Genomic DNA, 55059 nt, shown 5'->3' with positions numbered 1-55059 from the left:
GGCCTTCGTTCCAGCTCAGTTCAACGAGCTGGAGGTGATGCCCAAGGAGCGCGAGCTGATCGAGATCTGTAAGCAGGAGAAAGCTGCGGGTCGCAAGACGCTGGTCTATTCGGTCTACACCGGCACGCGCGACACCACGTCGCGTTTGAAGGTGCTGCTGGAGCAGGAAGGCTTCAAGGTGGCGGTGTTGCGCGCAAGCGTGGATGCCAGCCGTCGCGAGGACTGGATTGCCGAGCAGTTGGACCGCGGCATCGACGTGCTCATCACGAACCCGGAGCTGGTCAAGACGGGTCTCGACCTGTTGGAGTTTCCGACGATCGTTTTCATGCAGTCGGGCTACAACGTCTACAGCCTGCAGCAGGCGGCCCGGCGCTCCTGGCGCATTGGCCAGAAGCAGCCGGTTCGCGTCATCTATCTCGGCTACGCGGCTTCCTCGCAGATGACCTGCCTGGGGCTGATGGCCAGGAAGATCATGGTCTCGCAGAGCACCTCGGGAGACGTGCCTGAATCGGGACTGGATGTGCTGAACCAGGACGGGGACTCCGTCGAGGTGGCACTGGCCCGGCAGCTCGTCGCGGCCTGATCCGCCAACCCAAGCCGGCTGCCCTTCGGGGCGCCGGCTTCTTTTTCCTGCGCATCGATGGCAGGCCATGAAGTCGGGCGCCTGCCAGTTCCCTTTGTTTGCTGCCCGAACGCTTCGCGGCGGCGATGGTGAGGGCTCCGTGTTCCAGGGACTTGCCCCATGCAACCACTCATCTGCGTCGCTCATCGCCTGGCCGTGCCTGCCATGTTGGCCGGCTGCGTGCTCATCACCGGCTGCGCCGCGACAGACGCGGCGAGCATCCTGACTGCCGATGACTCGCCTCCCGAGCCTGCAGTGTTCGTCAGAACCATCTCTCCAGAGCCCGAGCCGAGCCTCATCCCGGTGGCCCGCTACGGCCGCTACACCCTGGTCGAGATGGTGCCGGAACCGGCGCAGCGCGACCTGCTGCGCCAAGTGATCGAGATTTCGATTCCGCCGACCCTGGACGCGGGCGTCGGCGATGCCTTGCGGCACGTGCTGCTGCGCACCGGCTACCGCCTTTGCGACGCGCCGGACGCCGCATCGCTGTTCACGCTGCCGCTGCCGGCGGCGCATCTGCGGCTCGGGCCGCTGCCGCTGCGCGATGCCTTGCTGGCGCTCGCCGGGCCGGCTTGGGAGCTGTCCGTCGATGACGCTGCGCGTGCGGTGTGCTTCACACGCGTGACGGCCATCCGTGCGTCGAGCACAAGCCCCGTTGCCGCAACGCCGGCATCGAGCGCGCCAGCCGCTGACCCCGCCAATCCCAAAGTGCCCCCGGAGACCCAGCCATGACCCTACCGCAGCTTCCCGACGAGAACGTTGGCCGCACGCGCTGGTTGAAGATCGCAGCGGCGGTCTGGCTGCTGCTCGTGAGCATCTTGGCCGTAGTCAACAGCGTGGGCTTGTCGCGCCTGATCGAGCAGAGCCAGGCCAGCGCCCAGGATGCGCACGTGCAGGCGCTCAACACGCGCGTCGCCGAACTCGAACAGCAGGCGGCGGTCTCCAAAAGCCAGCCAAAGCCCGTCACCGAGCCCGATTTCGAGGCTGCCCGCAAGGCGCTGGATGAACGCCTGGCGCTGGTGGAGCAGGCCCAGGCCACCGACGCCCATGCCGGCGAACTGCAGGCGCTGCAAGCGCGCGTGGCCGACATCGAAGCCCGCATGAAGAGAACCGCCGCGTCTTCCGCGGCGCCCCGTCGTACCGCCGAGCCGGCCAAGCCCAAGGTGCCCGAACCGCCGTTCAACGTCGTGGGGGTGGAACTGCGCGGTGGCGAGCGCTTCCTGTCGGTGGCGGCACCCAAGCCATCGTCGGTGCTGGACGTTCGGCTGCTGCGCGAAGGCGATGCCGTGGGTGCGTGGCATCTGCTGGCGATCGAGGCACGCGCCGCCGTGTTCAGCGTGGACGGCCAGACCCAGCGCATCGCGCTGCCGTAGGAGCTGGCCATGAAGCACCCCGTGATCTGCTTCGCCGCCACCCTTGCTTTCGTTGCAGGCACCGCAGGCACAGCCTCGGCGCAATCGGCCCCGATCGCGTCCTCGCGCACCGTTCCTGCCCAGGTGCAGAACAGCAACGACGCCGCGCTGGACGAGCGCCTGGCCCGCGATTGGGGCCTGCGCCCCGAGGAGTGGGCACGCTACCGCCAGCTGATGCAGGGGCCGCTGGGCATCTATTCCCCGAACCTTGATCCGCTCACGGCGCTTGGCATCGAGGCGCGCAGCGACGAGGAACGCAACCGCTATGCGGAGCTGCAGGTGCAGGCGGAATCGAAGCGTGTGGGCAAGACGCTGGCCTACCAGCGGGCCTACGACGCGGCCTGGAAGCGGCTCTATCCCGGCCAGCAGCGCGTGAACATGCCGGGCGCGAAGGCGCCGGGTGTCGGCAACAAGGGTTCGGGCCGACTGGCCGTCTTCGTGAAGGCTGAGTGCCCGCTGTGCGAACAGCGCGTGCGCCAGTTGCAGGCGGCCGGAACCGCCTTCGACCTCTACATGGTCGGCAGCCGCCAGGAAGACGCCCGCATCCGCCAGTGGGCGACGCAGGCCGGCATCGACGCCGGCCGCGTCCGCTCGCGCGCCATCACGCTCAACCATGACGCCGGGCGCTGGCTGTCGCTCGGCCTGCCCGGCGACCTACCCGCCGTGGTGCGCGAGGTCAACGGCCAATGGCAGCGGCAGTAACGGCACCGACTTGGGCTCGCCGCGCGGGCCACGCGGCCATGGTCGTGGGGCTCTATGCCTGCTCAGCCTTCGCTTTTGCCCTGGAAGTGCCACCTCCCGCCTACCAGCTTGCTGCGCGACAGGCGGGCGTGCCGTCTCCGGTGCTGTACGCGGTGGCGCTGCAAGAGAGCGGCGCGCGGCTACGCGGCCATCTGATCCCTTGGCCGTGGACGCTCAACGTCGCCGGCCGGGCCGAACGCTATGCGACACGGGCTGAGGCCTGCGCTGGCATCCGCCGGGCACTCGCCCGCGCGCCGGCCAACCGCATCGACGCTGGCCTCGGTCAGGTCAACCTCGGTTATCACGCACACCGCTACGGGCATCCCTGCGATCTGCTCGACCCCTACCGCAACCTCGCCATCGCCACGGAAATCCTGCAGGAGCAGCACACTCCCGGCGAGGACTGGCTGGTCGCCATCGGCCGCTATCACCGCCCCGCGGGCGGGGCGCCGGCTGCCCGCTATCGCCGCAGCGTCCACCAGCACCTGACTCGCGTGCTCGGATCAGGCGCCTCACTTCCCGTTGCCAGGAGTTCCATGCCATGAACCGCACCCTTGTTGCCGCCGCCGCTGCGGCGCTGCTGACCACGATGGCCCACGCGCAGGAGCGCCGCCCCGCAGCCAAGAATGGTTCCCCGCCGCTGATCGTGGTCGAGGACAAGGGCGGCACTTCGGCGCTGCCGTACTACCGGCCTTTGAATCCGCAGGACGCGCCGCCCGGTCAGCCTTCCGCATCCCAGCCAGCGCCGCGTATTGGCGGCCCAGCCGATGCCGAAGCAGTTATGCTGCCGGTGCGTTCGATGCGGCTGTCCCCCGGCGAGGAACCGCGGCGCGTGATCCGCGCACCAGGCCTGACGCCGCTGTTCCTGGTCGGCGACGACGACCGCTCGCGCGCCTGGCTCAAACAGCGGCGCGCGACTTTGCAGCAACTGCACGCTGTCGGCTTGGTGGTCAACGTGGCCTCACCCGAGGCATTGGCCGCGCTGCGCCACCTCGCGCCGGGTCTGATGCTGTCGCCTGCCTCGGGCGACGACCTGGCCCAGCGCCTGGGCCTACGGCATTACCCGGTGCTGATCACCTCCACCGGCATTGAACCGTGACGTGAAGCGCTCGCCATGGCCCAGCCACAAGCCGTTGAGGTCTTACTGCGGCCAGCCGTGGAGCTATACACCGTCGCGGTCTGTGCGGGCGCCGCACTTCTGTGCCTGGTGGCCCCGTGGTCGCTCGCGCTGAGTCCCTTGCTGGGGCTGGGCAGCGCGCTCGCCTTCCTCACCTTCGGCGCGATCCGGTTGCGCGAGGCCGCGGCCATCCTGCGCTATCGACGCAACATCCGCCGACTGCCGCGCTACGTGATGACCAGCCGGGATGTGCCGGTCAGTCAACAGCGGTTGTTCATTGGCCGGGGGTTTCGGTGGGATCAACGCCACACACACCGGCTGATGCAGACCTACCGGCCGGAGTTCCGCCGCTACGTTGAACCCACGGCGATCTACAGGGTCGCGCGGCATCTTGAGGCGCGGCTGGAATTCGCGCCGCATTCACTGTCCAAACTCGCAAAGGCATTGGCCTGGGACAGCCCACTGAACCCGGTGCGGCCGCTGCCACCGTTGGGAGGGCTACCACGCTTGCACGGCATCGAGCCGCGCGAGGTCGACGTCACCCTGCCGCTGGGCGAGCGTGTCGGCCATTCGCTTGTGCTCGGCACCACGCGCGTCGGCAAGACCCGCTTGGCAGAGCTGTTCATCACACAGGACATTCGCCGCAAGGTCGGCGGCCAGCATGAGGTCGTGATCGTCTTCGATCCCAAGGGCGACGCCGGTCTCCTGAAACGGATGTATGTGGAGGCCAAGCGCGCCGGGCGCGAAGGCGAGTTCTACGTCTTCCATCTCGGATGGCCAGACATCAGTGCCCGCTACAACGCGGTCGGGCGCTTCGGACGCATCAGCGAAGTCGCCACGCGCATCGCGGGGCAGCTCTCGGGCGAAGGCAACAGCGCGGCGTTCCGCGAGTTCGCCTGGCGCTTCGTCAACATCATCGCGCGAGCGCTGGTCGAGCTGGGGCAGCGGCCCGACTACTTGCTGATCCAGCGCCACGTCATCAACATCGATGCGCTGTTCATCGAGTACGCCCAGAACTACTTCGCCAAGAACGAGCCCAAGGCCTGGGAGGTCATCGTCCAGCTCGAAGCCAAGCTGAACGACAAGAACATCCCGCGCAACATGATCGGCCGCGAGAAGCGCGTCGTCGCGCTGGAGCAATACCTGTCGCAGATCCGCATCTACGACCCCGTGCTTGATGGCCTGCGCAGCGCGGTGCGCTACGACCGGACGTACTTCGACAAGATCGTCGCCTCGCTTCTGCCACTGCTGGAGAAACTGACCACCGGCAAGATCGCGCAGTTGCTGGCGCCGAACTACTCGGACCTCTCTGACCCGAGGCCGATCTTCGACTGGATGCAGATCATCAGGAAGCGGGCTGTGGTCTACGTCGGGCTCGATGCGCTGTCGGACGCGGAAGTTGCGGCGGCCGTGGGCAACTCGATGTTCTCCGATCTTGTCTCGGTGGCAGGTCACATCTACAAGTTCGGCATCGACGACGGTCTGCCGGGCGCCGCAACCGGCGTGAAGGTGCCGATCAACGTGCACGCCGACGAGTTCAACGAACTCATGGGCGATGAATTCATCCCGATGGTCAACAAGGGCGGCGGTGCCGGCGTCCAGGTCACGGCCTACACGCAGACGCTCTCGGACATCGAAGCGCGCATCGGCAATCGGGCGAAGGCGGGCCAGGTGGTGGGCAACTTCAACAATCTGTTCATGTTGCGCGTGCGCGAGACCGCCACGGCCGAACTGTTGACGCGGCAACTGCCCAAGGTGGAGGTCTACGCGACGACGGTCATGAGCGGCGCGACCGACAGCTCGGACCCGACCGGGACCACTGCATTCACGTCGAACACGCAGGACCGCATCAGCAGTACCAGCGTGCCGCTGATCGAGCCCGCACACGTCGTCGGCCTGCCCAAGGGACAGTGCTTCGCGCTGATTGAGGGTGGCCATCTGTGGAAGGTGCGCATGCCTTTGCCGGCGCCCGATTCGGACGAGGTCATGCCCAAGGATCTGCAGGAACTGGCGGGCTACATGCGCCAGCACTACGTTGAGGCCGGTGAGTGGTGGGAGAACCAGGGCGTTCCCGATCTGCAGAACCAGGCATTGCCCGACGATCTGTTGGCGGACTTCAAACATATGGCGTCCGCCGACGAAGGGGCCGAGGCATGAACGACCCCGCCGTCGCCGCACAGCGCCAGCAGGTCCGGCAGCAGGGACTGCTCACCGGCCTGCTCACGCTGCCTTTCCGTTTCTTCGGCGTCCTGTGCGGCTCGCTCTTCCTGTGCATCGTGATCGAATGCGTGGGCATGCATTTCTTCTGGCCCAAGGAAGGCTGGCACCACGCACAGACCATGCTCAATCACGAACTGACGCTGGTGTCGGAGAGCTTCACGCGCAGCGTGATCGTGCAGGAGCCCGGCCGTAGCGCCAAACACCTCGTCGAGCTGGCCTATGACTGGCTGTTCGTCAAAAGCGGGTTTCTAGATTGGATGCGCGATGCGGCCGATCAGGCCCGCGCAGGCGCGCAAAACCACGCTCATGATTTCCGCTACTACATGGCCCAGGTCTACGTGCACGTGGAGAGCTACCTGACCGCCTCGGCCTACACCGTGCTGGTCTTCCTCGTGCGACTGCTGGTGCTGACGCTGACCCTGCCGCTGTTTCTGCTGGCGGCCTTCGTCGGCTTAGTCGACGGGTTGGTGCGACGGGACGTGCGCAGCTTCGGCGCTGGGCGCGAATCGGGCTTCGTCTATCACCGCGCCAGGGCCACGCTGATGCCGCTGGCCGTGCTGCCCTGGGTGATCTACCTCGCGCTGCCGGTGAGCGTGCATCCGTTGCTGGTCCTGCTGCCGAGCGCGGTGCTGTTGGGTGGCGCGGTGGAAATTGCCGCGGCGACTTTCAAGAAGTATCTGTAGCCGGCGCACCTACGCACTACGTTGTGCCGGAAAGCGGTGGCCGATGGATTCCGATTGATTGCGGCGCACGTCGGACTTGAGCCGGAGCATCGAAGCCATTCGCTTTAACGAGGAATGGCACGATGGAATCGATCCGCCGCCACATCCGCGCATGGCGCCGCGCGATGGCCGTGCCGTCGCTGGCATTGGCCCTGTCGCTCGCGTCGCTGCACCCAGCCCATGCTGCGGACGATGCGCCTGAGCGCGAGCAACTCGCTGCGCTGGTACGTCAGATCGAACTGGCTGATCGCCTGGCAAACCATCTGGCCGAGCAGACGGTTGCCGCTCCGCTGGAGCGCGCCCGCTACCACTTCGATTACGTCCGGCTGCGCGCCGACCTGCAGCGCGTGCGCACGGGCTTGCAGGACTACCTCGTTCCGCAGCGCGCGCAGCCGCGCGATCCCGTGCCGCTGAGCGGCGACTACGTGCGCCGCGACGAACGACAGGAGGTGTCGCGATGACGCCCTCTGCCGATCAGGTCGCTGCCTTCCAGGCCAACGGCGGTTTCACGCCCTCGGCCGTTTCCACCGTCGTCCTGGGTTTCGTCTTCGCAGTCCTGCTGTTATGGGGCGTGTGGGCGCTGCGAACGGCCTACGTTGGCTGGGCCGAACAGCGTTTGTCCCAGCGTCAGTTCCTCGGCGTCGTCGCGCGCTTCGTCGCGATGTACCTGGTGCTGAGTTTCTTCCTCCTGTCCTGACCCCCGACCACCTCGAAAGGTATCCCGCCATGAACGCTTCGACTTCTCCCCGCACCGCGCCGCGCATCCTTCGCTTGACCGGCGGCATGTTTGCTGTGACGGCCATCGCAGCGGCACCGCTGGCGTCCTGGGCAGCTCTTCCCACCATGGAAGACCCCTCGCGCGGCACCGGAAGCGGCATCATGCAGACGCTGCAGAACTACGGCTACGACATCGTGCTCTTGATCGCGCTGCTGGTCGTGGCCTCGATGTTCATCGGTGTCTGCTATCACGCCTATACCCGCTACTCGGAGATCCACACGGGCCGGGCCACCTGGGGTCAGTTCGGTCTGACCGTCGGCGTGGGCGCGATCCTGCTCGTGGTCGGCATCTGGCTGCTGACCAAGGCCACCGGCGTGCTGTAAGGACCGGCAACGATGGCCGGCGCCTTCGAGAGCCCGCGGGAGACTTCCCGCGACGGGCTTGTGACCTTCCTGCCGCATCGCCTGAACCGCCAGCCGGTGGTCGTGCGCGGGCTCACGGCCGACGAGCTGTGGATTTGCGCCGGCCTCTCGGCCGCAGCCGGGCTCGTGCTCGGCGTGCCGCTGGCCTGGATGACCAGCAGCATCGCGATGGTACCCACGCTCATCGTCGCCGGCATCGGGATCGGCGTCTTCGTCGGTGGCGGCCTTCTGCGCCGCATGAAGCGCGGCCGGCCGGACACCTGGCTGTACCGCCAGCTCCAGTGGCGCGTCGCGCTGCGTTATCCGGCGCTGGCCGTCCATGTCGGAGGTCAGCTCGTCACTCGCGCGGGCTGCTGGAGCACGCGACGCCAGCGGCCTAGGCCTCGGGGAGGTACACCATGAGCCGCTTCAAAAACGAAGTCCTACACCTGCAGGCCCACGTCAAGACCCTGCGCCTCGCCGGGGGTGCGTTGTTCTTCGTGGCGTTGCTGCTGGGCCTGGGTTGGTGGAGTGCACCACGCAGCCTGACTATCCACGTGCCGCCTGATTTGCGCTCGGGCAGCACGCGCAAGTGGTGGGACGTGCCGCCCGAGAGCGTCTACGCCTTCAGCTTCTACATCTGGCAGCAGGCACAGCGCTGGCCCACCAACGGCGAAGAAGACTACCCGCGCAATCTCAAGGCGCTGGGTGCCTACCTCACGCCTAGCTGCCGCGCCTTCCTTCAGCAGGACTTCGAGTTCCGGCGCGGCAATGGCGAGCTGCGTCAGCGGGTACGCGGCATCTACGAGATTCCCGGCCGCGGCTATGGCGACGATCCCTCGGCTCGGGTGCGCACCGTGTCAGTGAACAACTGGATCGTGACGCTGGACGTGAGCGCCGATGAGTACCTCGGCTCCGAACAGGTCAAGCGCGCGCTGGTGCGCTATGCGCTGAAAGTCGTGCGCAGCGATGTCGATCCCGAACGTAACCCCTTCGGCCTGGCGCTGGACTGCTACGCGCACGCGCCCGAACGCATCGAGATCCCGCCGCCTCCGGCGCTGCCCGGTAGGCCCTCCAGTGCCAGCGCCCCTTTGCAGGGAGACACCCCATGAAACGCTATGTTCTGCCGGCACTGGCCGGCCTATTTCTGAGCCTGGGAGTTGTCTTCACCAGCCAGGCAGTCGAAATCCTGCGCTGGCAGCGCCTGCCACTGGCCGTGCCGCTGGTGGTCGGCCAGGAGCGCGTGGTGTTCATCGACCACAACGTGCGTGTCGGCATGCCCGAGGGCCTCGGCGCGCGCCTGCGCGTGCAGAGCGCGGGTGGAGCGATCTATCTGCGCGCGAGCGAGCCGATTCCACCGTCGCGCCTGCAACTACAGGACGCCGACACTGGCGCTTTGATCCTCGTTGACATCGCGGCAGAGCCGGCCAAGGCTGGCCAACCACCGTTGGAACCCGTGCGGATCGTTGAGGGCGATAACGTTCCCCTGCGTGATGCAGTCGCGGCCAAAGCCTCCGCGACAGACGGGGAATCCGCCGATACGTCCCCCACGATTCCGCGGCGCGCGACGCCCGTGGCGGTGATATTGACGCGCTATGCCGCACAGAACCTCTATGCGCCGCTGCGCACGGTCGAACCCGTCGCCGGCATCGGCCGGGTCAACCTGCGGCGAGGCCTGGAGCTTTCCACCCTGCTGCCCACGTTGCCCGTGCGCGCGCAGGTGCTGGCTGCGTGGCGGCTCGAAGACCAGTGGGTGACCGCCGTCAAGCTGACCAACACCTCCGCGCGCTGGATCGCGCTGGACCCGAGGGCCTTGCAGGGCGATTTCGTGGCAGCGACGTTCCAGCATCCGACCCTTGGATCGTCGGGGCGCGCAGACGACACCACCGTGGCCTATCTCGTTACCCGTGGCCACGGCCTGGCCGAGTCGCTGCTGCCCAAGCTGGCGCCGATCGACGCGACGGCGAACCTGCCGCCGGCAGCAGCGGCCGGCCAGGCCGAAGGAGGTGTCCGCCATGAAAAGTAACCCCCTCCTGAAGTGGCTGTTGATCCCGATGGTGCTGGTGCTGCTGTTCGTCGGCATCAAGCTGTTCTCCGGTGATCGCGGAGGCAAGCCTACCGCCGCTGGCGCCAGCCAACTCACGCCCGAAGAGATGAAGTCGCTCGGCATCGAGGGCGACACGCCGCGCGATACCGTCGCGACGCTGGTGGCCCAGGTCAAGCAGTTGCGCAACGAACTGCAGACGGCGCTCAACGACAACAAGAACCAGAAAACCGAGAACGAGCGCATGCGCGCGCGGGAGAGCGCGATCGACCAACGCATCCAGTCCGCGCTAGAAGGTGAACGCGGCCGCGTGCAGCAGGACCGCGAGCAGGTGGCCAGCGACCGCCAGCAGACCCAGGGCCTGCTGCAAGACCTGCAGCGGCGCTTGGACGGACTCTCCGGCAAGGGCAGCCAGACCGAGCTGCCGGTGGGCCTCGGCTTGGAGGACGGCGACGGCAAGAGCTTCGGCGGCAACCCGAGTGGCGGCGCACGCAGTACCAGCGGTACGCGATGGGTGGAGCCCGACGACGCGAAGCCGTCCGCGAAGAACGGCAGCAGCAGCGGCCCGAGCTTCCCGACCAGCTTCGGCCCGGCGCAGAAGACGCTTTCCGACACGACCGACAACGTGGCAAGCACCGTATCGGACGCAGGCAGCCGCGCGGTGGGCACTTCGGCCAAGCCGGTCTATACGGTGCCGTCGAACTCAACGCTGATAGGCTCGATCGCAATGACCGCGCTGATCGGCCGCGTGCCGATCGACGGCACGGTCAACGATCCATATCCCTTCAAGGTGCTGATCGGTCCGGACAACCTGACCGCCAACGGCATCGACATCCCCGACGTGGCCGGCGCCGTGGTCAGCGGCACGGCCTCGGGCGACTGGACGCTTTCCTGTGTGCGCGGCCAGATCCGCTCGGTGACGTTTGTTTTCAACGACGGCACGGTGCGCACCATGCCCGAGGAGGGCAACCGCAACCAGAACGGCAGCGGCGGCCAGGGCGGCAGTGCGAACAGCACGATCCATGTCGGCCTGGGCTGGATCAGCGATCCCTACGGCATTCCCTGTGTCAGCGGCGAACGGCGCAGCAACGCGCAGCAGTACCTGGGCTCGCAGGCACTGATCACTGCAGCCGGTGCTGGCGCGGCGTCGCTGATCAAGTCGAACAACGGCAGCGTGGCCGTGGTTGCCAACAGCAACGGCTCGCTCGGCACGGTCGGTATCAGCGGCAATGAGGCGATGGGCCGCATCCTGGCCGGTGGCGTGCGCGACATGGCCGATTGGGTCAACAAGCTCTACGGCCAGGCCTTTGCCGCCGTCTATGTGCAGCCGGGGGCCAAGGTCGCCGTGCATCTGGAGCAGCCGCTCAACATCGACTACGACGCCAAGGGGCGCCGGGTCAATCACCGCATCGGAGGCCAGCATGCGTCGGATCTGGATTGAATCGGCCGCGGCGCTGTGCGCGGTCGTTGTGCTGGGCGGTTGCGCCACCAGCAAGGACGAACTGCTGCCGCACGGCAACAGCACCATGCTCGACGTCTGGACCCAGGAGACTGGCGGCAGTGCCGGTGGTGGCCAGGCCGCCCGGCAACTGCTCGATGCGCGCCAGGGGCTGCGCCGGCCGCTGACCGAGACCGAAGTACAGGCGGCGCCAACCGTCGCTGCCGCCTACACACGCACTGCGACCAACGAGATTTACCGTCAGTTCCACCGGTTGCCGAACCCGGACCTGGTGATGTACGTGTTCCCGCACCTGGCCGGCAGCGACCCGGTGCCGGTGCCTGGCTACACCACCGTCTTCCCGCTGTACCAGCGCGTGCAATACGCCATGCCCGGCGAGCGTCTGGAGGATTACTGATGGCCTGGTCCTTGCCCTGGATGCGCAAGGCCAGCGCAGTGGCGCGACCACCCGGCGCCCCCGACCCGGATGCCGATGACGTCTGGTCGCAGCACGTGACGACCCTGACGGCACACGGCATCCCGGAGCCGGGGGCCGCCACGGAAGACCGGCAACGCCGTCCAGCCACTGAGGCGGACATGCAGACGCTCTACGGCGTGTCACCGTCCTTCGCTGATCTGCTGCCCTGGGTGGAGTATCTGCCCGGCTCCAAGAGCATGCTGCTGGAAGACGGTCAGTCGGTTGCGGGCTTCTTCGAGCTGGTGCCGATCGGCACAGAAGGCCGTGAGATGGCTTGGCTGTGGCAGGCCCGCGATGCGCTGGAGAACGCCCTGCAGGACTCGTTCGACGAACTCGACGAGAACCCGTGGGTGGTACAGCTCTACGCCCAGGACGAATCGACCTGGGACAACTACCTGCGCGGGCTGGCCGACTACGTGCGGCCGCGCGCCCAGGGCAGCGCATTCACCAACTTCTACCTGCGCTTCTTCGGCCACCACCTGCGCGCCATCGCCAAGCCCGGCGGGCTGTTCGAGGACACGACGGTGACGCGGCTGCCGTGGCGCGGCCAGGTCCGGCGCGTGCGCATGGTGGTCTACCGTCGTGCAAGCGCGGCCACCATGTCTCGGCGCGGTCAGTCGCCCGAACAGGCACTGACGACGATCTGTGAACGGCTGGTGGGTGGCCTCGCCAACACGGGCGTGAAGGCACGCCGCATGGAGGCCAGTGACATCCACGACTGGCTGCTGCGCTGGTTCAACCCGCACCCGACGCTGCTTGGCCCCAGCGCTGACGACCGCGAGCGTTTCTATGCGCTGACGCGCTACCCCGAGGAAGCCGAAGACGGCGAGATAGAGCTGGCCAGCGGCGACTTTGCGCAGCGCTTGTTCTTCGGCCAGCCGCGCTCGGACATCGTGAACGGCACCTGGCTTTTTGATGGCATGCCACACCGGATCATCGTGATGGACCGGCTGCGCATGCCGCCCACCACGGGCCACGTCACCGGCGAAACCCGCAAGGGCGGCGATGCGGTCAACGCGCTGTTCGACCAGATGCCCGAGGACACAGTGATGTGCCTGACGGTGGTCGCCACGCCTCAGGACGTGCTCGAAGCGCATTTGAACCATCTGAGCAAGAAGGCCGTGGGCGAGACGCTGGCCTCGGAGCAGGCGCGCCGCGACGTGCAGGAGGCGCGTGGTCTGATCGGCAGCGCGCACAAGCTCTACCGCGGCGCGCTGGCCTTCTACCTGCGTGGGCGCGATCACGCGCAGCTCGACAGCCGTGGCCTGCAACTGGCGAACGTGATGCTCAACGCCGGCCTGCAGCCGGTGCGTGAGGAAGACGAGGTGGCGCCGCTCAACAGCTACCTGCGCTGGCTGCCGTGCGTGTTCGATCCAGCCGCGGACAAGCGCCAGTGGTACACGCAACTGATGTTCGCGCAGCATGCCGCGAACCTTGCGCCGGTGTGGGGCCGCAGCCAGGGCACCGGCCATCCGGGCATCACGTTCTTCAACCGCGGTGGCGGGCCGATCACCTTCGATCCGCTGAACCGGCTCGACCGGCAAATGAACGCGCATCTTTTCCTGTTCGGCCCCACCGGCTCGGGCAAGAGCGCCACGCTCAACAACATCCTGAACCAGGTGACGGCCATCTACCGGCCGCGCTTGTTCATCGTGGAAGCGGGCAACTCGTTCGGCCTGTTTGGCGACTTCGCCACGCGGCTGGGCCTCAAGGTGCATCGCGTGAAGCTCGCGCCTGGTGCCGGAGTCAGCCTCGCGCCGTTCGCCGACGCGCACCGGCTCGTGGACACGCCCGGTCAGGTGCAGACGTTGGACGCCGATGCACTGGACGAAGACCAGGAGCCTGCCGTCAAGGCTGCGAATCGTGGCGATGAAGCCGAGGAGCAGCGCGATGTGCTCGGCGAGTTGGAGATCACCGCGCGGCTGATGATCACCGGCGGCGAGGACAAGGAAGAAGCGCGCATGACGCGCGCCGACCGCAGCCAAATCCGCCAGTGCATCCTCGACGCTGCCCAGCGGTGCGTGGCCGACCAGCAGACGGTGCTGACGCGCGACGTGCGCGATGCGCTGCGCGAGCGCGCCCGTGACACCTCGCTGCCCGAGGTGCGGCGCGCGCGGCTGCTGGAGATGGCCGACGCCATGGACATGTTCTGCCAAGGTATCGACGGCGAGATGTTCGACCGACCCGGCACGCCGTGGCCCGAGGCTGACATCACCATCGTGGACCTCGCCACCTTCGCGCGCGAGGGCTACAACGCGCAGCTTTCGATCGCCTACATCTCGCTGATCAACACGGTCAACAACATCGCCGAGCGCGACCAGTTCCTGGGCCGTCCGATCATCAACGTGACGGACGAGGGCCACATCATCACCAAGAACCCGTTGCTCGCACCCTATGTCGTGAAGATCACGAAGATGTGGCGCAAGCTCGGCGCCTGGTACTGGCTGGCGACGCAGAACATCGACGACCTGCCCAAGGCGGCCGAGCCAATGTTGAACATGATCGAGTGGTGGATCTGCCTCTCCATGCCACCGGACGAGGTGGAGAAGATCGCGCGCTTCCGCGAGCTGAACCCGGCGCAGAAGGCGCTGATGCTGTCGGCTCGCAAGGAGGCGGGCAAGTTCACCGAGGGCGTCATCCTCTCCAAGAGCATGGAAGTGCTGTTCCGTGCGGTGCCGCCTAGCCTCTATCTGGCGCTAGCCCAGACCGAGCCGGAGGAGAAGGCCGAGCGCTTCCAATTGATGCAGCAGTACGGCATCGGCGAGCTGGATGCGGCCTTCAAGATCGCTGAGAAGATCGACCGCGCCCGTGGCATCGAGTCGCTGGTGCTCGATGCACGGGCGTAGGGGGAGAACACGATGCAGATCAATCGCTTCATGCCGTCGCGATCCGTCGCCTTCGTCGCGCTGCTGCTGATCGCCGCGCTGATCGCAGCGGCTTGGTTGGGCCTGCACCGGCAGGCGCCGACCGCCGAGCCCATTTCGCTCTCCGCCGAAGCCACTGCGGCGCCGGTGACGATGACCTCAACCTCGTCCGGTCCGCCGTGGCGCTATGGCCGAGACGATGCGCGCTTCACGGTGATCGAGTACGCCGACTTTGAATGCCCGTTCTGCCGCGCGTACTTCCCGGTGCTCAAGCGGTGGATCGACGCACACCCGGAGGTGAACTGGCAGTGGCACCACCTGCCGCTGACGACGCACGAGCCGGCCGCGTCCGCCAATGCGCGCCTGGTTGAGTGCGTCGGCGAGGCCGGCGGCCCGACCGCGTTCTGGCAGGCCGTCGAATGGGTCTACGCACACACCCGGGGCGACGGCCAGGGCCTGCCCGAGGGCCTGGGCTATCCCGGCATCACGCCGTCCGCCCAGCAGTGCCTGGACAGCGAGCGCCCCGACACGCTGATCCGCACGCAGTCGGCGAGCGCCGTGCAGGAGGGCATCAAGGTCACGCCCACGCTGCGCCTGCAGGACCGCCAGTCCGGCAAGACGCTGCTGCTGCATGGCCCGGTGGAGGGCGATGCGCTGCTGTCGGCCATCGATCTGCTGGCGGCCGGCGGCACCACCGAGACTGCATCGAAGGAAATGCCCGCCGAGTCCCTCGGCGACATGCCCAGGTAGCCCCGATCTTCAAGGCTACGACGCGGCCCCGGCCGCGCTGATCGGCCCCGTTCGCCTCACATCCTGGACGCGAACAGCCGCCGCGCCGCGGTGGCGGATGCACGTTCTTCCTTCGCTTGTTGTTCATCCCACGCGGGTCGCCCACGCCCGCAGGGCTGCATGGCGTTCCCGCACCTTCTTTGGAGACTGCCATGCAACCCAAGACCCATGTTGTCGATGGCGTGACCTTCGTGGCCACGCCTTACCGCGCCGGAACCTTCATCCGCGAGGACGTGTTCTGGCGCCAGTTCCCTGTCACCTGCCAGGGATACGACGAGTACGTCGAAGATGACCCGATCTACGGCACCTACTGGACGCCTTCCATCCTCGAATTCGGCCAACACGGTCTGATCGAGGATGCGATGGCCCTGGCGCTTGCCTGCGTGTCGGCAGACGAGTTCGACTTGAGCCCGGACAGCGACGCGCTGGACTTCCGGCCGGAGTTGGTCCTCGTGCGCAATTCCCTGAACCGCCTCGTGCTCACCGGCCAGGTGTGGGGCGCGGGCATCCGTTGGTCCGAACCCATCACGTCCGACGAGGAAGCGGCCGCCGTTGCCAAGCAGGTCGATGACCTGTGCGGCGAAGCCTCCGAGGAGGCCGGCTGGGACAACTACAGCACGGCCGAAGGCCTGCGCCTGCGCGCCCGCGTGCTCGCCGGCCGGCTGGTCGATCCATTCTGGCAGGCCCATGCCCGCCGCGCCGTTCAGGCCTCGGCGGCTGTCGCCACGGCTACGGTCGGCTGATCCCCACGGGAGCTTCGGCTCCCGTTCTTCTTCCTCGCGCTGCTTGCGAAAGCGGGGTGTGCGCGGTGCGCATTCCTTGTCGCAGCGGGCATGCCTTCGGCGTTCGACTAGGGGCCTTGCTCTCATTCCCAGGACGCCCGCCATGACGGCTCCCTTGTTCAATTCAATCCTGCGGCTGCGGGCCACGCGCATCGTGTGCGCGAAAGGGCTGCTGCTGTGTCTGTCCGGCCAAGCCGTTTTCGCCGCCGACGTGCTGGTCGTGACTGACAGCCGCCATCCGGTGCAGTCCACTGCCGGCGTGCGTGTGATCGAACTGGACCTGCCCGATCGCATCGAGGCCGAACTGGCGGTGAACCTGCCCAACGACCCAAGCTCTGCAGCAGCGCTCGTGCAGCAGCGCCTGCGCGATGGCGGCCAGAGCCTGCAGCGGCGCATCGGCAGCGCCTACCAAGGTGTCGCCGATGCCTGGGGGCTGGGCGTCGCGAAGGTACCCGCCGTCGTAGTCGATCGCCGGTATGTCGTCTACGGCGAGCCCGATGTGGCGCGTGCCCTGGTCCGTATCGAAGCCCATCGGAAAACACAGCCATGAACCGCTTGCTGTCGGCAGCGTCGTACCGTGCCCGCCTTGCCATTGCCTCGGTGCTGCTGGGCGGTGCGGCGTCGAGCTTCGCGCTGAACACGGCCACCATCGTGTCTTCAGCCCTGTCGCCGGATTGCATCGAGTACCGCGTCGTCGGCATCTGCTACTGGCTGTTCTGCACCCCGTTCGGGTGCTCGGTGCGCACCTCGGTGAAGGTGCAGCACTACGTGCCGGATGCGGTGGTATCGAGCTACAGCAACACCGGCGAGAACCCGTGGGTCGAGGTGCGCGCGATGAGCACGCCGAACCCGACCGCCCAAGCCGGCAGCGACGGCACGACCAACCACGACAACGAAAACAACCTCGCCAAGTTCAAGAACGCTGATGTCATCGGGCACCCTGGAGGCTACGTGTTCAGCCAGTTCGCAAGTTCCTTCGGCTACTCGTGCGAAGGTGCGGGCACGGCGTTCATGCCGTACCTGCTCAGCACGCTGGACACGATCGCCTGGCGCTACAACATCCCGGAAGCCTTCTACCCCGAAGCGCTGATTCCCGGCCGGCGCGAGATCGGCACACGGACGGGCCTGAACCTGTGGGGCAACGTATACGCGCGCGGCGGCTTCCTGCACCAGACCGATGACCACAAGAGCGGCGCCGTGGTCGCGCAGCGTGCGGGCGACGTCGTGACGCGCCGCAACCAGATCCACGTCTACCAACCGCTGCTCGCCAACGCCCGCGACGGCTATTGGCCGGCCGGCGCGCTGATGGAGACCGACGCCTCGACGGGCAAGTGGCAGCCGCTCACGCCCACGCTCTCGAACAGCTGCGTGGTCTTCCCGCACGGCGGAAGCCTCACGCAGGCGCAACAAGGCGACTACGCCTGGGCGCTGTGGCGGCCCTATGCCTGCTGCCAGCGTCGCGGCCAGGTCTTCCTCGGCAGCATCGACTTCCTCTGAGGTGTCCCCATGAAAACGTCTCTCTCCCGCATCACGCATGGCGCCAAGCGCTACACGCTCAGAATCGCGCTTGCTTGCGCCGTCACCGCTGCGGCTGGCGTCGCCTGGGCGGCCACCCGCATCGATCCCAACGGTGTCGGTGTGACAGGCAGCGTCATCGGCGACGACGTGCTCTACAGCATCGGCGGCGGCCGCGCCGTGTCCATGGGCGGCGCCGGGAACATGCAGAGCATCGGCGTGGGCATTGGCTGGAACAGCAACCTGATCTGCGGCGACATGAGCATCACGACGACGCTGCAGAACCAGCTGAACGGCATCACCAACGGCTTCCAGCAGATCATGAGCAATGTGATCCAGAGCGCGACCAGTGCCGTGGCCTCGCTGCCGGCGCTGATCATCCAGCGCGCCGATCCGGGCCTTTACAACCTGCTGACCAACGGCGTGCTGCAGGCCCGGCTCGATTTCGACCGCAGCAAGCTGACGTGCAAGGCGATGGCCAACCGGATGGCTGACATGGCGGGCGGCCAGGCGGGCTGGGATCAGCTCGCTGAAGGCTTCGCGCTGCGCGATGCGGTGAGCAGCACCGATGCAGTGTCCGCCGTGGAGCAGGCCGAATCGAACAAGGGCAACAACGGCGTGCCCTGGGTCGGCGGCAGCAATGCGGGCGGTTCGGGCCAGGGCTCGATCAAGGTGGTCGGTGACGTGACTCGTGCCGGCTACAACCTGCTCAACAGCCGCGGCGTCACCGATACCTCGTCCATCCCGCGCGCGTCCTGCGGCAACCGGCTGACCTGCCAGACCTGGTTCTCGCCGCAGGCGGCCGCGGACTTCGCGACCCGCGTGCTCGGCGAGCGCGAGCAGCGCACCTGCGAGACCTGCACCAAAACGCAGACGACGCCCGGCGTCGGCCTGACGCCGGTGATCCAGGAGGAGTACGAGACCAAGCTGCAGGCGCTGCAGGGCCTCGTGACGGGCTCGACGCCGATGACGGTGGCGAACCTCGAAGCCGCCGGCAGCAACTCGCTGCCCATCACGCGCGGCGTCATCGAGGCACTGCGCGACGAACCCGATCAAGACCTGCTGGGCAAGCGCCTGGCGTCCGAGGCCGCGCTGTCGAGCGTGCTGGAGAAGGCCCTGCTGTTGCAGCGTACGCTGCTGACCGGCAGGAAGGAGCCCAACGTCGCCGCCAACGAGCTGGCCGTGAAAGCGGTCGATCAGGAGAACACGGCGTTGGAGCAGGAGATCAACAACCTCAAGACCGAGCTGGAGCTGCGGCGCACGCTGGCCAGCAATTCGGCGATGGCGATCGTGCAGCGGCACGGAACCCGCGCCGCCGGGTCGCGCGGCATCTTCGAGGGCGACACGACGCGCGACCGGCTCAAGGAAGTGCAGAAGCCGAGGAACAACTGATGGCTGCGCGTGCATGGGCCTGGCTGCGGCCCACTTGGTTGTTCAACCGGCGCGTGGCCCTCGCGCTGTTGTGGGTGCTGGTGGTCGCCGGCATCGCCGCGGGTGTCAACGTCGTTGGCCTGCGCGTCGTCGGCAGCATCGATGGCTGGGAACGGTGGCTGCGCGAGCACTCGGCCCACTTCCTGGTGTGGCGGCTGCTGGTCTATGCCGCGACGGCCTACGGCTGGTGGTGGATGCGTCGGCGCCTGCGCGAGCGCGAGCCATCGGCCGAGGCGCACCAGCGCCTGCTGCACGTCGAGATCGCGGCCGTTGTGACGCTGGTGCTGCTCGAAGGCAGCCAACTGCTGCGCAACGGCTGAACGACTGAGGCGAGGAGCACGCCATGACCCTCTATACGACCGACTACCTGGAGTATTACCTGACGCTCGTCGGGTGGATCGTCAACAACGGCATCTGGAACATCCTAGTGGCCAGCGGCGTTTTCGCGCTGCCCTTCGTAGTGATCGTCGTGCAGGAGTGGCTTCGCGCGCGCGCCGAGGGGGCTGACGAAGGCAACAAGGGCGTGCTGTCCTCCATGCGCATCGAAAACCGCGTGTGGGTGGCGATCATGGTCATCATGTTCGCCGGCATCCCCTTCATCCCGGTCGACCTCGCCACGATCCGATTCGACACCACGCGATCCGCGCAATGCCAGGTCAGCGTTCCGCAACCGGCAGACACCGGCTGGTCCAACGCCTACACGACGCTCAACAACCAGAGCGCGCTGGTGCCGGTGTGGTGGTATTTCATGCACGCCATCTCCAAGGCTGTCACCGGCGCCGCGGTGGCAGCGATCCCCTGCGGGACGGATCTGCGTCAGATCCGCATGGACGTGGACGCGACGCGCATCAACGACCCGGTGCTTGCCCAGGAGGTGGCGGACTTCGTACACGACTGCTACGGCCCTTCGCGGGCCAAGCTGTTCATGGACCGGCCGACGCTGTCCGATGAGCAGATGAACGACGTCACTTGGATCGGGTCAAGCTACTTCCAGAGCGCCGCGGGCTTCTACGATACCTACCACTCCAGCACGCCGCGCACGGCCTGGCCCTACAACGCCAGCCGCGATGCAGGCTTGGCGCAGGTGGACAGCGGTGGCGGCTATCCGACGTGCGGGCAGTGGTGGTCGGACGGCAGCAATGGCCTGCGTGCGAGGGTGCTGGCTCAAGTCGATCCTGGCCTGCTGTCGCGCATTGGCCATTGGGCCGGCTTCTTGTCGCAGAACGAGGTCAACGATTCGGTGATCCGTGCGGTGGTCTCGCCGCAGCAGCAGAAGATGAACCAGGGTGCCGTTTACACCGACTACGGCGGGCAAATCGAGAAGTCGCTGCCCAACGTCGTGACGCGCGGTGCCGGCGACCTGGGGTTGACGATGGGCTCGCTGGGCTTTTTCCCGGCGATGGACGTGGTGCGTCAGGCACTGCCGATGGTGCTGACGCTGCTCAAGATGGCATTGGTCATCTGCATCCCACTGGTGTTGGTCTTCGGCACCTACGAGCTGAAGGCCCTGGTCGCGGTGAGCTGCGTGGAGTTCGCGCTGTTCTTCGTGGACTTTTGGTTCCAGCTTGCGCGCTGGCTCGACTCCACCATCCTCGATGCGCTCTACGGCTGGGGGTTCGGTGCGAACAGGCCGCACAGCAACTTCGATCCGCTGATCGGCCTGAACAATGCCTTCGGAGACATGCTGCTGAACTTCGTCATGGCGACGATGTTCATCGTGCTGCCGACGTTCTGGGTGGCCTCGCTCGGCTGGGTCGGTGTGCGTGCCGGCAATGCGATTCAGGGATTGGCCGCTGGAACGCGCGATGCGCAGGCTGCTGGGGGCAAAGGCGCAGGGGTAGCGCTGAAGGCCGTGAAGTAGCTAAGGCTGATCTTCGTCAGGATCGTGCGGATCGATCCGCTGCTCATTGGCCGTGTAGAGACCGAAGCCAGCAGTGCCGTGCCGCCATTCTGTTTTCTGCTCTTCGTCGTAGCTTCCATCGCCATTGCGGAGTAGCCAAGCACCTGCGATCACGCACGCAAGCAGCAACGCCAGCCAGAACGTGGTGTAAAGCAGGACGCCAACCACAGCGAGCTTGACGACCAGCAACGCGGCCTTGGCAACGCTTGGCGTCCATCCCTTCGCGTGCAACCAGCCCTGTGCTCGCTGATCCAGACGTGCACAGCCTCGCCAGGCCCAGCCCAGGGTGCGACCAATGCGTTCTGCGAAGGTGGTCTGTGCGGCGGTCTTCACGGTAGCTACCTCATGATCGTTTATGGCGTCTCGTCTTGCCTCGACAGTTGTTCAATACTTTGCGCTCTTCAGGCGCGGCCCGCCTCAATGATCTCGATGATCTGGCTGGCGCTTAGTTGACGCCCCAGGGCCAAAGTTGCGCGAATCGGCTCGAATGCTGCAGCCATACGACGTTGACGGGCAGCCGAGGGGCTGTGCGAGTTGAAGTCCCGTCCCTTGAAGCGCGAGAAGCGATTCATCTTCTCAACGAGGAACCGCGCGATGCTCATCAACTCAGCTTCGTTGTTGCCATCGAAGCCGCCGAACCTAGGCGCATGCCCATAGTTTGCCGCCTTCACCTTCTCCAGTTCATTAGGTTCGAGCTTTTCGACTCGCTCCTCGATGAAGCTCCACATGTCCAGGACATTGACGACAAGGGACACGTCCGCGGGACGATCGGCATGGTTGTGTAACAGTCCCTGCATCTCCCAGGCCGGCGCCCAATAGTGGCCACCATAGATGACTTCGGCCATCAGGTCGACGTCGGTTTCCGTGGGCACCTTCAAGTGCTTGGCGATGTCGCGCAACAGCATGAAGTTCAGTTTGTCGCCAGCGCTTAGGTGGACGGTCTTGCCCGTCATGGTGCCCAGCCCGATGTCCGCCAACTGGCGAAAAGCATCCGAGCGCGAGCTGGCCCTGCCGGTTTGCTCCATCCAGTCATCAATACGCTGCAGCAGGTCTTCGTCGACGCGCAGCTCCAGCCGTTCAGTGCGTACCATGGAATCTCCAGTTTTCCGGTAAAATGCCGTATTTACGTACAAAAGTACGGCATTAAGTGAGGGCTGTCAAGTAAAGAGGAGGTCTCGCAGCGCGGCATGGCCGCCTTTCCGATGAATTTCAGTCCGTTGATGTGTTTCAGCAGATGTTGAAGGGTGCGTGGATAGTGAAATTTTGTGGGCTCCTTTCAGGAAGTATGGTATTTTCAGCGCATGCTGAAAGAGGTTCATTCGATGAAAGAGGCAGAAGCCCGTGCTGGTGAGGCACTGCGTGGATTGCTTGAGAAGATTCCGTTCCTTCAGGTGGAAGGCATCGACGCCGAAGCCGTGTCTGGCGATTGGGAGCCGGACTTGATCGCCCGGCTGCTTGTGGACGGTCGGCAGCACCTGCTCATCTGTGAGTACAAGTCGAACGGGCAACCGCGGTACGCCCGGTCCGCGCTGTTGGAACTGCGGAATTACGTTGCGCACCAAGCCCCCCAGGCGACGCCCGTCTTCATCGCCCCCTACATCTCACCTGCGGTGAGGCAGTTGTGCGAAGAGAAAGGCGTCGGCTATCTCGACTTGGAGGGAAACGCCCGGATCGCCTTCGGCGGCGTGTTCATCGAGCGTATGGTGGCGGACAAGCCTGTGACCGAACAACGCGAACTCAAGTCGCTGTTCAGGCCGAAATCTGCTCAGGTACTGCGCGCCATGCTGCGCGAGCCCGGCCGTGCATGGCGGGTCACCGAGTTGTCGGAAATCTCCGGGGTCAGCCTTGGACACGTTAGTAATGTGCGCACCGGCTTGATTGATCGGGAATGGGCACGCGCCTCGGACAATGGCCTGGTCCTCTCGGAGCCCGATGCGCTGTTGGACGCATGGCGGGACAGCTACACCGCGCCACTAGGTGAGCGATTGCGCTTCTACACGCCACTGCATGGCAGCGCACTCGAAGACGCAGCTCGAAGCGCTCTCCGCGCCGACCACGGTCCCGGGCGCGCAGCCTTCGCATCGTTTTCGGCGGCGCAGTGGTTATCGCCTTACGCGCGCACCGGCACGCACTACTTCTTCGCCGACGATGAAGGCCTGCGCAAGCTCCAGGCAGCGCTGAAGCTCACGCCCGCCTCTAAGGGGGAGAACGTGGTCGTCACCGTGCCGAAGGACTTGGGACTGCTCGCCGACACCGTTGAACCTGCACCGGGCGCGGTCTGCACGAGTCCTATTCAGACTTACCTAGACCTCTCAATCGCCGGCGAGCGCGGCGCCGAGGCCGCCGACCACTTGCGGCAGGAGCGACTCTCATGGCTCAAATGACACCCCAGAAGGAACCGCAGTCGGCGGCCGAGTATGACGACCGCACGACCGCGGCCGTGAAATCCGTGCTGATCGAAATCGGTCAGATTCTTGGCGGCTTCAAGGGCAAATTCGCCATCATCGGCGGCGCCGTTCCCTGGCTGCTGCTGGCCAACGAAGACATGCCCCACGTTGGCACGCTCGACGTGGACGTCGGGCTGGATGCGGAAGCACTCGGTGACGGCGAGTACGCCACCTTGGTCGGCGCACTCCAAGGCCATGGATACGCTCAGCGCGAAGGGCTTCGGCGTTTCCAATTGGTTCGCCAGGTTCCCGCGCGAGATGGCGGGGAAGCGATCGATGTCGTGGTCGATTTCTTGATGCCGCGTGACGCCGAAATCGTCAAGAACGATCCGCCCTTGATCAACGACTTCGCTGTGCAACGGGCAGATGGCGCCGACCTGGCGATGCGGTTCTATCAACTCGTGGCTGTGACGGGGCCCATGCCGGATGGAGGGACGAACCGCGTGGAGATCGCGGTGTGCTCCATTCCCGCTCTGCTGGCGATGAAAGGCCATGCGCTGGCGGGCCGCTACAAGCAGAAGGACGCCTACGACATCTACTACTGCGTGCGGAACTATCCTGGCGGGATCGAGGCGCTCGCGGAGGAATGCCGTCCACTACTGGGGCATGCAAGTGGTGAACGCGGCTTCCGGCACATCGCAGAGAAGTTCGACACCTTTGAGGGATACGGCCCCACCTGTGTGAGACGCTTTGTCGAAGACACCCATGCGCTGGGTGATCGCGCGCCCGATCAGTGGCAGCAGGATGCGTTCGGGCAAATCGATGCGCTGCTGCGCGCCATGGCGCTGCGAGGCTGAGTCACGCACCCGATGGACTACGCGCAACTTCGCACGCTGCTGGAACCGCTCGTCACGGGGTTGAAAGACGCCGGCACGCATACCATGCTGCCGACGCTTTGCGAAGAATTGGGGCTGCCTGCGCCTGCCGCTGACGGTTCCAAGCGCGAGCGCATGACCTCCAGCTTCGACGCGGTAGCGGACACCGACCTGCCTGCGGTTGCACGCAAGCTGCTGGTGCGCCATCCGCCCAATGCCACCACGCGCAACCAGATTCAGGACATTCTCTGGAGCGACAGTGCGTGTCCACCGATCCCGAAGCGGTATCGGCGCGAGGTCGCGCGGCGGCTCAATAACGAAGAGCTGTATGGGGATGCTCGCAAGTTCGACGACTTGCTGGAGCAAATGTGGATCTTGGATGCCGATGACTGGATGCACATGCTGGGTGGGAAGCCCACGGGATTGCGCGCAGAAATTCAGCAGCACGTCCATCGCAATCCGGAGGACTGGCCGGCTGAAACATTGTTCGACCAGTTGGGCGCCTATGATGCTTCCGACCGGCGCTTTGCGCTGTTCCTGGAGGGACTCGCTTCGGCCGATGTGCGCCCCGACGAGGCAGCGCAACGCCACTTCGTCGCATGCGTCAACGAGTCGTTGCGCAGTTGCGGCGTTGAGCTGCGTGAGACTGGTTCGGAGGGCGGCTACCCGGTCTTCTCAATGGTCTCGTTGCACGCGGCGACCAAAGGCAGGCCGAAGAATCTCATCTTCGCCTCACCCGATAAGCCTGACCTGCGTTTCCGTGACGCGCTGGACAACGACGTCGAGATCGTCACCAACGCGGACAAGGTGCTAGTCTATGACCGCCCCATCGGCAACGACGGACTGCGCTGGAACGACCTGCAGCAATGGTGGAGCGATACCGAGCAGATCGCGGATGCCACGCAGGCCAAGCGTTCGCTATACGCGCGCCTCAAGGCCAGCTTGCCCCGCAACTCCCCGCCGCAGTCCCTGCTGTTCGATGCCTTCTTCGAGGGGTTCCGCAGTGCCGTGCCGAACCTGCCAGCGCTGCTGCCGGAAGTATGGTTGCACTGGGACCCGCGCACGGTCAAGGAGCGAGGGCCGGATGCGCTTTTGCGCTTTCGCATGGACTTCCTGCTCCTGCTGCCGCAGGGTGTTCGAGTCGTGATTGAGGTCGACGGCAAACACCACTACGCGGATACCGCAGGCACCGCCGATGTACAGCAGTACGCGCAGATGGTCAGGGCCGACCGCGAACTCAAGCTGGCGGGGTACGAGGTCTTTCGCTTCGGCGCAGCGGAGCTGCAGGCGCCCACGGCCAAGGCAGACGTTAAGACCTTCTTCGAGGCTCTATTCAAACGCTACGGCGTCCCGACGAACTGACAAACCAGCCCCATGGGCCACCACCGAACTTCTGGGAGAGCATTGCGCAGGACGACCAAGACGATGCATCAGCGGAGATTGATCCGCTCGCCAGAATGAGGTCGCCCTCCGACTTCGCCGGGCAACAACTCTTCATCCAGGGCGAGGACTGGCACAACAATGCGATGCTGGGTTGGACCCACTTTCCTTGGGACATCTACGCTGCTGGCTACAAGGACGCTGCCGACGCACTGGTTGGGGCATTGGCCGAGCGCAAGGCATTCCTCGACAGCGTGGTTTACCCGCTGGTGTTCTTGTATCGCCAGGGACTGGAACTCCAACTGAAACTGATCCTGCCGCTGGCCCGCCGCCTGGCTGGCAAGGAAGCCGTCGCCGACCACCAACACGGCCTGATGTCGCTGTGGAGCGAACTGCGCAGGCACCTCGGACAGCTCAACCCTCGAGAGGACGAGAAAGAGTTGCCAGCCGTTGAGGATTTCATCCACCAACTCGATGCCGTCGATCCCGGTTCGTTTGCCTTCCGGTACCCCACGACGAAGAAGGGCGAGGTGTCGCTCCCAGAGTTACGGCACGTCAACGTAAGGCACCTCTCCGAAATCATGGACAGCGTGTTCATGCTGCTGGGCGGAATCTATTCCTGGCTGGGCGAGATGGAACAGAACAACGCTTATTACTGAGGGCGCTGGAGGCCGTCCAGTTCGCTACCGATCTGGGCAAGGCACCACAGCGGGCACGCCGCGCTTCCGGCTTGTCGGGATAGCGCTGTGTCGCATTGATCGTGGCGTCGCATCGTTGCTGCCCCTATACCCAAAGGCTCCTAAAGGCCAAAGGGCTGGGGAAGGGGCAAGGGAATGGGGCCAAGGGGAATGGCCCTACCCGAAAAGGCCAAAGGCCCCCCGACCGGCTCGCCGCCCGGGGTCCGCCATGCTCTCTCTGTTCCAACGCAAACGGGTGCCGCCCGCCTCCGGCGCGGCGCCGACACCCACACCTCCCGCCGATCCTGGTAAAGGGCTAATGCGGCCGGAGCCGGCCGCATCGCTGCTGGCGACACCGCGCCGGCAGCGACTGCTGGAACACATCTGGCAGCGCACCTCGCTGTCTCGCCGCCAGTTCACCACGCTGTACCTGGCGCCGCTGGAACGCTACGCCGAGTTAGTCCAGCAATTCCCCGCATCTGAGAGCCATCACCATGCCTATCCGGGCGGCATGCTGGATCACGGCCTGGAGATCGTGGCCTACGCGCTCAAGCTGCGGCAGTCGCACTTGCTGCCCGCCGGTGCTACGCCGGAGGCGCAGGCAGCCCAGGCTGAGGCCTGGACCGCCGGCACGGCCTACGCAGCACTGTTGCACGACATCGGCAAGATCGCTGTGGACCTGCACGTCGAGTACGCCGACGGCACCGTCTGGCACCCCTGGCACGGCCCGCTGCGGCGGCCTTACCGCTTCCGCTACCTCAAGGAGCGCGAGTACCGGCTGCACAGCGCCGCCACAGGGCTGCTCTACGCTCGGCTGCTCGATCCCGGCATCTTCGACTGGCTTGTCGGCTATCCCGACCTCTGGGCCGCGCTCCTGTACGTGCTGGCTGGCCAGTATGAGCATGCCGGGACGCTCGGCGAGCTCGTGGTGCAGGCCGACCAGGCCTCGGTGGCCCAGGAACTCGGCGGCGATCCCAGCAAGGCGTTGGCCGCGCCCAAGCACACCCTCCAGCGCAAGCTGCTCGATGGCCTGCGTTTCCTGCTGCGCGAGGAATTCAAGCTGAACCAACCCCAGGCCTCGGATGGCTGGCTGACCCAGGATGCCTTGTGGCTGGTGAGCAAAACCGTCTCGGACAAACTGCGCGCGCATCTTCTGCAGCAAGGCATCGACGGCATTCCGGCCAACAACACGGCGGTGTTCAACGTGCTGCAGGACCACGGCATCGCCTTGCCCACGCCGGACGGCAAGGCGATCTGGAAAGCAACAGTCGCGAGCGATGCCGGCTGGTCACACAGCTTCACGTTCCTGAAGCTGTCGCCCGCGCTGATCTGGGAGGTGGCCGATCGGCCCGCGCCGTTCGCAGGCCAGGTGAGGGTCGAGCAGGAGCAAGAGGACTCCGTACATCAGACACCGACTGCGCCTGGTGCGACGGTACCGGAGGCTGGGCCGAGCGCCGCGCCGCCGATCTTGACCGCGGCGACGGACAACGGCGTCGGCGCGCTGCTCGATCTGTTGGACATGGCCCCCGCTGCCTCAGTGGCCCCCGCGATATCGCCTGTGCCCGTCACCAACGCCGAGGACGATCCCGGCACCGAGACGATGGCCCCCACGCCGCCGATACCGTCAGTCCCAGCGCCGCAGCCCCAAGCCGAACCCTCCGGCGAAGATTTCATGGCCTGGCTGACGCAGGGCGTGCGGACGCGCAAGCTCATCATCAATGACGCCAAAGCCCTGGTGCATACCGTCGCAGGCACTGCCTACCTGGTGAGCCCCGGTGTCTTTCAGCGATACGCGCAGGAGCACCCCCCGCTCGCGGTCATCGCCCGGCAGGAGAAGTTGGAAGCGTGGCAGTGGGTACAGAAGCGCTTCGAGAAACTGGCCGTGCACCGCAAGCAGGCCAGTGGCCTGAATATCTGGACCTGTGATGTCACCGGGCCGCGTAAATCGCGGCGGCTTCATGGATATCTGCTGGCGCGGTCCGATGTGCTATTCGGGGAAGTGCCACCCGACAATCCTTATCTGCGTCTCGCTAATGAAGCCCCAAAGCGCGAAAATCCCTCAGTTCAGAGCGAAAACGATAGGGACGAGCAGGGATAGGTAGGCGGCCACGTCCGGGCCGGCTTCAGCCCTCAAGCTAGGGAGGAGCCGGCTCGGCTAGCTTGGCCTCGGTCAGGGCCATCAAGTGGGCGGAACTGCATTTCAGAGCACGGGCAATCCTGAGGATCATGGGGAGCGTAGGCGTGTGCTCGCCACGCTCGATCTTGCCCATGTGCGAGCGCTCAATGCCGGCGATGTGAGCCAGCGTTTCCTGGGCGATGCCCTGGGCGGTTCTCACTTCTCGAACGGCGGCTCCAAACGCGATAGCGGGTTCGGCTTCGTAGGTGGTGGCTCCGGTGGGTCGGCCTCTTTGAATCGGACGTTTTTGCATTAGCAAAAGCGTCGACGATGGACTTGATATAAACCACGTTAAACTTAACTCAGGAACGCGATCGCGCACTTGATGCTTTCGCCTTCGCCATGCGTTTTCTGCCCTGGGAAGGAGCTGGACGTGACATCAACCGATGCTTCCGCCGCAATCCGGGTCGCCGTGCTTGGCGAGTGGGTGCCTTCACAGCTTGCCGACGTGCTGGCGCTGCAGCGCGCCGAAGAACCCGAGACCGCCGCTTCATTGGTTGAATCGGACGCCGCTGAATCAATGAACGAATCGGTGCGCGACGGCTTCGACTTCGCCGTGTCTCCCGCGGATTTGAAGTGGCCGGGCTGGGTATGCGAGCCGCTCTGGCATGACACGCTCGCAGTCGCTGTCGCTAAGCGCTCCCATCTTTTGGTCTATCGCGAAGTCCCGTGCCATGAATTGCTGAGGCAGCAGATCATCAATGCAAGGTCTTCCGCCGGCGAACCGTGGCTGGCGATCGTGCATCAGCTGCTCGAAGGTGAGCCGACGGCTCACGAGCAAACGGTGAGCACCTTCGACATGGCGATGACGCTGGTCGCCGCCGGGTACGGCGTCGCCATCGCGCCGGCCGCGAGGCTGGCAAGCTACCAGTGTCGGGGGATTGCGGTGCGTCCGCTGGCGGGCGCACCGTCGGTCGTGATGGCCTATCTGCTGCACACCTGTGCGGCCCTGACTGAGCCGCAGGAGAGGTTTGTACGCCGTGTCCGCTCCGTGTCCTGAAGACAGGTTGTCTCAAGGCTCCGTCAGGTTTTCTGTCGGGTCGGCCATGATGGCATCCTGCACCAACCGTTGCACGCTGCGCCACACCTGCACCGGGATGCCCTCCTCGGGATCGTCCGCAGCGATGCTCTGCGCCGCGACCAGGCGCGCGGCCAGGTGCAGGTTCTTCGGGTTGACCGCCTCGATGGCGGAGCGCCCGCCGAGCGCGTCGTAGGGCTGCAGGAGCGCGTGGTAGACCGCCCAGGTATCAAGACCCCGCGGCACCTGCTTGAGCACGGACTGCACGAGCCTGCGCTTGAGCGGATCAAGCTGCCAGTCGGGCACCCGCTGCCCACGGTTACCCATATGGATCGACAGCAGGTTGCCGGCCTGGATCTCGTAGGTGATCCAGCGGCGCGACTTGCCAGCGAGCTTGGCGTAGTCCGCCACCGAAAGGTTGTGCGGCGCCTCGAAGGTCTCCAGCACCTGCAGGCGTTCGCGCTGCACGTCCGATAGCCGCGGGCGAGCGTACTCGGGCATGCGCACGGCCGACAGCCGCTGCACCGATGGCGGCGCCGCGGGCATGTCGGGCGTTGGTGCGGTCACGATCAGCTTCGGTGCGGTGGGGTCGACCACCGGCGGCTGCATCGCCGCCTGGCCGGCGATGGTCGGCAGGCCTTGCAGCGTGATGGTCAGATGCCGGCTGGCGACCTCGGCTTGGTTCTGCTCGAACAGGTCCAAGCGATCGGCCCAATCCTGCATCATGACGCGGCGCTGCTCGACGTACTCGGCATGGTTGTAGGTCGCGCTGATCTTGTCCGGGTCGGCGTGCGAGAGCTGGGCATCCACCCACTTCTTCGGGTAGCCGAGTTCGTTGAGCGCGGTCGAGATCGTCGCGCGGATTCCGTGGCCCGTGAGCTGGTCCTCGTAGCCCATGCGCTTGAGCGCGGCATTGAACGTGTTTTCGCTGACGGGATGCTTCAGGCACCAGTCGCCCGGAATGATGTAGACCTGGGCCGGCTTGCACTGGTCCAGCAGGTGGCGAACGATCTCCTGGGCCTGCACCGACAGCGGCACGATGTAGGGCGGGATGTCCACCAGGCGCTTGCGCTTCTTCTTGGTGAGCAGCGCACGCTGCTTGAGCCTGGCCACCGGGATGATCCACAGGCCTTGTTCGAGGTCGAACTGATCAGGCGTGGCGAAACGCAGCTCGCCGGTGCGCACGCCGGTGAGCATCAACAGCCGAATGCCCAACTGCGTGTTCAGCCGGCCACGGTACTTGCGCAACGTCTGCAGCATGATCGGAAGCTCGGGCATGCGCAGGAACGGGTTGTGTTCGACCGGAGGCAGCGGCAGCGCGACAACCTCCAAGTCCTTGGACGGGTTGTCGTGCATGTTTGGGATCGCCACCGTGGCGTAGGTGAACAGTTGGGTGAACCAGGTGCGCAGCTTCTCGGCCACCGACAGCGACCCGCGCTTTTCCACCTTGCCGATGATGTCCAGCAGGTGCGCGCGGGTGATGTCGTAGATGGTCAGGTGACGCAGCGCCGGGAATACGTCTTTCTTGAAAACGCGGGCGATCTGCTCCAGGCTGGTCTGCCGTCCTTCCTCCAGCGACAGCTTGCGGTGTTTCAACCACTGGTCGTAAACCGCCTGGAACGTGTGTTCGCCCGCCAACACGATCGCGTGGCGCTTGCGCTTGCGTTCGGTGTGCGGATTGACGCCCTTGGCGAGCAGGTTGCGAGCTTCGTCCCGAAGCTCGCGCGCCTCCTTCAGGGAGAGCGCCGGGTAGCTGCCGAAGGACATGCGATCGCGCTTGCCACCCCAGGTGAAGCGGAAGTGCCAGGCCTTGGTGCCGTTGGCGGAAACGAAGAGGGAGAGGCCGTCCGAATCGGCCAGCGTGTAGGTCTTGCCGGTGGTCTTGGCCTGGCGAACCATGAGGTCTGAGAGCATGAGCCCAACTCCTGAGAATCGAGTTGGCTGCATGGTCCTGTTCGACCGCGCGCTCCTCCAGCAACTATGCGGAAGCGGGAAGCTCCGCTTTCCGATGCACCACTTGATGTACCGTTTTGTACCGGCAGTCAGTGGTTTTCGCTGGAAGTCACTGGATTCAGCGATGGTGAAAAAGCTGAATGGTGACAATCACTTGCGACGTTCCTCGGTCTTTTCTGGAAGTCCTTGGAAAGTTGAAGTGGAGCGGGTGAAGGGAATCGAATCCGACTCTCAGGTTGTTGAGTCTAAATCGATTTTCCAGAACCCCAACCAGTCTCTGGACTGGCTGATGGACTAGTTTACCCTGCCAGCCGGGGAGCAGGCAACGCGCTCGTTCCAAGGCAAGCCACCAACAGCCACGGACTGCCAGGACGCGGGGTCGTCTCCCTCGCCCCCGTCGAATGGGGGTGCCATTCTTCGGCACGATTCCATTTCAGCCTATCGGCATACCGAACAGGTCTGACCCAAGGCGCTTCCGCCGGGATTCTGGCGCCTTGTGGCTTCGCCCCGCCAATTGTCTCAAGGTCGGAGACATTGGCGAGATCAGCCCATTCCCAGTTGGTCTTGCCGGCACTTCGCGCAGCCATGATCCTCGCATGCGCGGCAAAGGTGCAGGACATCCCCATCCAGGCTCTCTCGATGAAGCTCGATTCCTCAGCGCAGGACTGCGTAGCGCCAGCCTTCGATGCGCTGGCCTCGGCCGGGGCAGACAGGTGTCCTTGATGGGGGGCAACAGGGAGGCAACCACATGCAAGGAAGTTCGCTTTCGGAGGTGTACTACCACCCCATCGATGCGGCCATCCGTTGGGCCGGATTGTACCGGTTCAGGGATGACATCCTCATTACCCTCAGATCCGGACGTCTGTGGGCAACGCAGGATTGCCCGCGCTGCAGCGAGCTTCGTCTGTATACCGATCGCATCTACGATGCCATCTTCCACGGTGAGCTGCCCTACGGACTGAACGGCATCACGATGAACGACAAGTCCCTGTGGGACTCGCCCGATCTGACCGTTCGCCACGTCGACCTCAAACGGTGGATGCTTCGAACCTATCCGGAGCAGCGGCCGGCCTTTCTCTTCTCCCGCCACGAGAGGATCGCCCACCCGGTGATCACTCTGGAGGCCGGCCATGCGCTTCTCGTGGAACGGGAGGCGTTGAAGTCCCAGCTGGAGCAGTGTCGCCACCAGTTGCATCAACTTCAGGAGCAGCAGAAGAAGCAAGGCTCCCCGAATCTCACCTGCGCCCTGTGCCACCTCAGCGATCGTGCCGAGACCACCTATCTGAACATCGTCGGTGCGCTGTTGGCCTTGATGCTTGGACGCACTCCGTCCGGGGTCCCCTACTCCAGCTTCAACAGCCAGGACGCGATCATCAGCGCCCTGATTGCCCACCACGACAACCTCATGGGGATCACCGAGCGCACGCTGCAAGCCAAGTTCGCCCAGGCACGCCGCAAGGTGCAGGCATCGAGCCCCTGAAGCGCGGCAAACCTGGCGTCAAGCCCCAATCTGCGGTCCCGGAAACCGCATTTGCGGTGTTCATTTCCCGGGAGTTCCTGTCAATTACGGGTCACGCAAAACAAGCGCCAGTAAGCGCTAAGGAGTGCCCCTCATGTCGGACAAGCCGCTTCCGCCGCCTGTTGGCGAACGCCGCATCCTGCGCCGCGATGAAGTCGAAGCCAAGACCGGCTTCAAGCGCGCCCACATCTACAACCTGATGAAGGCGGGCAAGTTCCCGAAAGCCATGCGTCTGGGAGTTCGGGCGGTCGGCTGGGACTCGATCGAGATCGAGCAGTGGATTGCCGAGCGCCGCAGTGAGCGCATCTGATCCTCGTTCCGTTCCCCATCAAACGCGACGAGGAGCCTGACGATGCTGGTCATCTCGATCATCTCGACCAAGGGCGGCGTGGGCAAGACGACCACCGCCGCGAACCTGGGCGGCTTCGCGGCCGACGCCGGGCTGCGCGTGCTGCTGCTGGACCTGGACGTGCAACCCACGCTGTCGAGCTACTTCACGCTGGCCGAGCGTGCGCCCGCCGGTATCTACGAATTGCTGGCATTCAACGAGCGCCGCCTCGATCAACTGGTGTCGCATACCACCATCGCCGGGCTGGACCTGGTTCTGTCGAACGACGACCGTGGAGAACTGAACACACTGCTGCTGCACGCGCCGGACGGGCGCCTGCGGCTCCGACACCTGCTGCCGGCGCTGGCGTCCTTCTACGACCTGTTGCTGATCGACACCCAGGGGGCGCGCAGTGTGCTGCTGGAAATGGCGGTGCTGGCCTCGAACCTAGCGCTGTCGCCGGTAACGCCGGAGATCCTGGCGGCGCGCGAACTGCGACGTGGCACGCTGCAACTGATCGAGGACATCGGGCCGTACCGACACCTGGGCATTGAGCCGCCACCCCTGCACCTGCTCATCAACCGGGTGCATCCGGTGTCGGCGAATGCGCGGCTGATTCAGCAGACGCTGCGGCAGATGTTCGAGGGACAGGCCAGCGTGCGGGTGCTGGACACCGACGTGCCGGCCATCGAAGCCTACCCGCGCGCCGCGACCCGTGGCTTGCCGGTGCATCGGGAGGAGAACCGGCGGCCGGTCGGCCGTGTCGCGCCCTCGGCGCTGGTGACGATGTGTGCCCTCGCCAGCGAACTGTTTCCACAGTGGCGGGAACGGTTTGAGTGTGTGACTGGCCGGCACAACGCGAAAGGCATGGCGGGGAGCGAGGACCATGGCGGGCGCACGTGATCTGGCGCGCGGCCACAAACGGCTGCGTGCGCTGATCGACTTTGCGCTGAGCGAAGGCTGGTACGTCGTGCGCACGCCGGGCGGTCATCTGAAGTTCACCAAGCCAGGCTGCGCGTCGATCTACACCAGTTCGACGCCGGGCGACCGCCGCGCCGGGCTTAACGCCCGCGCGCAGCTTCGCCGTGCCGACCGGCAGGCGGCCATCGACGGACCGGTGCCTCGGGAGAACGGTCATGGCTGAGCTGACCCCGCGGGACATGGCCACCAAGCTGATGGAAACCGGCTTCGAGCGCAGCGGCCCGACGGCCGCGGCCTTGAGCGACCCCATCGCCGACACACCGATGGTGGTGACGCTGGACCAGTTACGCCCCTACGACCACGACCCGCGCGTGACCCGCAACCCGGCCTACGAGGAAATCAAGGCGTCGATCCGCGAACGCGGGCTGGACGCGTCGCCCGCGGTCACGCGGCGGCCCGGAGAGGCCCACTACATCATCCGCAACGGTGGCAACACGCGCTTGGCGATCCTGCGGGAGCTGTGGAGCGAGACGAAGGAGGAACGCTTCTTCCGGATCGCCTGCCTGTTCCGACCTTGGCCGCAACGCGGCGAGATCGTGGCGCTCACCGGCCACCTGGCCGAGAACGAACTGCGCGGTGGACTCACCTTCATCGAGCGGGCATTGGGCGTCGAGAAGGCACGCGCCCTGTACGAGCAGGAAAATGGGGGAGAGGTGCTGTCGCAGTCCGAACTGGCGCGGCGCCTGACGGCCGACGGCTACCCGGTGCAGCAGTCGCACATCAGCCGCATGCAGGACGCGGTGCGCCACCTGCTGCCGGCGATACCGACGGTGCTGTACGGCGGGCTGGGCCGGCATCAGGTGGAACGGCTCGCGGTGCTGCGCAGGGCGTGCGAGCGCATCTGGGAACGGAAAGCGCTGGGCCGCCGGCTCGCTGCGGACTTCGCTTCGCTGTTCCAGGATGTGTTGTCGCAGTTCGACACGCAGCCGGATGCCTTCTCGCTCCAGCGGGTACAGGACGAACTGGTGGGCCAGATGGCCGAGCTGCTGGACGCGGACTATGACACGCTGAGCCTGGAGATCGACGACAGCGAGAGCCGGCAGCGGGTGTTGACCAGCGAGCCGTTGCCGGCGATCCCGACCGCACCCACGGTGCCTGTGGCGCCACGTCCCGCACCGCCATCCGCAGCGGCGACTACCGCACAGGGGGCCGGCGCACCGGCAGAACCCGCTGCCGAGATGCCCTCGACACAGACCGTCACGGCTCCCGCGGCTGGCGACGGGAAGATCGAGGAAGCAGGCGCTGCGCCAGTAGCGGCCGACAGCGACACGGAGCGTCTGCAAGGGCACATCGTGTCTCCTGCAACGACCACCGAACGCCTGCAATCCATCCAGCGCCTGGTGGCTGACCAGTTGGGCGACAAACTACCCGACTTCGAGGCCAATGCATTGCGCGCAATCCCCGTGCAGGTCGATGGGCTCTACCCGATTTCGGATGTCTGGTACATCGAGCCCGGGCTGGATGTACCGGACCGGCTCCGGGTGCATATCGCGCAGTTTGCCCGCGAGGTTGCCGAGGAGGCAGCGGTAGCGAGGCACATCGAGCCTGGTGAGGATGGCATCGGTTTCATTTGCGCGGCTCCGTCCGTTTCACAGGCGAAGGCCTTGCCGGCCTTCGCTCGTGCCGTGCTGACGCTGCTACATGCGCTGAGCGCGGCGTCGGTACCCGCGACCGCGCTGGATCGCGCGCGATTGGCCGACGACCTGGCGCCGCTGCTGCACGGCAGCGGCGGAGCGTCCATCCGCCTGAGCGACGCCAGCCTGGTGAAGCTGTTCCGGCTGCTGCGTCTGGCGCGCCGGCTGATGGACTTGGAAAGCGGTGCGGTCCCCGCTGATCCAGGCCGCGATTCCTGAGCGAGGGAGACCAGTATGTCGTCACCCCATCCGCTCAACCAAGCCGTTATCGCCCAGGCGCTGCACGATCTGCGCAATGGCCAACTGCGACGCTGCAAGGCGATGGGTTTTGGCGAAGAGGAGCTGGATGCGCTGAAACATCCAGCCCTGGTCAGCGTACTGGTCAACGCCACGGTGTCGTGGTGCTCGGTCTCGGTCAACCGCGAAGTGCTCAAGCGGCTGTTGAACCAAGTGCAGGACGTGGAACAGGAAATCGCCACGGTGGACCGCATGCTACGTCTGGGTGCAAGCACAGAGATGGTGAGCCGTTTCCACGGTCTCACGCATCAGGAGGTCGCCCTGCGGCGCGACATCCTCGGGCTGCCCAAGCGCAAGGGTCGGCACCCGGTGCTGGACGAGGCGCAGGAAGCCGCTCTCTGGAGGCACTGGAAGGCCGGCGTCGCCGAGCGCCACATCCCGCTGGACGACGAGCTGGCCATGCTGGGCCAGGCCATGGACCTCGCCGAGACCCTGGCGCTCCCGATGTCGGTGGTCTGGGCGGCGATACGGAACTGGATCGACCAGGGACTGGTGTAGGCCATGGCGACGGGCGGCGCACCACGGCGCGATGGTCCCATGGCGCTGTCGGCGCTATTCGACGATGCGCTGCAGAACCTGGCGCAGGAGCAAGGCCCGGCGCCAGCCGGCGATGGCTTCCTGTACAGCGGCAATCGCCATGAAAGCGTGCCTCGCGCGCTGTTTCTCGACCGGCGCCTGACGCCGCTGGAGCGCAACGCCTGGCAGGTCTTTCGTCTCCAGCTCAACGACGACGGTGTGACGGCCTTCCCGACCTATGACCAGCTTCGACCCTACCTGGCCTCCATACCGTGTGGGTCGCAGGCGTCGCACGAGACCGTCGCGCGCGCCTTGACGCTGCTGCGCCTGACACGCTGGCTCAGCCTGGTGCGCCGCCGCCGCGACCCGAAGACAGGCCGCATTCTGGGCAACCTCTATGTCCTGCACGACGAGCCGCTGACGCCCTTTGAGGCGATGCAGCTCGACCCTGACTATCTGGGTCTGGTGAGCCAAGCCCTCACCCATGCCGCCAAAGCGGTGCAGATCGTCGGCATGCACACATTGAAGGAGATCGCCGAAGACCCGCTGCTCAGTGGCCGCACGCTGCCGACACGCTTGCAGGTGTTGACCCAGCACATGGCCCGGCATGGATGGACGGCGCCAAGTTATCCACAAGGGGATGTCGGCCTCGAATCCGAAGAAGGGCAGGAAACCCCTCTTCGGAACGACGAACGCCCGTCTTCGGAATCCGAAGTGGGGCCGAAACCCGCGCCGGAAGGCTCTCTTCGGAATCCGAAGGAGGACCGTACAGTACGTAAGGATCGTATTGATGAAGTACGTACAGTACCGCGCGCGAAGGCGCTACAGAGCCTGCGACTTCCCGAGCGATTCCTGCGCTTGAAGGAAGAGCAGCAGGCCGGTGCGATGATCGCTCTACAGCAGGTGGAGGAAACCCAGCGGCAGGCGGTGCTCGACGAGTGGGCGGCACGGTGCCGCAGCAGCACGGTGCGCAGCCCGGCCGGCTACCTGTTCGGCATCATCCAGAAGGCGATTCGGGGGGAGTTCAAGGCCTGGGCAGGTCACGCTGTCCAAGAGAATGCGCCCCCATCGCCGCTATCCCCAGGGGATAGCGCTTCCGCCCCCTCCACCCGCGAGGTTGCCCTGCAGCACATCGCCAAGCTGCGGGACAAGCTGCAGTTGCGGTAGCGGGGAGTCGCTTTCCTGCCTGGATGAGTCACTCACACTGGGCCGGGCAAAGCGCAACCTTCCCGTTCCATCCCACCAAGCCGAATGGTCCCTTTGTCCATGGACGGCTATGATGACGTTTTGATGCTTTTCATAGACAGAATTGATCGCTATCGGCCAGTGCTCGGACATCACAGGGGGAGGACGCGCCGAATAGAAAGGTGAGGTCCGAACTTGAGTTCCACGAGCAACGAACCCTTACGCGTCCTGCGCTTCTGGCGCGACCTTGAAATCTTCAATATCCCGGCTGCTCCTTCCGCCCGGGATGCCAACGACCAAACGAAAATCGCCACGCTGCGGCGCCGTTATTCCCGCAGCAATACCCTGCCTTGGCGGCATGCGGACTTCTCGCCCACGGACAAGTTCGGCTACGTGCACGTCGTCTATCTGGGCGTGGCCGACACGGAAGACCTGTCTCGATTGTTGCTCCAGGGTCTCTTCCCGGACCGCGACCTGAGCGAGCGAGAGCGCCAGCGTGTAACTGGCAACGGTTGGCTGGCCGCTTTCGTAGTGGATGAACTGGGGCGCCCCAAACCCGACAGCTACCTGCCCGCCAGCTTCGCGCACGGTGTGGCGGCAGTGCGGGAAACAAAAGCACTGGACAACATCAACGCTCGTCTAGAGCGGGCGAAAGAGGAATTCGCTCAGCGCCGCCACCAACTCCCGGAGAAGCAGGAGCAGAAAGTTGGCGGCGCCAATGCTGCGGGTCCCGCTTCGGCCGAGGCCATCCTGGCTTGGGAAGATCTCGATGAAGAACTGCACATCGTGCGCAGCCTGCTCGGCGAAGCGGCGAACGATCCGAGTCTGGATTGGCGTGTCGTCGTGCGGACCAGCCGAGTCAAGCGACGCTACCTGGATGACAGCCTGCAGGCCGCAACCGATTTTCTGAACTCGTTCTACTTGGATGATCTTGACCGATTGATCGCCCAGGCAGAAAGGAAACGGCCCTTTGGCAAAGCGTTGGGGGCTTATCTCGGGCCAGCGTTACAAGAGCAGCAGCGTGTCGACATCCTCACCGACAACGGCGCCATGGCCGGGCTGGTCAGTGCGAAGCGCTTGCCCAGCGCGCGATGGCCGGCTTCCCCCAAACACCCGCTCGTCCTTGCGCAGCAGGCCGCGGTCTCGCAGGTGATGAGCTCGCTTGGCAAAGCTGAGGGACTGATTGGCGTCAATGGCCCCCCTGGGACCGGCAAGACCACGCTTCTGTGCGACATCATCGCCGAGATCGTCACCGAGCGAGCGCGGCGGATCGCTGCGCTGGATCGCCCGGTTGCCATGTTCGAGGACAAGATGACCGTTGCGGGCAAGGGTTTCTTTCCGCTCAAAGCCGATGTGGTTGCCGGTACCTCGATCGTGGTGGCCAGCACGAACAACAACGCGGTCAAGAACATCACTCAGGAGTTGCCCGCACGCAAGAAGGTCGCGGACGAATTCAGTTCGGCGGATTACTTTGCGGATGTCATGCGCGAAGTCTTCCGGGCGCAAAAGGTTCTGGACGAGAACAAGGAGCCCATCGAAACCTGGGGGGCGGTCGCCGCAGCCCTGGGCAACGCCGGCAACCGGCGCTCGTTCGCGCAAGGCTTCTTTCGCGACGAATATGTACCGCCTCGCAAAGCCGAGGATGCGCAGGTGCAGGAGGACGAACAAAACACCGGCGCTGACCTGGCAAACGAAGATAGCGATGAGCCATCCCCTGGGGATGATCGATCGCCATCAATGAGGCAGATCCTCGAAGCGGCAGATGTCCCGGACAAGCGTCGGCAATGCGTGGGTGAGTGGCAGAAGGCCAAGCAGGCCTTCCTGGCGCTGCAGGCGGAGTTCGAGAGCTGTCGCAAGGTGCTGGAGCGGGCTGAGAAGGCTGCCCTGCACATCGACGACGAGCGAAGCCGGTTGAACGGCCTTTTGGTCGAAGAGCAGGCACTTGGCCAGGACATCCAAGCCCGCGAGCTGGCCCTTGCACAGCATCGCGAAGCCGTGGCTACCCAGCGCACTGTCGTCGAAGGTAATCGGGTCGTGCTGGAGCAACTGCGTGCCGGCACGCCGCGCAACCTATGGGACCGCTTGATGAGCCTGTTTGGCCGCGAGACCCGCCGGATGGCAGACCTGCGGCAGTCGTTGGAAGCGCCCACGCAAGCTTTGGCTGACGCTTCGGCCGCCCTCGCGGAAATGTCCAAGGAAGTAGCGGTAACCGAAGCCCAATTGGGTCAGCGACGAGAGCGGCAGAAAACCGTTTCCTCCGCGCGGGTCGCGCTGGAGCGCGAACTGGAAACCCATCTGCGAGCGCTGCAAGCTGGCTACGCAACGGGCGCCAAGCACTTCCCCGACACACAGTTCTGGGCCTTGCCTGCCGATACACGTCACCGCGCCAGCGTCGCTGTCGGCCCCAAGCTGGATGAACTGCGCGCCAAGCTCTTCCTACAGGCGGTGGATCTGCACCGCCTTACCGTGTTGGCCAACGCCGGCAAGTTCATCGCCAACCTGCGAGCGGTGAATGGCATGCTCACCGGGGGTTCGCGCGACAAGCTGTCTCCCGAGCACCGTCCGCTGCTGTGGGACGCCTTCTTCTTCGTTGTACCGGTCGTTTCCACGACCCTCGCTTCGTTTGATCGGCTGTTCGTCGGCATGGGGCAGAACAGCCTGGGCTGGCTGCTGATCGATGAGGCGGGTCAGGCCACGCCGCAGTCGGCGGCGGGTGCGATCTGGCGCAGCCGGCGCGCGGTCATCGTGGGTGATCCCCTGCAGATAGAACCGGTTTTCACCGTTCCGAGGAGTCTGGCCGAGGAGTTGCGACACCGCCACGACGTGGCAACGCATTGGTCGCCCATCGACGAATCCGTGCAGACGTTGGCGGATCGCATCACGCCTTTCGGCTCCTGGGTTGAGAAGACCCGCAGCTCGTCCCCAAATGACGCGCCCGAACGTCTGTGGACCGGCATGCCGTTGCGCACCCACCGCCGCTGCGATGACCCGATGTTCTCGGTGGCCAACCGCATCGCCTACGCCGGCCAGATGGTGCAGGGTCGTGTCGACGAATCAGGCCAACCTACACCCTGGGACTTCTCCTGCAGCCTGGGCGAAAGCGCATGGTTCGACGTGCGCTCAGACCGCGTGAATCACCCCGTATCGGAGGACGAAATCGCCTGTCTGCTCGACTGCTTGGCGCAATTGCAGAGCGAGAGAAGCGGGAAGACCAAGGTCTACGTGATCTCGCCCTTCCGCAAGGTCGCCCAGGCGTGCGGCGAACGCATTCGCCGCCGATTCGGCGGCATCGAATGTGGCACCGTCCACACCTTCCAGGGCAAGGAAGCGCACATCGTCTTTCTGGTGCTGGGTACGGCCCCAGGCCAAGCCGGCTCGGGCGCCCGCGGCTGGGCGGCGAGCAAGCCGAACCTGCTCAACGTGGCGGTCACCCGGGCGCAATGTCGGTTGTACGTGATCGGCGATGCCAGCCAGTGGGGCGGCCTGGACTACTTCCGCGAACTGCTGGATGGGCTTCCAGAAAGAAGCGTTAAGGCTGTGCGGGATCGGCGTACGGTACAGGATGCAGCGTTTGCGCTCGCGGACGATCAGGAATCGATCCCAGAGGTGTAGCAGACCGCATCGGTTTTGCCGGCGGCCAAGCCATCGGCGGACAACGACGGGCTGTTTCCGGTCTTGTCCCTTCCGACTTTGATTTCCACCTGCCTATCCCCAGGGGATAGCCAGCACATACAGCCTTCCGCCTCGTGTGAACCTGGCGACCGTTGGATGCGGTTTGTTGACTGACGGCCTTCCAGCCGATGCCGATGCTGGCGACTCGTTCAATCACCACGAGTCGTCTCCATGGCCAACGAACCCCTGCAACTGAACCTCGGATCGCTGCGCAGCGCGATGTCGCTGACGCTGCACACCCACCACGCTTCGCGCATCTGGCACGGCCGCGCGCCGGCCGAGGGACGTCCCGGCATCATCGGCCTCAACGGCTTCATCAGTACGATGAACAAGATGAAGCGCGGCGCCGAACAGGACGATCCCTATTCGGACTGGTGGATGCTGCGCATCGAGGACAAGCTGGCCGATACCAAGACCCGCTTGCAGACGTTGCGCGAGCAGGTGGACCAAGCCCTGTCCGACGTGCCGCCCGCGCTGTCCCTGGGCGAGAACATGAACGTGCAGCCAGTGAAGCTGCCGCTGTTCGTCAACGCGCAGCTAGGCTTTATGGCGGTGTACCTGCTGGCCGACTACGACGATCTGGCGCGCAAGCTGATCCTGGCGCACCACACGGCGCTGATCGACCGCAGCACGCTGGAGCGCTGGCTCAACGACGGCGCGCATGCACTGCGCAGCCTGTTTTCCCTGGCGCAGCAGTACCGCTATTCCGGCGCGACGCGCGACGACTTCGCGGCGAAGAACGCCGTGGCGCGAGCCGCGCTGGAGAAGTTCGGCGAGTTGCCGCAGGACGTGCTCGAAGGCACGCGCCGTTCGCGCTTTGCGCCACCCATCGCACGGCGGGGAAGCCGGCCCGAGTCACCGGCACCTGACGACTCGGAGCCAGGGGTCGCTGATGGCACAGCCGACGTCGCGGCGGAAGACGAAGGCGCCAAGGCATGATGGCAGCGACTTCTTCCAGCCGTTCATCGCGCTTCACTCCACTGGCACACGCGGACTTCCAGCGGCTGGAACACGCAGGCTACCTAAAAGGCCTTTTACAGCCCTTTAAAGGTAAGGGGAGTCTGGAGACCTGGGCCAGCCAGTGCATGGCATTGCGCGACGAGCTGATCACCCTGGCACAACGGCAGGTGTTGCCACAGGCGCGGGCCTATCCCTTCAATCTGCTCGATGTGCAACTGGCCCAGCAGACGACTGGCGCAGGGACAACCTTTCTGCGCTGGCGCAACCTCGACCGCTCGGCCATGGGCGTCGCCTTGTGGGAGTCCTTGCTCGATCGCCCCACGACACCGGCCTCGCTGATCGACGACCTGTATGCGATTGAGCTACAGCGCATCGCGCTGAACATGCAGATCAGCCTGACCCACAGCATCGCTCGACTCGCCCTGGAGTGCGCCAGCAGGATGGTCCAAGCCGAGGCGACTTATCTGCGGCGTGTCCACGGGCATGCCGCGACCATACCCACCACCCCCAAGGAGTCATCATGAGCACGCACTTCGTCGGCGAGGGCAACATCGGTTCCGCGCCGGAGTACCGTCAATTTCCCAACGGCAACGACGAACCGCGCAGGCTGCTGCGGCTGAACGTCTATTTCGACAATCCCATCCCGAAGAAGGATGGCGAGTACGAGGACCGCGGCGGCTTCTGGGCGCCCGTGGAACTGTGGCATCGCGATGCCGAGCACTGGCAGTCGCTGTACCAGAAGGGCATGCGCGTGCTGGTCGAAGGCCGTACGGTGAAGGACGAGTGGGAAGACGCCGACGAGAACGAACGCGTCACCTTCAAGATCGAGGCCCGGCGCGTCGGCATCCTGCCGTACCGCCTCGAGGCGGTGACCCTCGGAGCCAAGCCTGCCGGAGGCCAGTGACCGAGCATCGAGGGCGGCTGTAGCAACCGTCAGACGCCCGCCTTGCACCAGTGGGCTATCCCCTGGGGATAGTTCCACTACGGTCCACCGAGTTCCAGGCTGCCCTCCCGACATCAATCTCCCGCCCCTCATACCGCTGCGATCAATGCATGCCGCTGCGGCAACCATTCCGCAGCCGATCACAATTCGGTGTCCATGCTGTCCGGCTTCCTTGCTGCCGGTCTCATCTGGCCCAGCCATGCTGTTGCCCATCCGATGAACCGCACATTCCCGAGGAGGCTTCATGCGCGTATTCCTGTGCGAGAAGCCTTCGCAAGGCAAGGACATCGCCCGTGTGCTGGGCGCCGGCCAGCGCAGTTCCGGCTGCTACAGCGGTGCGGGTATCGTCGTGACCTGGTGCATCGGGCATCTGGTCGAAGCGGTTCCGCCCGAGGGTTATGACGAGAGCTACAAGCGCTGGACCATCGAGCAACTGCCCATCATCCCCGAGCGCTGGCGCGTCGAGCCCAAGGCGGCGACCGCCGCGCAGTTCAAGATCGTCAAGCAGCTCGTCGGCCAGGCCAGCGAGCTGGTGATCGCCACCGACGCCGACCGCGAAGGCGAGATGATCGCCCGCGAGATCATCGAGCTGTGCGGCTACCGTGGGCCCATCCAGCGCCTGTGGCTGTCGGCGCTCAACGATGCGTCGATCCGCAAGGCACTGGGCACGTTGAAGCCGTCCGCCGAGACGCTGCCGCTGTACTACTCGGCCCTGGCCCGCTCGCGTGCCGACTGGCTGATCGGTATGAACCTGAGCCGACTGTTCACGCTGCTGGGGCGCCAGGCCGGCTACACCGGCGTACTGTCGGTGGGGCGGGTGCAGACGCCGACACTGAAGCTGGTGGTGGATCGCGACCGCGAGATTGCAAGCTTCGTCTCCGTACCGTTCTGGGCCATCGAGGTCACGCTGTCCCATGCCGGCCAATCCGTCATCGCAAGCTGGACGCCGCCGCAGGGTTGTACGGACGACGCCGGCCGTTGCCTTCAGCAGCCGGTTGCCCAGCAGACCGCGGAACGCATGCGCGCCGCCAGCAACGCCCAGGTGGTGTCGGTCGAGACGGAGCGCGTGCGCGAAGGCCCGCCGTTGCCGTTCGACCTGGGCACGCTGCAGGAGGTGTGTTCCAAACAATTGGGCCTGGACGTGCAGGAGACGCTGGACATCGCCCAGGCGCTCTACGAGACGCACAAGGCGACGACCTATCCGCGCTCCGATTCCGGCTACCTGCCCGAAAGCATGCTGGCCGAGGTGCCGGCCGTTCTCGACAGCCTGGTCAAGACCGATCCCGGTCTGCGCCCATTGATCGATCGCCTGGACCGCAATCAGCGCTCGCGCGCCTGGAACGACGCCAAGGTCACGGCGCACCACGGCATCATCCCGACACTGGAACCCGCCAACCTTTCGGCCATGAACGACAAGGAACTGGCCGTCTACCGACTGATCCGCGCGCATTACCTGGCGCAGTTCCTGCCACATCACGAGTTCGATCGGACAGTGGCGCACCTCGTTTGCGGCGGGCAGTCGCTGCTGGCCGTCGGCAAGCAGATCGCCGTGGCCGGGTGGCACCAGTTGCTGGCGGCACTGGAGGACGGCGATCCGGATGGCGACGACGCCCAGCGCAGCCAAGTGCTGCCGGCACTGCAAGCAGGATTGTCCTGCCAGGTCGGCCATGTCGACCTGAAGGCGCTGAAGACCCTGCCGCCCAAGCCCTACACGCAGGGCGAACTGGTCAAGGCTATGAAAGGCGTCGCCAGGCTCGTCACCGACCCGCGCCTGAAGCAGAAGCTCAAGGACACGACGGGCATCGGCACCGAAGCCACGCGCGCCAACATCATCAGCGGCCTGCTTGGCCGCGGCTATCTGCTGAAGGAAGGCCGCGCCATCCGCGCCTCGGATGCCGCCTTCACCTTGATCGACACCGTACCGGCGGCCATTGCCGATCCGGGTACGACGGCGGTCTGGGAGCAGACCCTGGACATGATCGAGGCCGGCCAGATGACACTGGACACCTTCATCGCCAAGCAATCCGCCTGGGTGGCGCAACTCGTGCAGCAGTACAGCGGCGCGACGCTCGCCATCAAGCTGCCGCCATCACCATCCTGCCCGCAGTGCGGCGCTCCCATGCGCCAGCGCACCGGCAAGAGCAGCGCTTTCTGGTCGTGCAGCCGCTACCCGGACTGCAAGGGAACGCTGCCGATCGATAGCTCGACAGGCAAGCGTGGGGCGCCGCGCAAGCAGCGGGCGTCCCGCAAGGCTTCCTGACGTCGACGAATCCCCGCGCTATGAACCGCCCCGACTTTCGCGGAGGCTCCTTCGCTAGAGAATGGAGCCAAGATGAGAAAGTCACCGAAGTTTTCCCCCGAGATGCGCGAGCGGGCCGTGCGCATGGTTCAAGAGCACCGCAGCGAGCATCCGTCGCAGTGGGCGGCCATCGAGTCCATTGCCGACAAGATCGGCTGCGTGCCACAGACCTTGCACACCTGGGTGAAGCAGCACGAGGTCGATTCCGGTCAGCGTGATGGTGTCTCCACGGCCAAGGCGCAGCGCATCAAGGAACTTGAACGCGAGAACCGTGAACTGCGCAAGGCCAATGAGATCCTGAAGCTGGCCAGCGCGTTTTTCGCCCAGGCGGAGCTCGACCGCCGATTCAAGTGATGTACCGGCTCGTGGACGAACACCGCGAAGTCCATGGGGTCGAGCCGATGTGCAGTGTTCTGCAGATCGCCCCGTCGGCCTATCGCCGGCACGCCGCCCGATTGCGAGACGCTCAGCTTTTGAGCGCCAGAGCCCAGCGCGATGCGGCGCTGATGCCGATCATCGAGAGGGTGTGGAGCGAGAACCTGCAGGTCTACGGTGCCGACAAGGTGTGGATGCAGATGAACCGCGAGGGTGCGGCCGTTGCACGGTGCACCGTTGAGCGTCTCATGAGGCGTCTGGGCCTGCAGGGCGTCAAGCGCGGCAAGGTGGTGCGCACCACGGTCGGCGACCCCAAAGCACCGTGCCCGCTGGACAAGGTCAACCGGCAGTTCTGTGCCGTACGGCCCAACCAGCTGTGGGTATCGGACTTCACCTACGTCTCGACCTGGCAAGGCTGGCTGTACGTGGCTTTCGTGGTGGATGTGTTCGCACGGCGCATCGTGGGCTGGCGCGTGAGCACCTCAATGACCACGGACTTCGTCCTTGATGCGCTGGAGCAAGCGCTGTATGACCGACAGCCTGAGCGCGACAGCAGTCTGATTCATCACTCCGATCGCGGGTCGCAATATGTCTCCATCCGGTACTCGGAGCGTCTGGCAGAAGCCGGCGTGGAGCCCTCTGTGGGCAGCAAGGGCGACAGCTACGACAACGCCCTGGCCGAGACGATCAATGGTCTGTACAAGGCTGAGGTGATTCACCGGCGCACTTGGAAGACCCGCGAAGCCGTCGAGCTCGCTACTCTGACTTGGGTGTCCTGGTTCAACAACCACCGGTTGATGGGGCCACTGGGCTACATCCCGCCGGCCGAGGCTGAGGCAAACTACTATCGCCAGCTTGCCGAGCAATCGGCCGTGGCAGCGTGAGCACTTAAACCAACCAGCCTCCGCGATTCCCGGGGCGGTTCACTACGCCGGCCGTTTCCAACGGCGGGGCCAACCTCCCGCGCCCCGCGGGACTCCCCAGCACACGCCTCCTTCTGCAACGGTGTGCGCGTCTCGCGGCCCAGCGACGGGTCCGCGAGACGAGAAGGCTGTTCCTCCGCAAATCGCGTTTGCTGAGACTTTGTTGATCGAGGCTCTTCCGTCGATGACGAGGGGTCTCCTGACGACAGGCGGGCCTGTGCCGCGGCGAGCCGTCAGGAGACCCCTCGGGTCGACGGTATTCGGTGCCGGTGCCCGCCGGCGGAACAACGGGTTCCCTTTGTGCGCGGATGTGTGCCGAAGGATGTCGACCCCAGCCACGACACGGGTCGGGTGCGATTGCTGACGCAGCGAGCGGCTTTGGACGACGGACGGGACTGCTACAGCCCACAGGTGGTTTCCTCCTCTTGAGCCGAAGGCCTGTAGGTCTTCGGCGCGCTTTTCCAGTCTTTTCGAGAGGAGCAAGCTTGAACATGGCGCCCCGTGGATAGGCACATTCGACGCCAGGACGGACTCGACCAATCCCTCTATGCCGGGCGACAATGTCGGCGTTTATGTTGCAGGAGCCCTCGGTTGCAAATCGTTTTAATGAGGCATGGGAAGCCAAAGATCGACAAACATCTCCGATTGAATGCGGCAGAGTTCGGCGCTTGGGTCGAAAAATACAATGCTTCCGGTATCGACACTGAGCACACGCCTCCGCAAGGGGCAATTGAGCAAGCCAATCAATGCGCTGTTACCGTATGCAGCCACCTTCCACGCTCCTTGGAGTCTGCAGGGGTTCTTGGTATCAAGCATATCGGCGTTTGCGACGCCACGTTCCGAGAGATGGATATGCCTCATGCAAAGTGGCCTTTCCCAAGGCTCTCTTTGCCGATGTGGTCAGTATTTTTTCGGCTTGCTTGGGCATTCGGATATTCAGCGAATGTGGAGTCATTCAAAGCCGCGAAAGAGAGAGCGCGCCGTTGCGCCGAGCATCTGGCCGGTTTGGCTTCCGCTCATGGCTCCGTGTTGTTTGTTGGACACGGCTCGATAAACTGGTTCATCGCAAAATATCTAAGAAGCATGGGGTGGTTATGCTCCGAGAGACCGCCTAGAAAGTATTGGGAATACAGTGTTTATCGCATCCAAAAAACATAACCCGCTCCAGCGGACCGCCGCCCACTGAGCTAGCTGTTAGTTTGCTGGTCGGCGCACTCGCCAAACCTTGTTCAATAAGGAAAAAATGGCCTCAGATCTAGAATTCGTTGAATACGTCTGCGATCAGATCAGCGACGCCGGCTCGATCTCCTTCCGAAAAATGTTTGGTGAATACGCCGTCTACTGCAACGGCAAAGTTGTCGCCTTAGTTTGTGATAACCAGTTGTTTGTAAAGCCAACCGATCGCGGGCGATTACTGGTTGGGAATGTGACCGAAGCGCCCCCGTACCCGGGCGCCAAACCCTATTTTTTGGTCGGAGATCGGCTTGACGATCGAGAGTGGGTTTCGCGTTTGATTCGAACTACGGAAAGCGAACTTCCCATACCGAAGCCCAAGGCAAAAAAGTCACCGCCCAAAGACACCATGAAGGTCTAGCACCCAAAGTTAGCTGCTAACAATCCTATATGGACTCCCGAAACACCGCTTTCGGTTTGCCTCCATCGCTTCTGCGCAGCGGCCGCTGAACTTCGTCGATAGCCAATCGCTTCGCTGTACCAGCGTCATAACCCCTTCGGCTGCATCCCAAGCTTGATCGCCAGCTTGCGGACCACTCCACAACCCGTGAGCCGCCTCAAAAAAATCTCGCCGCGTTCGACAGCCGCTTGGCCTAGCCCGATCTTCGGTCGGAACCTGGGCAACCCCTAGTTCGGATTTCCGAGTGACGGAGCAACAAGCCGGCCCGATGCTGGCCGCACGTGTTGCTGATGCAGTCAGCACCATGCCAGCAGCCAGGGGCATCAGGCTGCGACAGGGCTTCCCTGTTGGCTCCTCCAGTTCGCCTCGCATCGCCCACCGCGGACGAGCGCCTTCACGACGCCGATGCTTCTTTCTTCAACCCTTCGGGAGATATCCGCTCCCGTTTTGGGGTTGGGCTCCCGGTCCTTCAACCAGGAGAGCCCCATGTCCCTTGCATCCACAGCGGCGCCGCTGAGCGCTGCACAGGCCCGTGCCAAAGCCATTGGCTATCTGGCTTTGGCCCACACCGGCAAGCGCCTGCCTCTGCAGGTGCGCCACAGCGCCGCCGGCCACTACATCGGCACCGCCGATGAAGACGGCCCGGTGTCCCGCGAGTCCGTCGAGTACTTCCGCTCGCAGCACGCCGCCGACCACGCCCTGGCAACAGGTCGCTGGCAGCAACGCATCCACCCCTGACTTCCTACTTACCAGGAGCCATTTCATGAACCAGTCTTTGCCCCAAGACGTAGTTGATCAGATCGCTGCGGAAGAACGGCACTTCGCCGAAGCACCGCGGGCCTTCCTCGAAGCATGGAAGCGCGGTGCGGAAATCGCCGGTGCCGAATGGTTCGGCGACGGCACGCCTGAAGGCCTGCAGCGCGCCACCAGCAAGTGGGATCTGCGCCCCAAGGTGCTGATGCTCAACGACGCCCTGGATGTCCTCAGCGGCGGCCAGCGCTTGTTCCTGTCTGCGATGGTGAGCTTCTACAACGCCCGCGAGGGTGGCGCGATGCTCAAGCGTTGCGGTTTCGAGGGACTTTCCGATTTGGGAGGCCTCGATCTGGAGCGCCGCAAGGTCATCGCCGATCTGGTGCTGCACTACAGCGGTTGGTGAATCCGACTCGCTTCGTCGCCGCCAATTCTTCTTCCCACCCCGCAAGGGACATGCGTCCCCATTCGGGGCCATGTCCCTCCACATCTTTTCAACCACCCGCTGGGGCTTTCTCCCCGGCAGGGGATGGGCTCCACTTCCTCTGATGGAGAAATCCCATGTCCCCGAATTCCAACCCATTCCTCCGCGGCTACCAGAACCTGCGCATCGAGCGCACCTTGTGCATCACCTACGAGGACGACTGTCCGCCGGCCTGGCGCCCACTGCATCCCAGCCAGGCACATCTGCCCGACGAGCAGGTCGCACTTTTCCCCTGCATCTTCAACAACGATTTCGCCCTGATCACCGAAGGCCAGGACATTCCCGAAAACCTGGAGGTCCTCCAATACCAGAGCGAGGGCGTGGTGCGCACCGTGGTCCATGCCATCAGCGGTGAAGACTTCGGCCAGCCCGCGCACGTCGGCGACACCTACTCGGAGGAGGCCGCGCGGGAAGTTGTGCGGCGACTGAGCTTCGAGACGGGCTTCTACAGCCGGTGCTGGGAGATCAGCAGTGCCCATCTCACCCCCGAGGCGGGCCGCTTCCTCGCCGAACTGGCGGATATCGCCACGCCGAGCGCCTTTCTGTTCGTCGCCTTCCGCATCCCGTATAGCCCCGCGATCGGCGTGAAGCTGATCGCCACCCCCTGGACGGATGCCAACCTACAGCATGTCGAGGGCATTTTCGCCGAACAGTTACGGCAGGAACACCGAGCCAAGGGTATGCCGGAGTCCCTCGTGGAGGCACTGCACCTGGCGGCACTCGCCGACGTTCGCATGCTGGTGTTCGATGCCGATGCGCCGGTGCTGGACGGATTGCCCTTGCACGACGACGAGTAGCACCTTCGAGCCCCATCCGGGGCTCTTCCTTTCCATGGAACGTGGTGGCGACAGGTTGCCGATTTCCGGGCGACGGGCGCCCGCACCTGCCGCACGCTGCCCGCATGTTCGCTGGTGTTGCCGGCAGCATGCCCAGGCAGTCGAGACCTTCGAGGCTGCGATGCGTCTCCGCATCGGTCGTTTCTTCCACCGGACGCATGCCGCGTCCATCTACCTCACCCTCAAGGGACATACCTCCCTTGCGGGCGGGAGTCCCTTGGTTGCCACAAGGAGTCTCCCATGGATACCCAAGCCATCCGCGCACAGATGCCGATGCTCGTCAGCGGCCATGTGCCTTCCAACGTCCGCACCTTCAAGTTCAACATCTTCGACGGCCAGCCCAAGGTTTCGACGCTGGGCTTCCACATCGATCCCAAGCCCTTCGAGGGCAAGGTCATCGCCACCACCGACGAGGCCATCGTCGTCAAGACGGGACGCGCCGAGTTCGCGGTGCTCGACCGGGCGCTGGTGACCGAGGTGCCCGACGAGGGCGCCAAGGTGCAGGTCGAACCGTACGCCCGACGCCGCTTCGACGGCCTGCGTGCCGACACGCCCGAGGAAGAAACCGCATTCACCGCCGACGGCAAGCCGTACACGGTGCAGCGGTTCGTGCTCGGTTCCGCACCGGCGAAACTGCCGATCCCCGAGCCCCGCTGCCCCGAGTTGCAGGAGCTGATCCAGCAGATGGAACAGCTGCCTGCGCCCGACGGCTACCGGCGCATCACCCACCTGCTGGTGGATGCCGGCGCGCGGGATTTCACCTGGGTCGATCCGCTGCCCAAGGACATCATCGCGACACCGCCGGCCATTGGCTTCACGGTGGCCACGGCGAAGTTCCAGGGGCGCGTCTCCGTGCTGTACGAGCGCGGACTCGACGTCTACGCGGTGGAGCTGCACCGCGACGGCGAGCTGGTTGATCGGGTCGACGAAGTGTTCTTCGACATCCTCGGCCAGACGCTGGAACGGCTGATCGACGACGGGAACTGGCGGCGCATTCGTGTGCAATGCCTATCCGGCCGCAAGCCTGTCCGGCACTGACCTCCACGCAGCCTCCCGTCCTCGCGGCGGGAGGCCCTTCATTCCTTTTCCTTGGGATCCATTCCATGTCTGTTCGATTCAGAGGCACTGACCTGCGGCCCGTGCTTGCCGAAGCGGTGGTCAACCAATGTCGCGTCGTCCTGGTCAAGGACCAGGGCGTGTACTTCCTGGCAGAGCGTGGTGAGCGCAATCCGGATGGGCGCCAGAAGCTCATCGCCTACGCCGTCGGCTGCAATCCGGATGTCGATGCATTCGACGACTGGTGGGAGCTGGTGCGCACCGAGTTCGGTGGCGACGACTTCGGCGAGTTCTTCGATCCGCACGATGGCGTTTTCACGCTCATCCTGAGCGGCGAGGGCGACCTCGAGGTGTCTGCCACGGCAACGCACCTGTCGTTGCAGGCCGTGGCCCCCATGGGGAAGGGCAATTGACCGCTCCATCCCCAGCCCCACTCCCTGGGGCTTCTTCCTTTCTGGTGTAGCGGCCGTTGCGGCGCACAATGGCCGCCCCTCGAATCCGAAGGGCGACAGTCTCGTGGAGATTCCCTTTACCGTGACAGACCTTCGCAGAGCGAACGGTAGGCCACCAGTTCCTCGATAGTCAGATCAGGCAGGCTATGCCGTTCGGCGTAGGCCAAGGCATCGAGGCGTCGCATCATCGTGCCATCGCGGTTCATCAGTTCGCACAGCACGGCTGTGGGCTGCAGTCCTGCCATCCGGGCCAGATCAACCGAACCTTCGGTGTGGCCGCGCCGAATCAGAACACCGCCAGTGCGTGCCCGCAGTGGAAACACATGGCCTGGCCGTGCCAGATCCTCTGGCCGCGCATCTTGGCGGATCGCCGCCTGTACCGTGCGCAGTCGGTCAGCGGCGCTCACGCCGGTGCTCACGCCCTCGCGTGCTTCGATCGACACCGTGAACGCGGTCCCGTAGCGGCTGCCGTTGTGGGCTGTCATCGGCGGCAGGTTCAGCCGGTCGGCGACTTCTTCGGGTAGGCACAGGCAGACGATACCGCTGCAATCGCGGATCAACTGGGCCATGGTGTCCACCGTCAGGCACTGGGCCGCGACGATGAGGTCCGCTTCGTTTTCGCGGTCATCGTCGTCGAACAGCACGACGGGTCGGCCTTCGCGCATCGCGTCCAATGCTCGCCGCATGCGGTGGTGAAGCGAGATAACCGGATCGGTTGGACGATGAACCGCCGTGGGCGGGTTCGAGAAAGGATCAAGACAAACGGACATGCAAACGCTCCTCTAAGGAAGGTTGAGAAGACGTTTTCGGGGCGCACGACAACGGCACCCGGCCGGAGCCGCAAAAAGCCTGCCCGGTGCGGGTGTCGATCGCACATCTTCTTTCATCCGGACTGTGACCGTCGGCCCTGGCTTCGCACCAGGTCTGCTGACCCCTTCCCTGCGGAAGGGCGCTCGCGGGCTCGTTTGCGGTGAACGGGTGCTCACCATGGACATACCGCCGGTGGGGAATTTCACCCCGCCCTGAAGACGTGTGCTGGCGGATGCCAGCGACAGCAATGCTATCAGCAACCCTCGCAGCGTATAAGTCTTCTATGCTTCATTTGGTAGCTCAGTTACCAATCTTATTGGAAAGTCATGGGTCCTCACGGACGAAGCTGCCGCGTTCGGTCGCCTCCAGCCATTCGTAGAGGTCATCGAGATCTCGATCAATCTGAGCCAGGGCTGCCTCGGCCATCAGGTACCAAGTGCAGGCACCGTCGGAATCATGCGCCTGGCCGATCAGGTCGTTCAGTATCGTCCGCCATGGAAGAAGGCGTTGCTTTTCCTGCTCGACCACCAAGTGGTCTTTCGTCCACACGCCGGTTGGGAGGAACAGACCGGAGGGGGATCGAGAGGGGCGTGAGTCTCTTGTCGAAGGATGTTCGGCAGTCATCGGAGTTCTCCAGAAGTGAGAGCACTCACGATAGAAGGAGGGCTTCCCACGGGCCACTGGAAATCCCATCAAAAACAGCATGATTTCGACATCAGCCCTCGCTTTTCCAGGAGAACCATGGAGGGACGAATCGGGTCGGGCTTCGATGCTGATTTCCTCTCGCCCGTCACGCCGAGGAATGGCAGGCTGATGCCATGTTCCGCTGACTCCTGTCAGCAACATGCCCAGGTAGCCACGATCCTCAAGACTACGACGCGGTTCCGGCCGCGTTGATCACCCCAGTTCGCACCGGCATCCATGCGCGAACGCCCATCGGTTTCCGATGGCGATGCCACAACGCTGTTCCATCAACCCACGCGGGGGTTCCACACCTTCCCCGCCTGGGTCGGGTGTGTCTCCGCAACCTTGTTCTTCAGGAGATTCACCATGACCACTTCCACCGAAAAGTCCTATTTCGATCTGCACATCACCGGCCTCGGGTACCTCAATCGCATCCGCGAGGTGAAGCCCAAGAAAGGCGACGCGTTCCTGGCCTGCGACATCGCGGCCCTGAACGGTCCCAGCGATGACGTCTCGTACGTGCGTTTCGACACGCGCGTATCGGGTTCGGAAGCGCAGCACCTGGTGCGCCGCTGCGTCCAGGCGGTCGACGCCGAGAAGAAGGTGATGATCGGCTTCCGCCTGGGCGACCTGTGGACCGACACCTTCACCTACTCCAAGGGGAAGCGTGCCGGCGAGCAGGGTGTGAGCCTCAAGGCCCGCCTCCTGTTCGTCAGTTGGATCAAGGTCGACGGCAAGCTCGTCTACAAGGCCGAATCCAAGCCGACCGAGACCGACGAGCGCGACCCGGAAGTCCCTGTGACGCCCGACGCGCCCGCCACGCAGCAAGCCCCGGCACCGGAGCCTTCCAAGCCCGCCGTGGATGCCGCTGACGACGACGCTGCCGATGCACCTGCATTGGCCGTTGCCGAGTCGTTCTGATCCGCAAGGCCCCGTTCGCTGGGGCCTTGTCTTCTCATCGTCAGCAGGAGACCTTCATGATCACCATCCCCGGCCAACTGGCCATCAAGACCATCCACGGCCGCAACGGCGACTTCAACGTCGGCCGTCTCGCGACCTCCA

Annotated in this window: 59 protein-coding genes, 1 riboswitch and 1 other annotated feature (2 of these 61 running past the window's edge); of the genes, 53 read left to right on the top strand and 6 right to left on the bottom strand. The window is 64.8% G+C overall.

From position 1 onward, the window contains the following. From ABWL39_RS05305 to ABWL39_RS05190, 24 genes are all read left to right on the top strand, one after another. On the top strand, positions 1-583 hold the final stretch of the coding sequence (locus ABWL39_RS05305; RefSeq protein ID WP_182594358.1) for a helicase-related protein. The gene continues 1700 nt to the left of window position 1, outside the view; 583 of the gene's 2283 nt are visible here — the last part of the coding sequence; the start codon falls outside the window, past its left edge; its stop codon occupies positions 581-583. Positions 584-742: 159 nt separating this feature from the next. Beyond that, the gene (locus tag ABWL39_RS05300; RefSeq protein ID WP_182594359.1) at positions 743-1354 is read left to right on the top strand and encodes a PilL N-terminal domain-containing protein; all 612 of its coding nucleotides are present in this window, start codon (positions 743-745) and stop codon (positions 1352-1354) included. Then, entirely contained in the window at positions 1351-1995 is a 645-nt protein-coding gene (locus ABWL39_RS05295) for a hypothetical protein (protein ID WP_367787876.1), read from the top strand. Before ABWL39_RS05300 ends, ABWL39_RS05295 begins: the two co-directional genes overlap by 4 nt. Before the next feature lie 9 nt (positions 1996-2004). Further along, positions 2005-2736, top strand: coding sequence for a TIGR03759 family integrating conjugative element protein (locus ABWL39_RS05290; RefSeq protein ID WP_367787874.1), 732 nt, complete (start codon positions 2005-2007; stop codon positions 2734-2736). A gap of 38 nt (positions 2737-2774) precedes the next feature. Beyond that, a complete protein-coding gene (locus ABWL39_RS05285; protein ID WP_232357179.1) occupies positions 2775-3320 on the top strand; it encodes a transglycosylase SLT domain-containing protein in 546 nt (181 codons plus the stop codon). Positions 3321-3364: 44 nt separating this feature from the next. Beyond that, positions 3365-3874 (top strand): integrating conjugative element protein, encoded by a 510-nt coding sequence (locus tag ABWL39_RS05280; protein ID WP_367788229.1) that lies wholly within the window; start codon positions 3365-3367, stop codon positions 3872-3874. 15 nt (positions 3875-3889) lie between these two features. After that, on the top strand, positions 3890-6049 hold the full coding sequence (traD, locus tag ABWL39_RS05275) for a type IV conjugative transfer system coupling protein TraD (protein ID WP_367787872.1): 2160 nt from the start codon (positions 3890-3892) through the stop codon (positions 6047-6049). Next, positions 6046-6795: a TIGR03747 family integrating conjugative element membrane protein gene (locus ABWL39_RS05270; RefSeq protein WP_367787870.1), complete on the top strand. Its 750-nt coding sequence runs from the start codon at positions 6046-6048 to the stop codon at positions 6793-6795. The genes traD and ABWL39_RS05270 overlap by 4 nt, the downstream gene beginning before the upstream one ends. Positions 6796-6917: 122 nt before the next feature. Then, positions 6918-7295: an RAQPRD family integrative conjugative element protein gene (locus tag ABWL39_RS05265; protein ID WP_367787868.1), complete on the top strand. Its 378-nt coding sequence runs from the start codon at positions 6918-6920 to the stop codon at positions 7293-7295. Then, positions 7292-7531, top strand: a complete 240-nt coding sequence (locus tag ABWL39_RS05260; protein WP_367787866.1) for a TIGR03758 family integrating conjugative element protein — start codon at positions 7292-7294, stop codon at positions 7529-7531. The genes ABWL39_RS05265 and ABWL39_RS05260 overlap by 4 nt, the downstream gene beginning before the upstream one ends. Positions 7532-7617: 86 nt before the next feature. After that, positions 7618-7935 (top strand): TIGR03745 family integrating conjugative element membrane protein, encoded by a 318-nt coding sequence (locus ABWL39_RS05255; protein ID WP_367788227.1) that lies wholly within the window; start codon positions 7618-7620, stop codon positions 7933-7935. 12 nt (positions 7936-7947) lie between these two features. After that, positions 7948-8376, top strand: a complete 429-nt coding sequence (locus ABWL39_RS05250; protein ID WP_367787863.1) for a TIGR03750 family conjugal transfer protein — start codon at positions 7948-7950, stop codon at positions 8374-8376. Next, positions 8373-9065 (top strand): PFL_4703 family integrating conjugative element protein, encoded by a 693-nt coding sequence (locus ABWL39_RS05245; protein ID WP_367787860.1) that lies wholly within the window; start codon positions 8373-8375, stop codon positions 9063-9065. The genes ABWL39_RS05250 and ABWL39_RS05245 overlap by 4 nt, the downstream gene beginning before the upstream one ends. Further along, positions 9062-9979, top strand: a complete 918-nt coding sequence (locus tag ABWL39_RS05240; RefSeq protein WP_367787858.1) for a TIGR03749 family integrating conjugative element protein — start codon at positions 9062-9064, stop codon at positions 9977-9979. The genes ABWL39_RS05245 and ABWL39_RS05240 overlap by 4 nt, the downstream gene beginning before the upstream one ends. Beyond that, positions 9969-11438: a TIGR03752 family integrating conjugative element protein gene (locus tag ABWL39_RS05235; RefSeq protein WP_367787856.1), complete on the top strand. Its 1470-nt coding sequence runs from the start codon at positions 9969-9971 to the stop codon at positions 11436-11438. Before ABWL39_RS05240 ends, ABWL39_RS05235 begins: the two co-directional genes overlap by 11 nt. Further along, positions 11419-11853, top strand: a complete 435-nt coding sequence (locus ABWL39_RS05230) for a TIGR03751 family conjugal transfer lipoprotein (RefSeq protein ID WP_367787853.1) — start codon at positions 11419-11421, stop codon at positions 11851-11853. Before ABWL39_RS05235 ends, ABWL39_RS05230 begins: the two co-directional genes overlap by 20 nt. Beyond that, the gene (locus ABWL39_RS05225; RefSeq protein ID WP_367787850.1) at positions 11853-14759 is read left to right on the top strand and encodes a conjugative transfer ATPase; all 2907 of its coding nucleotides are present in this window, start codon (positions 11853-11855) and stop codon (positions 14757-14759) included. The genes ABWL39_RS05230 and ABWL39_RS05225 overlap by 1 nt, the downstream gene beginning before the upstream one ends. 12 nt (positions 14760-14771) lie before the next feature. Next, the gene (locus tag ABWL39_RS05220) at positions 14772-15527 is read left to right on the top strand and encodes a DsbA family protein (RefSeq protein WP_367787847.1); all 756 of its coding nucleotides are present in this window, start codon (positions 14772-14774) and stop codon (positions 15525-15527) included. A 191-nt stretch (positions 15528-15718) separates the two neighbouring features. Then, the gene (locus tag ABWL39_RS05215; protein ID WP_367787845.1) at positions 15719-16309 is read left to right on the top strand and encodes a hypothetical protein; all 591 of its coding nucleotides are present in this window, start codon (positions 15719-15721) and stop codon (positions 16307-16309) included. A 142-nt stretch (positions 16310-16451) separates the two neighbouring features. Next, positions 16452-16898 carry a TIGR03757 family integrating conjugative element protein gene (locus tag ABWL39_RS05210; RefSeq protein ID WP_367787842.1) on the top strand — a complete coding sequence of 149 codons (447 nt, stop codon included), beginning with the start codon at positions 16452-16454 and terminating at the stop codon, positions 16896-16898. Continuing rightward, entirely contained in the window at positions 16895-17845 is a 951-nt protein-coding gene (locus ABWL39_RS05205) for a TIGR03756 family integrating conjugative element protein (RefSeq protein WP_367787840.1), read from the top strand. The genes ABWL39_RS05210 and ABWL39_RS05205 overlap by 4 nt, the downstream gene beginning before the upstream one ends. Before the next feature lie 9 nt (positions 17846-17854). After that, the gene (locus tag ABWL39_RS05200; protein ID WP_367787837.1) at positions 17855-19255 is read left to right on the top strand and encodes an integrating conjugative element protein; all 1401 of its coding nucleotides are present in this window, start codon (positions 17855-17857) and stop codon (positions 19253-19255) included. Next, positions 19255-19614: a hypothetical protein gene (locus ABWL39_RS05195; RefSeq protein ID WP_367787834.1), complete on the top strand. Its 360-nt coding sequence runs from the start codon at positions 19255-19257 to the stop codon at positions 19612-19614. Before ABWL39_RS05200 ends, ABWL39_RS05195 begins: the two co-directional genes overlap by 1 nt. Before the next feature lie 23 nt (positions 19615-19637). Further along, the gene (locus ABWL39_RS05190; protein ID WP_367787831.1) at positions 19638-21155 is read left to right on the top strand and encodes a conjugal transfer protein TraG N-terminal domain-containing protein; all 1518 of its coding nucleotides are present in this window, start codon (positions 19638-19640) and stop codon (positions 21153-21155) included. On the opposite strand, the gene ABWL39_RS05185 is transcribed toward ABWL39_RS05190, so the two are convergent. Next, positions 21156-21527: a DUF3742 family protein gene (locus ABWL39_RS05185; RefSeq protein WP_367787829.1), complete on the bottom strand. Its 372-nt coding sequence runs from the start codon at positions 21525-21527 to the stop codon at positions 21156-21158. 68 nt (positions 21528-21595) lie between these two features. Next, the gene (locus tag ABWL39_RS05180) at positions 21596-22285 is read right to left on the bottom strand and encodes a YfbU family protein (protein WP_367787826.1); all 690 of its coding nucleotides are present in this window, start codon (positions 22283-22285) and stop codon (positions 21596-21598) included. A gap of 210 nt (positions 22286-22495) precedes the next feature. Between ABWL39_RS05180 and ABWL39_RS05175 the strand changes: the two genes are divergently transcribed. The 5 genes from ABWL39_RS05175 to mobH all read left to right on the top strand — a co-directional run bounded on the left by ABWL39_RS05175 (position 22496) and on the right by mobH (position 28611). Beyond that, positions 22496-23578 (top strand): type IV toxin-antitoxin system AbiEi family antitoxin, encoded by a 1083-nt coding sequence (locus ABWL39_RS05175; RefSeq protein WP_367787823.1) that lies wholly within the window; start codon positions 22496-22498, stop codon positions 23576-23578. Then, positions 23566-24438: a hypothetical protein gene (locus ABWL39_RS05170; protein WP_367787820.1), complete on the top strand. Its 873-nt coding sequence runs from the start codon at positions 23566-23568 to the stop codon at positions 24436-24438. The genes ABWL39_RS05175 and ABWL39_RS05170 overlap by 13 nt, the downstream gene beginning before the upstream one ends. Positions 24439-24450: 12 nt before the next feature. Next, positions 24451-25818 (top strand): hypothetical protein, encoded by a 1368-nt coding sequence (locus ABWL39_RS05165; RefSeq protein ID WP_367787818.1) that lies wholly within the window; start codon positions 24451-24453, stop codon positions 25816-25818. 95 nt (positions 25819-25913) lie between these two features. Further along, the gene (locus ABWL39_RS05160) at positions 25914-26495 is read left to right on the top strand and encodes a hypothetical protein (RefSeq protein ID WP_367787816.1); all 582 of its coding nucleotides are present in this window, start codon (positions 25914-25916) and stop codon (positions 26493-26495) included. 247 nt (positions 26496-26742) lie between these two features. Continuing rightward, the gene (gene mobH / locus ABWL39_RS05155; protein ID WP_367787813.1) at positions 26743-28611 is read left to right on the top strand and encodes a MobH family relaxase; all 1869 of its coding nucleotides are present in this window, start codon (positions 26743-26745) and stop codon (positions 28609-28611) included. A 37-nt stretch (positions 28612-28648) separates the two neighbouring features. Here the strand turns inward: mobH and ABWL39_RS05150 are convergent, their stop codons facing one another. Continuing rightward, positions 28649-28942, bottom strand: a complete 294-nt coding sequence (locus tag ABWL39_RS05150) for a helix-turn-helix domain-containing protein (protein ID WP_367787810.1) — start codon at positions 28940-28942, stop codon at positions 28649-28651. Positions 28943-29062: 120 nt separating this feature from the next. On the opposite strand from ABWL39_RS05150, the gene ABWL39_RS05145 reads away from it, so the two are divergent. Beyond that, the gene (locus ABWL39_RS05145) at positions 29063-29689 is read left to right on the top strand and encodes a substrate-binding domain-containing protein (RefSeq protein WP_367787808.1); all 627 of its coding nucleotides are present in this window, start codon (positions 29063-29065) and stop codon (positions 29687-29689) included. A 12-nt stretch (positions 29690-29701) separates the two neighbouring features. On the opposite strand, the gene ABWL39_RS05140 is transcribed toward ABWL39_RS05145, so the two are convergent. Next, the gene (locus tag ABWL39_RS05140; protein ID WP_367787805.1) at positions 29702-31621 is read right to left on the bottom strand and encodes a tyrosine-type recombinase/integrase; all 1920 of its coding nucleotides are present in this window, start codon (positions 31619-31621) and stop codon (positions 29702-29704) included. 31 nt (positions 31622-31652) lie between these two features. Between ABWL39_RS05140 and ABWL39_RS05135 the strand changes: the two genes are divergently transcribed. The 21 genes from ABWL39_RS05135 (at position 31653) to ABWL39_RS05035 (ending at position 52464) form a co-directional block, all read left to right on the top strand. Continuing rightward, complete coding sequence (locus tag ABWL39_RS05135; RefSeq protein ID WP_367787803.1) at positions 31653-31958, top strand: hypothetical protein; 306 nt, start codon at positions 31653-31655, stop codon at positions 31956-31958. 450 nt (positions 31959-32408) lie between these two features. Beyond that, positions 32409-33140: a hypothetical protein gene (locus ABWL39_RS05130; RefSeq protein ID WP_367787800.1), complete on the top strand. Its 732-nt coding sequence runs from the start codon at positions 32409-32411 to the stop codon at positions 33138-33140. Positions 33141-33273: 133 nt separating this feature from the next. Beyond that, complete coding sequence (locus ABWL39_RS05125) at positions 33274-33489, top strand: AlpA family transcriptional regulator (RefSeq protein WP_367787798.1); 216 nt, start codon at positions 33274-33276, stop codon at positions 33487-33489. A 42-nt stretch (positions 33490-33531) separates the two neighbouring features. Continuing rightward, positions 33532-34410, top strand: coding sequence for a ParA family protein (locus ABWL39_RS05120; RefSeq protein ID WP_367787796.1), 879 nt, complete (start codon positions 33532-33534; stop codon positions 34408-34410). Continuing rightward, on the top strand, positions 34394-34651 hold the full coding sequence (locus tag ABWL39_RS05115; protein ID WP_367787794.1) for a hypothetical protein: 258 nt from the start codon (positions 34394-34396) through the stop codon (positions 34649-34651). Before ABWL39_RS05120 ends, ABWL39_RS05115 begins: the two co-directional genes overlap by 17 nt. After that, positions 34644-36341, top strand: coding sequence for a ParB family protein (locus ABWL39_RS05110; protein ID WP_367787792.1), 1698 nt, complete (start codon positions 34644-34646; stop codon positions 36339-36341). The genes ABWL39_RS05115 and ABWL39_RS05110 overlap by 8 nt, the downstream gene beginning before the upstream one ends. Before the next feature lie 15 nt (positions 36342-36356). After that, a complete protein-coding gene (locus ABWL39_RS05105) occupies positions 36357-36917 on the top strand; it encodes a DUF2857 domain-containing protein (RefSeq protein ID WP_367787789.1) in 561 nt (186 codons plus the stop codon). Positions 36918-36920: 3 nt separating this feature from the next. Continuing rightward, a complete protein-coding gene (locus ABWL39_RS05100; RefSeq protein ID WP_367787786.1) occupies positions 36921-38102 on the top strand; it encodes an STY4528 family pathogenicity island replication protein in 1182 nt (393 codons plus the stop codon). A 213-nt stretch (positions 38103-38315) separates the two neighbouring features. Further along, positions 38316-41732 (top strand): AAA domain-containing protein, encoded by a 3417-nt coding sequence (locus tag ABWL39_RS05095; protein ID WP_367787784.1) that lies wholly within the window; start codon positions 38316-38318, stop codon positions 41730-41732. A 231-nt stretch (positions 41733-41963) separates the two neighbouring features. Further along, positions 41964-42731 (top strand): PFL_4669 family integrating conjugative element protein, encoded by a 768-nt coding sequence (locus ABWL39_RS05090; protein WP_367787781.1) that lies wholly within the window; start codon positions 41964-41966, stop codon positions 42729-42731. Continuing rightward, positions 42728-43276 (top strand): DUF3158 family protein, encoded by a 549-nt coding sequence (locus ABWL39_RS05085; protein WP_367787779.1) that lies wholly within the window; start codon positions 42728-42730, stop codon positions 43274-43276. Before ABWL39_RS05090 ends, ABWL39_RS05085 begins: the two co-directional genes overlap by 4 nt. Then, complete coding sequence (locus ABWL39_RS05080; RefSeq protein ID WP_367787777.1) at positions 43273-43656, top strand: single-stranded DNA-binding protein; 384 nt, start codon at positions 43273-43275, stop codon at positions 43654-43656. The genes ABWL39_RS05085 and ABWL39_RS05080 overlap by 4 nt, the downstream gene beginning before the upstream one ends. Positions 43657-43939: 283 nt before the next feature. After that, complete coding sequence (locus ABWL39_RS05075; protein ID WP_367787775.1) at positions 43940-45955, top strand: DNA topoisomerase III; 2016 nt, start codon at positions 43940-43942, stop codon at positions 45953-45955. A 72-nt stretch (positions 45956-46027) separates the two neighbouring features. Further along, a protein-coding gene (locus ABWL39_RS05070) for an IS3 family transposase (RefSeq protein ID WP_367787772.1) occupies positions 46028-47253 on the top strand; the annotation gives its coding sequence in 2 pieces (ribosomal slippage) (positions 46028-46316 and positions 46316-47253; 1227 coding nt in all). Further along, positions 46306-46422 (top strand) — a sequence feature (AL1L pseudoknot). Its footprint overlaps the gene before it by 117 nt. Before the next feature lie 630 nt (positions 47254-47883). Beyond that, positions 47884-48450 carry a histidine phosphatase family protein gene (locus ABWL39_RS05065; protein WP_367787769.1) on the top strand — a complete coding sequence of 189 codons (567 nt, stop codon included), beginning with the start codon at positions 47884-47886 and terminating at the stop codon, positions 48448-48450. A gap of 85 nt (positions 48451-48535) precedes the next feature. After that, positions 48536-48886 carry a TfoX/Sxy family protein gene (locus ABWL39_RS05060; RefSeq protein WP_367787766.1) on the top strand — a complete coding sequence of 117 codons (351 nt, stop codon included), beginning with the start codon at positions 48536-48538 and terminating at the stop codon, positions 48884-48886. 525 nt (positions 48887-49411) lie between these two features. Next, positions 49412-49663 (top strand): hypothetical protein, encoded by a 252-nt coding sequence (locus ABWL39_RS05055; RefSeq protein ID WP_367787763.1) that lies wholly within the window; start codon positions 49412-49414, stop codon positions 49661-49663. Positions 49664-49688: 25 nt separating this feature from the next. Next, entirely contained in the window at positions 49689-50081 is a 393-nt protein-coding gene (locus ABWL39_RS05050; RefSeq protein ID WP_367787760.1) for a hypothetical protein, read from the top strand. 155 nt (positions 50082-50236) lie between these two features. After that, positions 50237-50956 (top strand): ABC transporter substrate-binding protein, encoded by a 720-nt coding sequence (locus ABWL39_RS05045; protein WP_367787757.1) that lies wholly within the window; start codon positions 50237-50239, stop codon positions 50954-50956. Between the two features lie 279 nt (positions 50957-51235). Continuing rightward, complete coding sequence (locus tag ABWL39_RS05040) at positions 51236-52033, top strand: GTPase (RefSeq protein ID WP_367787754.1); 798 nt, start codon at positions 51236-51238, stop codon at positions 52031-52033. 65 nt (positions 52034-52098) lie between these two features. After that, entirely contained in the window at positions 52099-52464 is a 366-nt protein-coding gene (locus ABWL39_RS05035; protein WP_367787751.1) for a DUF3085 domain-containing protein, read from the top strand. Between the two features lie 116 nt (positions 52465-52580). On the opposite strand, the gene ribB is transcribed toward ABWL39_RS05035, so the two are convergent. After that, on the bottom strand, positions 52581-53189 hold the full coding sequence (gene ribB, locus ABWL39_RS05030; RefSeq protein WP_367788225.1) for a 3,4-dihydroxy-2-butanone-4-phosphate synthase: 609 nt from the start codon (positions 53187-53189) through the stop codon (positions 52581-52583). Between the two features lie 185 nt (positions 53190-53374). Continuing rightward, positions 53375-53537: riboswitch (FMN riboswitch) on the bottom strand. 100 nt (positions 53538-53637) lie between these two features. Further along, positions 53638-53937, bottom strand: coding sequence for a hypothetical protein (locus tag ABWL39_RS05025; RefSeq protein ID WP_367787749.1), 300 nt, complete (start codon positions 53935-53937; stop codon positions 53638-53640). Between the two features lie 426 nt (positions 53938-54363). Between ABWL39_RS05025 and ABWL39_RS05020 the strand changes: the two genes are divergently transcribed. Both ABWL39_RS05020 and ABWL39_RS05015 read left to right on the top strand, forming a co-directional pair. Continuing rightward, positions 54364-54918, top strand: coding sequence for an STY4534 family ICE replication protein (locus ABWL39_RS05020; protein WP_367787746.1), 555 nt, complete (start codon positions 54364-54366; stop codon positions 54916-54918). A 56-nt stretch (positions 54919-54974) separates the two neighbouring features. After that, on the top strand, positions 54975-55059 hold the 5' portion of the coding sequence (locus tag ABWL39_RS05015; RefSeq protein ID WP_367788223.1) for a DUF3275 family protein. It continues 527 nt past the right edge of the window; only the first 85 of its 612 coding nucleotides appear in the window; it begins with the start codon at positions 54975-54977; its stop codon lies off the right edge, out of view.

It is taken from the genome of Chitinivorax sp. PXF-14 (assembly GCF_040812015.1).
GTDB lineage: Bacteria > Pseudomonadota > Gammaproteobacteria > Burkholderiales > SCOH01 > JBFNXJ01.
This window is presented reverse-complemented; position numbering and strand designations above follow the sequence as displayed.

What these genes read in the sequence shown, in the direction of transcription:
- ABWL39_RS05150 (WP_367787810.1), bottom strand. Translation starts at nt 28,942, where the DNA reads ATGCAAAAACGTCCGATTCAAAGAGGCCGACCCACCGGAGCCACCACC.
- traD (WP_367787872.1), top strand. Translation starts at nt 3,890, where the DNA reads ATGGCCCAGCCACAAGCCGTTGAGGTCTTACTGCGGCCAGCCGTGGAG.
- ABWL39_RS05300 (WP_182594359.1), top strand. Translation starts at nt 743, where the DNA reads ATGCAACCACTCATCTGCGTCGCTCATCGCCTGGCCGTGCCTGCCATG.
- ABWL39_RS05230 (WP_367787853.1), top strand. Translation starts at nt 11,419, where the DNA reads ATGCGTCGGATCTGGATTGAATCGGCCGCGGCGCTGTGCGCGGTCGTT.
- ABWL39_RS05085 (WP_367787779.1), top strand. Translation starts at nt 42,728, where the DNA reads ATGATGGCAGCGACTTCTTCCAGCCGTTCATCGCGCTTCACTCCACTG.
- ABWL39_RS05025 (WP_367787749.1), bottom strand. Translation starts at nt 53,937, where the DNA reads ATGACTGCCGAACATCCTTCGACAAGAGACTCACGCCCCTCTCGATCC.
- ABWL39_RS05175 (WP_367787823.1), top strand. Translation starts at nt 22,496, where the DNA reads ATGCTGAAAGAGGTTCATTCGATGAAAGAGGCAGAAGCCCGTGCTGGT.
- ABWL39_RS05165 (WP_367787818.1), top strand. Translation starts at nt 24,451, where the DNA reads ATGGACTACGCGCAACTTCGCACGCTGCTGGAACCGCTCGTCACGGGG.
- ABWL39_RS05215 (WP_367787845.1), top strand. Translation starts at nt 15,719, where the DNA reads ATGCAACCCAAGACCCATGTTGTCGATGGCGTGACCTTCGTGGCCACG.
- ABWL39_RS05105 (WP_367787789.1), top strand. Translation starts at nt 36,357, where the DNA reads ATGTCGTCACCCCATCCGCTCAACCAAGCCGTTATCGCCCAGGCGCTG.
- ABWL39_RS05075 (WP_367787775.1), top strand. Translation starts at nt 43,940, where the DNA reads ATGCGCGTATTCCTGTGCGAGAAGCCTTCGCAAGGCAAGGACATCGCC.
- ABWL39_RS05060 (WP_367787766.1), top strand. Translation starts at nt 48,536, where the DNA reads ATGGCCTCAGATCTAGAATTCGTTGAATACGTCTGCGATCAGATCAGC.
- ABWL39_RS05080 (WP_367787777.1), top strand. Translation starts at nt 43,273, where the DNA reads ATGAGCACGCACTTCGTCGGCGAGGGCAACATCGGTTCCGCGCCGGAG.
- ABWL39_RS05190 (WP_367787831.1), top strand. Translation starts at nt 19,638, where the DNA reads ATGACCCTCTATACGACCGACTACCTGGAGTATTACCTGACGCTCGTC.
- ABWL39_RS05225 (WP_367787850.1), top strand. Translation starts at nt 11,853, where the DNA reads ATGGCCTGGTCCTTGCCCTGGATGCGCAAGGCCAGCGCAGTGGCGCGA.
- ABWL39_RS05205 (WP_367787840.1), top strand. Translation starts at nt 16,895, where the DNA reads ATGAACCGCTTGCTGTCGGCAGCGTCGTACCGTGCCCGCCTTGCCATT.
- ABWL39_RS05210 (WP_367787842.1), top strand. Translation starts at nt 16,452, where the DNA reads ATGACGGCTCCCTTGTTCAATTCAATCCTGCGGCTGCGGGCCACGCGC.
- ABWL39_RS05130 (WP_367787800.1), top strand. Translation starts at nt 32,409, where the DNA reads ATGCAAGGAAGTTCGCTTTCGGAGGTGTACTACCACCCCATCGATGCG.
- ABWL39_RS05170 (WP_367787820.1), top strand. Translation starts at nt 23,566, where the DNA reads ATGGCTCAAATGACACCCCAGAAGGAACCGCAGTCGGCGGCCGAGTAT.
- ABWL39_RS05050 (WP_367787760.1), top strand. Translation starts at nt 49,689, where the DNA reads ATGAACCAGTCTTTGCCCCAAGACGTAGTTGATCAGATCGCTGCGGAA.
- ABWL39_RS05195 (WP_367787834.1), top strand. Translation starts at nt 19,255, where the DNA reads ATGGCTGCGCGTGCATGGGCCTGGCTGCGGCCCACTTGGTTGTTCAAC.
- ABWL39_RS05045 (WP_367787757.1), top strand. Translation starts at nt 50,237, where the DNA reads ATGTCCCCGAATTCCAACCCATTCCTCCGCGGCTACCAGAACCTGCGC.
- ABWL39_RS05140 (WP_367787805.1), bottom strand. Translation starts at nt 31,621, where the DNA reads ATGCTCTCAGACCTCATGGTTCGCCAGGCCAAGACCACCGGCAAGACC.
- ABWL39_RS05160 (WP_367787816.1), top strand. Translation starts at nt 25,914, where the DNA reads ATGAGGTCGCCCTCCGACTTCGCCGGGCAACAACTCTTCATCCAGGGC.
- ABWL39_RS05240 (WP_367787858.1), top strand. Translation starts at nt 9,062, where the DNA reads ATGAAACGCTATGTTCTGCCGGCACTGGCCGGCCTATTTCTGAGCCTG.
- mobH (WP_367787813.1), top strand. Translation starts at nt 26,743, where the DNA reads ATGCTCTCTCTGTTCCAACGCAAACGGGTGCCGCCCGCCTCCGGCGCG.
- ABWL39_RS05200 (WP_367787837.1), top strand. Translation starts at nt 17,855, where the DNA reads ATGAAAACGTCTCTCTCCCGCATCACGCATGGCGCCAAGCGCTACACG.
- ABWL39_RS05040 (WP_367787754.1), top strand. Translation starts at nt 51,236, where the DNA reads ATGGATACCCAAGCCATCCGCGCACAGATGCCGATGCTCGTCAGCGGC.
- ABWL39_RS05020 (WP_367787746.1), top strand. Translation starts at nt 54,364, where the DNA reads ATGACCACTTCCACCGAAAAGTCCTATTTCGATCTGCACATCACCGGC.
- ABWL39_RS05285 (WP_232357179.1), top strand. Translation starts at nt 2,775, where the DNA reads ATGGTCGTGGGGCTCTATGCCTGCTCAGCCTTCGCTTTTGCCCTGGAA.
- ABWL39_RS05295 (WP_367787876.1), top strand. Translation starts at nt 1,351, where the DNA reads ATGACCCTACCGCAGCTTCCCGACGAGAACGTTGGCCGCACGCGCTGG.
- ABWL39_RS05110 (WP_367787792.1), top strand. Translation starts at nt 34,644, where the DNA reads ATGGCTGAGCTGACCCCGCGGGACATGGCCACCAAGCTGATGGAAACC.
- ABWL39_RS05280 (WP_367788229.1), top strand. Translation starts at nt 3,365, where the DNA reads ATGGCCCACGCGCAGGAGCGCCGCCCCGCAGCCAAGAATGGTTCCCCG.
- ABWL39_RS05265 (WP_367787868.1), top strand. Translation starts at nt 6,918, where the DNA reads ATGGAATCGATCCGCCGCCACATCCGCGCATGGCGCCGCGCGATGGCC.
- ABWL39_RS05035 (WP_367787751.1), top strand. Translation starts at nt 52,099, where the DNA reads ATGTCTGTTCGATTCAGAGGCACTGACCTGCGGCCCGTGCTTGCCGAA.
- ABWL39_RS05135 (WP_367787803.1), top strand. Translation starts at nt 31,653, where the DNA reads ATGGTCCTGTTCGACCGCGCGCTCCTCCAGCAACTATGCGGAAGCGGG.
- ABWL39_RS05250 (WP_367787863.1), top strand. Translation starts at nt 7,948, where the DNA reads ATGGCCGGCGCCTTCGAGAGCCCGCGGGAGACTTCCCGCGACGGGCTT.
- ABWL39_RS05100 (WP_367787786.1), top strand. Translation starts at nt 36,921, where the DNA reads ATGGCGACGGGCGGCGCACCACGGCGCGATGGTCCCATGGCGCTGTCG.
- ABWL39_RS05235 (WP_367787856.1), top strand. Translation starts at nt 9,969, where the DNA reads ATGAAAAGTAACCCCCTCCTGAAGTGGCTGTTGATCCCGATGGTGCTG.
- ABWL39_RS05125 (WP_367787798.1), top strand. Translation starts at nt 33,274, where the DNA reads ATGTCGGACAAGCCGCTTCCGCCGCCTGTTGGCGAACGCCGCATCCTG.
- ABWL39_RS05115 (WP_367787794.1), top strand. Translation starts at nt 34,394, where the DNA reads ATGGCGGGCGCACGTGATCTGGCGCGCGGCCACAAACGGCTGCGTGCG.
- ABWL39_RS05090 (WP_367787781.1), top strand. Translation starts at nt 41,964, where the DNA reads ATGGCCAACGAACCCCTGCAACTGAACCTCGGATCGCTGCGCAGCGCG.
- ABWL39_RS05290 (WP_367787874.1), top strand. Translation starts at nt 2,005, where the DNA reads ATGAAGCACCCCGTGATCTGCTTCGCCGCCACCCTTGCTTTCGTTGCA.
- ABWL39_RS05120 (WP_367787796.1), top strand. Translation starts at nt 33,532, where the DNA reads ATGCTGGTCATCTCGATCATCTCGACCAAGGGCGGCGTGGGCAAGACG.
- ABWL39_RS05270 (WP_367787870.1), top strand. Translation starts at nt 6,046, where the DNA reads ATGAACGACCCCGCCGTCGCCGCACAGCGCCAGCAGGTCCGGCAGCAG.
- ABWL39_RS05245 (WP_367787860.1), top strand. Translation starts at nt 8,373, where the DNA reads ATGAGCCGCTTCAAAAACGAAGTCCTACACCTGCAGGCCCACGTCAAG.
- ABWL39_RS05255 (WP_367788227.1), top strand. Translation starts at nt 7,618, where the DNA reads ATGTTTGCTGTGACGGCCATCGCAGCGGCACCGCTGGCGTCCTGGGCA.
- ABWL39_RS05260 (WP_367787866.1), top strand. Translation starts at nt 7,292, where the DNA reads ATGACGCCCTCTGCCGATCAGGTCGCTGCCTTCCAGGCCAACGGCGGT.
- ABWL39_RS05055 (WP_367787763.1), top strand. Translation starts at nt 49,412, where the DNA reads ATGTCCCTTGCATCCACAGCGGCGCCGCTGAGCGCTGCACAGGCCCGT.
- ABWL39_RS05220 (WP_367787847.1), top strand. Translation starts at nt 14,772, where the DNA reads ATGCAGATCAATCGCTTCATGCCGTCGCGATCCGTCGCCTTCGTCGCG.
- ABWL39_RS05180 (WP_367787826.1), bottom strand. Translation starts at nt 22,285, where the DNA reads ATGGTACGCACTGAACGGCTGGAGCTGCGCGTCGACGAAGACCTGCTG.
- ribB (WP_367788225.1), bottom strand. Translation starts at nt 53,189, where the DNA reads ATGCGGCGAGCATTGGACGCGATGCGCGAAGGCCGACCCGTCGTGCTG.